The 43,459-nt window shown below is 72.3% G+C and carries 37 protein-coding genes; 29 read left to right on the forward strand and 8 right to left on the reverse strand.

All coding sequences use genetic code 11. The annotated features are described in order from the left end of the window. Window positions 1-195 precede the first annotated feature (195 nt). Entirely contained in the window at window positions 196-747 is a 552-nt protein-coding gene (gene ybiA, locus ABT129_RS33615) for a riboflavin biosynthesis intermediates N-glycosidase (protein ID WP_351909227.1), read from the reverse strand. Between the two features lie 175 nt (window positions 748-922). Here ybiA and ABT129_RS33620 point away from each other — a divergent pair, with 175 nt between their 5' ends. From ABT129_RS33620 to ABT129_RS33655, 8 genes are all read left to right on the forward strand, one after another. Beyond that, window positions 923-2,437, forward strand: coding sequence for a gamma-aminobutyraldehyde dehydrogenase (locus tag ABT129_RS33620; RefSeq protein ID WP_351909229.1), 1,515 nt, complete (start codon window positions 923-925; stop codon window positions 2,435-2,437). A 49-nt stretch (window positions 2,438-2,486) separates the two neighbouring features. Beyond that, the gene (locus tag ABT129_RS33625; protein ID WP_351909231.1) at window positions 2,487-3,734 is read left to right on the forward strand and encodes an ABC transporter substrate-binding protein; all 1,248 of its coding nucleotides are present in this window, start codon (window positions 2,487-2,489) and stop codon (window positions 3,732-3,734) included. Between the two features lie 44 nt (window positions 3,735-3,778). Further along, complete coding sequence (locus ABT129_RS33630) at window positions 3,779-4,927, forward strand: ABC transporter ATP-binding protein (protein ID WP_351909233.1); 1,149 nt, start codon at window positions 3,779-3,781, stop codon at window positions 4,925-4,927. Continuing rightward, the gene (locus ABT129_RS33635) at window positions 4,924-5,859 is read left to right on the forward strand and encodes an ABC transporter permease (RefSeq protein WP_351909235.1); all 936 of its coding nucleotides are present in this window, start codon (window positions 4,924-4,926) and stop codon (window positions 5,857-5,859) included. Before ABT129_RS33630 ends, ABT129_RS33635 begins: the two co-directional genes overlap by 4 nt. Continuing rightward, window positions 5,859-6,656, forward strand: coding sequence for an ABC transporter permease (locus ABT129_RS33640; RefSeq protein WP_351909237.1), 798 nt, complete (start codon window positions 5,859-5,861; stop codon window positions 6,654-6,656). The genes ABT129_RS33635 and ABT129_RS33640 overlap by 1 nt, the downstream gene beginning before the upstream one ends. Window positions 6,657-6,692: 36 nt before the next feature. Next, entirely contained in the window at window positions 6,693-8,111 is a 1,419-nt protein-coding gene (locus ABT129_RS33645; protein WP_351909239.1) for an NAD(P)/FAD-dependent oxidoreductase, read from the forward strand. 116 nt (window positions 8,112-8,227) lie between these two features. Beyond that, window positions 8,228-8,698 (forward strand): hypothetical protein, encoded by a 471-nt coding sequence (locus ABT129_RS33650; protein WP_351909241.1) that lies wholly within the window; start codon window positions 8,228-8,230, stop codon window positions 8,696-8,698. Window positions 8,699-8,834: 136 nt separating this feature from the next. Then, window positions 8,835-10,637: a chitinase gene (locus tag ABT129_RS33655; protein ID WP_351909243.1), complete on the forward strand. Its 1,803-nt coding sequence runs from the start codon at window positions 8,835-8,837 to the stop codon at window positions 10,635-10,637. Here the strand turns inward: ABT129_RS33655 and ABT129_RS33660 are convergent. After that, complete coding sequence (locus tag ABT129_RS33660; RefSeq protein ID WP_351909245.1) at window positions 10,588-11,337, reverse strand: phosphatase PAP2 family protein; 750 nt, start codon at window positions 11,335-11,337, stop codon at window positions 10,588-10,590. The genes ABT129_RS33655 and ABT129_RS33660 overlap by 50 nt on opposite strands. Before the next feature lie 103 nt (window positions 11,338-11,440). Then, window positions 11,441-12,775 carry a 4-aminobutyrate--2-oxoglutarate transaminase gene (gene gabT / locus ABT129_RS33665; RefSeq protein ID WP_351909247.1) on the reverse strand — a complete coding sequence of 445 codons (1,335 nt, stop codon included), beginning with the start codon at window positions 12,773-12,775 and terminating at the stop codon, window positions 11,441-11,443. Window positions 12,776-13,082: 307 nt separating this feature from the next. On the opposite strand from gabT, the gene ABT129_RS33670 reads away from it, so the two are divergent. Continuing rightward, window positions 13,083-15,521 (forward strand): ATP/GTP-binding protein, encoded by a 2,439-nt coding sequence (locus ABT129_RS33670; RefSeq protein WP_351909249.1) that lies wholly within the window; start codon window positions 13,083-13,085, stop codon window positions 15,519-15,521. 163 nt (window positions 15,522-15,684) lie between these two features. Further along, entirely contained in the window at window positions 15,685-17,238 is a 1,554-nt protein-coding gene (locus tag ABT129_RS33675; RefSeq protein ID WP_351909251.1) for a PucR family transcriptional regulator, read from the forward strand. A 165-nt stretch (window positions 17,239-17,403) separates the two neighbouring features. Here the strand turns inward: ABT129_RS33675 and ABT129_RS33680 are convergent, their stop codons facing one another. Further along, window positions 17,404-17,622, reverse strand: a complete 219-nt coding sequence (locus ABT129_RS33680) for a hypothetical protein (RefSeq protein WP_351909253.1) — start codon at window positions 17,620-17,622, stop codon at window positions 17,404-17,406. Between the two features lie 194 nt (window positions 17,623-17,816). Between ABT129_RS33680 and ABT129_RS33685 the strand changes: the two genes are divergently transcribed. The 12 genes from ABT129_RS33685 (at window position 17,817) to ABT129_RS33740 (ending at window position 33,341) form a co-directional block, all read left to right on the forward strand. After that, complete coding sequence (locus tag ABT129_RS33685; RefSeq protein ID WP_351909255.1) at window positions 17,817-18,815, forward strand: EamA family transporter; 999 nt, start codon at window positions 17,817-17,819, stop codon at window positions 18,813-18,815. Window positions 18,816-19,094: 279 nt separating this feature from the next. After that, a complete protein-coding gene (locus tag ABT129_RS33690) occupies window positions 19,095-20,540 on the forward strand; it encodes an aldehyde dehydrogenase family protein (RefSeq protein ID WP_351909257.1) in 1,446 nt (481 codons plus the stop codon). Between the two features lie 204 nt (window positions 20,541-20,744). Then, window positions 20,745-22,667, forward strand: a complete 1,923-nt coding sequence (locus ABT129_RS33695) for an acyl-CoA dehydrogenase family protein (RefSeq protein WP_351909259.1) — start codon at window positions 20,745-20,747, stop codon at window positions 22,665-22,667. 166 nt (window positions 22,668-22,833) lie between these two features. Next, window positions 22,834-23,469, forward strand: coding sequence for a PE-PGRS family protein (locus tag ABT129_RS33700; protein WP_351909261.1), 636 nt, complete (start codon window positions 22,834-22,836; stop codon window positions 23,467-23,469). Window positions 23,470-23,534: 65 nt separating this feature from the next. Then, entirely contained in the window at window positions 23,535-24,434 is a 900-nt protein-coding gene (locus ABT129_RS33705; protein ID WP_351909263.1) for a Vgb family protein, read from the forward strand. Window positions 24,435-24,625: 191 nt separating this feature from the next. Then, entirely contained in the window at window positions 24,626-25,861 is a 1,236-nt protein-coding gene (aroA, locus tag ABT129_RS33710; protein WP_351909265.1) for a 3-phosphoshikimate 1-carboxyvinyltransferase, read from the forward strand. Window positions 25,862-25,895: 34 nt separating this feature from the next. Beyond that, entirely contained in the window at window positions 25,896-27,146 is a 1,251-nt protein-coding gene (dxr, locus tag ABT129_RS33715) for a 1-deoxy-D-xylulose-5-phosphate reductoisomerase (RefSeq protein WP_351909267.1), read from the forward strand. Then, complete coding sequence (locus ABT129_RS33720; RefSeq protein WP_351909269.1) at window positions 27,143-28,450, forward strand: M50 family metallopeptidase; 1,308 nt, start codon at window positions 27,143-27,145, stop codon at window positions 28,448-28,450. Before dxr ends, ABT129_RS33720 begins: the two co-directional genes overlap by 4 nt. A gap of 103 nt (window positions 28,451-28,553) precedes the next feature. Beyond that, on the forward strand, window positions 28,554-29,711 hold the full coding sequence (ispG, locus tag ABT129_RS33725) for a flavodoxin-dependent (E)-4-hydroxy-3-methylbut-2-enyl-diphosphate synthase (RefSeq protein WP_351909271.1): 1,158 nt from the start codon (window positions 28,554-28,556) through the stop codon (window positions 29,709-29,711). A 440-nt stretch (window positions 29,712-30,151) separates the two neighbouring features. Then, a complete protein-coding gene (locus ABT129_RS33730; protein ID WP_351909273.1) occupies window positions 30,152-30,997 on the forward strand; it encodes a GNAT family N-acetyltransferase in 846 nt (281 codons plus the stop codon). Between the two features lie 28 nt (window positions 30,998-31,025). After that, the gene (locus tag ABT129_RS33735; RefSeq protein WP_351909275.1) at window positions 31,026-31,571 is read left to right on the forward strand and encodes a GNAT family N-acetyltransferase; all 546 of its coding nucleotides are present in this window, start codon (window positions 31,026-31,028) and stop codon (window positions 31,569-31,571) included. A gap of 69 nt (window positions 31,572-31,640) precedes the next feature. After that, window positions 31,641-33,341 (forward strand): proline--tRNA ligase, encoded by a 1,701-nt coding sequence (locus ABT129_RS33740; protein ID WP_351909277.1) that lies wholly within the window; start codon window positions 31,641-31,643, stop codon window positions 33,339-33,341. 66 nt (window positions 33,342-33,407) lie between these two features. On the opposite strand, the gene ABT129_RS33745 is transcribed toward ABT129_RS33740, so the two are convergent. Genes ABT129_RS33745 through ABT129_RS33760 form a run of 4 tightly spaced genes read right to left on the reverse strand, consistent with a single transcriptional unit; the run spans window position 33,408 to window position 36,265 of the window. Further along, window positions 33,408-34,313 (reverse strand): slipin family protein, encoded by a 906-nt coding sequence (locus tag ABT129_RS33745; protein ID WP_351909279.1) that lies wholly within the window; start codon window positions 34,311-34,313, stop codon window positions 33,408-33,410. 46 nt (window positions 34,314-34,359) lie between these two features. Further along, on the reverse strand, window positions 34,360-35,259 hold the full coding sequence (locus ABT129_RS33750; RefSeq protein WP_351909281.1) for an aminoglycoside phosphotransferase family protein: 900 nt from the start codon (window positions 35,257-35,259) through the stop codon (window positions 34,360-34,362). Window positions 35,260-35,273: 14 nt separating this feature from the next. Further along, entirely contained in the window at window positions 35,274-35,708 is a 435-nt protein-coding gene (locus ABT129_RS33755; RefSeq protein ID WP_351909283.1) for a DUF4439 domain-containing protein, read from the reverse strand. Further along, complete coding sequence (locus ABT129_RS33760; RefSeq protein WP_351909285.1) at window positions 35,705-36,265, reverse strand: hypothetical protein; 561 nt, start codon at window positions 36,263-36,265, stop codon at window positions 35,705-35,707. The genes ABT129_RS33755 and ABT129_RS33760 overlap by 4 nt, the downstream gene beginning before the upstream one ends. 168 nt (window positions 36,266-36,433) lie before the next feature. Here ABT129_RS33760 and rimP point away from each other — a divergent pair, with 168 nt between their 5' ends. The 7 genes from rimP to truB all read left to right on the forward strand — a co-directional run bounded on the left by rimP (window position 36,434) and on the right by truB (window position 43,339). Then, on the forward strand, window positions 36,434-36,940 hold the full coding sequence (rimP, locus tag ABT129_RS33765; protein WP_351909287.1) for a ribosome maturation factor RimP: 507 nt from the start codon (window positions 36,434-36,436) through the stop codon (window positions 36,938-36,940). 2 nt (window positions 36,941-36,942) lie between these two features. Beyond that, on the forward strand, window positions 36,943-37,938 hold the full coding sequence (nusA, locus tag ABT129_RS33770) for a transcription termination factor NusA (RefSeq protein WP_351909289.1): 996 nt from the start codon (window positions 36,943-36,945) through the stop codon (window positions 37,936-37,938). A gap of 74 nt (window positions 37,939-38,012) precedes the next feature. Beyond that, window positions 38,013-38,294, forward strand: coding sequence for a YlxR family protein (locus ABT129_RS33775; RefSeq protein ID WP_351909291.1), 282 nt, complete (start codon window positions 38,013-38,015; stop codon window positions 38,292-38,294). 150 nt (window positions 38,295-38,444) lie between these two features. Then, window positions 38,445-41,531, forward strand: coding sequence for a translation initiation factor IF-2 (infB, locus tag ABT129_RS33780; RefSeq protein WP_351909293.1), 3,087 nt, complete (start codon window positions 38,445-38,447; stop codon window positions 41,529-41,531). 148 nt (window positions 41,532-41,679) lie between these two features. Further along, on the forward strand, window positions 41,680-41,973 hold the full coding sequence (locus ABT129_RS33785) for a DUF503 domain-containing protein (RefSeq protein WP_351909295.1): 294 nt from the start codon (window positions 41,680-41,682) through the stop codon (window positions 41,971-41,973). Between the two features lie 29 nt (window positions 41,974-42,002). After that, on the forward strand, window positions 42,003-42,443 hold the full coding sequence (gene rbfA / locus ABT129_RS33790; RefSeq protein ID WP_351909297.1) for a 30S ribosome-binding factor RbfA: 441 nt from the start codon (window positions 42,003-42,005) through the stop codon (window positions 42,441-42,443). Beyond that, a complete protein-coding gene (gene truB / locus ABT129_RS33795) occupies window positions 42,440-43,339 on the forward strand; it encodes a tRNA pseudouridine(55) synthase TruB (RefSeq protein WP_351909299.1) in 900 nt (299 codons plus the stop codon). The genes rbfA and truB overlap by 4 nt, the downstream gene beginning before the upstream one ends. Window positions 43,340-43,459 lie beyond the last annotated feature (120 nt).

The raw sequence follows: 43,459 nt of genomic DNA on the forward strand, positions 1-43,459 counted from the left end.
CCCATGGACGCTCTTCCGCAGGGATTTGGCGGCAGCTCGTCCTTTCCCGGTAAGACGCATCACCCGCAGGGGCGGTTCACACCGATCCGGTGCGGGGCCCTCTCGCGCGTGCCGAGTGCCCGCGCCGGTCACGCGCGGGCACTCTGCGTTCGTGCCGAGCGCCCGCGCAGCTCACCCGCGGGCCCCTGGGTGCTCTCAGGTGGCGAGGAGCAGTCGCTCCCGTGCCTCCATCAGGGCGAAGCCCAGGAGGTTCTCGCCGCGCCAGCGGGCGGGGTCGTGGGCGCGGGCGTCGTCGGCGGCGAGTCCGATGCCCCAGACGCGGTCCATCGGGCTGGCCTCCACCAGCACGCGGCCGCGCGTGCCCAGGAGGTAGGCGCGCAGGGCCTCGTCGGAGGAGAACTTGTGGACGCTGCCCTCGACGACGATCCCGAAGCGCTCCCGCCGCCACACCGTCTCGTCGAAGTCCCGCACCAGCCGGCCGGCCTTCTTGGCCTCCGCCGGGGTGGGGGCGGTCAGCGCCGCCCGCTCGGCCTCCGCGTCCCCGAAGAGACGCGCCTTGGCCGCCATCATCCAGTGCTCCGCCGTCCCGTACGACACGCCGTCGACGACGAACGGGGACGGCCACCACTGGCTGAGGCAGCTCGCCGAGAGGCGCCCGTCCGGGTGCGGGCGGTGGCCCCAGAAGTGCAGCCACTTCACCCTGTCACCCCTGTTGACCTGCTGTGTCAGGGCCTCGATCTCGCTCATGCATGCGAGTGTGGCATCCGCCACGGACACTCCGTACGGAGATTTTCCGGGCGCCTCGACACATGGTCGACCGATTCCGTCGCGTAACCAAAAGGCAACAACGGAATCACTTGTTGGCCCACTGTCGTCATGTCAGGATCGGCACTCAAATCGAGCTGGGACAACGGAGAGCGTCATGGGCAACCGCTTCCAGGTGACGGACCGCTTCGCGGACGGCGCACAGTACATCGGCGGCCGGCTCCGCGCCGGAACCTCCGGTCAGGAACACAGCGTGATCGACCCGGCGACCGGGAAGAGCGTCTACTCCTACGCGCTCGCCTCCACCGCCGACGTCGACGAGGCCGTCGCCGCCGCCAAGGCCGCCTTCCCGGGCTGGGCGGGCGCCACCCCCGGCGAACGCTCCGACGCCCTGCACCGCTTCGCCGGCGTCCTCGCCGAGTGGGCCGAGGACTTCGCCCGCGTCGAGTCCCTCCAGTGCGGCAAGCCCCTCAGGCTCACCACCGAGTTCGACGTGCCCGGCACCGTCGACAACGCCGCCTTCTTCGCGGGGGCCGCCCGCCACCTCCAGGGCCAGTCGGCCGGCGAGTACAGCGGCGACCACACCTCGTACATCCGGCGCGAGCCGATCGGGGTCGTCGGCTCCATCGCCCCCTGGAACTACCCGCTCCAGATGGCCGCCTGGAAGATCCTCCCGGCCGTCGCGGCCGGCAACACGATCGTCCTGAAGCCCGCCGAGCTCACCCCGCTGACCTCCCTGATGTTCGCCCAGGCGGCGACGGCGGCCGGCATCCCCGACGGCGTCATCAACATCGTCAACGGCGCGGGACGCACCGTCGGCGAGCACCTCGTCGGCCACCCCGACGTCGTCATGACCTCCTTCACCGGCTCCACCCCCGTCGGCAAGCGGGTCGCCGAGATCGCCACCGCCACCGTCAAGCGGCTCCACCTCGAACTCGGCGGCAAGGCACCCTTCGTCGTCTTCGACGACGCCGACCTGGAGGCCGCCGCCCACGGCGCCGTCGCCGCCTCCCTCATCAACAGCGGCCAGGACTGCACCGCGGCCACCCGCGCGTACGTCCAGCGCCCGCTCTTCGACGCCTTCGTCGCCCGCGTCGCCGAACTGATGGAGACCGTCCGCCTCGGCGACCCCTTCGACCCCACCACCGACCTCGGCCCGCTGATCAGCCACGCCCAGCGCGACCGGGTCGCCGACTTCGTCGAGCGGGCCCGCGGCTACGCCACCGTCGTCACCGGCGGCGAAGCCCCTGGCGGAGAGCTCGCCGACGGTGCGTACTATCGTCCGACCCTGATCACCGGCGCCGCTCAGGACAGCGAGGTCGTGCAGTCGGAGATCTTCGGCCCGGTCCTGGTGGCCCTGCCCTTCGACGGCGACGACGAGGGCATCCGGCTCGCCAACGACACCCCGTACGGCCTGGCCGCCTCGGCCTGGAGCCGGGACGTCTACCGGGCCAACCGCGCCACCCGGGAGATCAAGGCCGGCTGTGTCTGGGTCAACGACCACATCCCGATCATCAGCGAGATGCCCCACGGCGGCACCAAGGCATCGGGGTACGGGAAGGACATGTCGGCCTACTCATTCGAGGAGTACACGCAGGTCAAGCACGTGATGTTCGACAACACCGCGGTCGCCGCGAAGGACTGGCACCGCACGATCTTCGGGGACCGATAGCAATCTGCCGCCCGACCGGCGGCGCAACCATCCCGAAAGGGCACAGCGCATGGAGCAGTACGAGCCCGACAGCCTGTCCGCCGCGCAGACCGCGGCGATACGCCGCAGCCTGACGAGCGGCCGGGGCGCCCTGAGCCGCCGTTCGATGCTGCGGGCGGGCGGTGTCGGCGCGCTCACCGTCGGCGGCCTCGCCGCGCTGAGCGCCTGTGGCATCCCGCCGGCCAAGCGGGAGGGCCAGGGACCCGCCTCCACGGACGTCTCGGCCAAGGAGAAGACCCTCGCCTTCTCCAACTGGACCGAGTACATGGACGTCAGTGAGGACGAGAAGTCCCGCCCCACCCTGGAGGCGTTCACGAAGCGCACCGGGATCAAGGTCAAGTACACCGAGGACATCAACGACAACGTCGAGTTCTTCGGCAAGATCAAGCCGCAGCTCGCGGCCGGCCAGGACACCGGCCGCGACCTGATATGCGTCACCGACTGGCTCGCGGCCCGGATGATCCGGCTCGGCTGGGCGCAGAAGCTGGACGCCTCGAACCTGCCCCACGCCTACGCGAACCTCTCCGCCCAGTTCCGCAGCCCCGACTGGGACCCGGGCCGCGCCTACTCGTACCCGTGGACCGGCATCTCCACGGTCATCGCGTACAACGTGAAGGCGACCGGCGGGAAGAAGGTCGACTCGGTCACCCAGCTCCTCGACGATCCCTCGCTCAAGGGCCGGGTCGGCTTCCTCACCGAGATGCGCGACTCGGTCGGCATGACCCTGCTCGACCTCGGCAAGGACCCCGGGACGTTCACGGACGCCGACTACGACGCGGCGGTCGGACGCCTCCAGAAGGGCGTCGACAAGAAGCAGATCCGCCGCTTCACCGGCAACGACTACACCTCCGACCTGGACAAGGGCGACCTCGCCGCCTGCCTCGCCTGGGCCGGGGACGTCATCCAGCTCCAGGCGGACAACCCCGACATCAGGTTCTCCATCCCGTCCGCCGGCTACATCACGTCCAGCGACAACCTGCTCGTCCCCGCCCAGGCCCGCCACAAGACGAACGCCGAGCGGCTCATCGACCACTACTACGAGCTTCCCGTCGCCGCCCAGCTCGCCGCGTACATCAACTACGTCTGCCCCGTCGACGGGGTGAAGGACGAGCTCGCCAAGATCGACCCCGAACTCGCGAACAACACGCTGATCCTCCCGGACAAGGCCATGGCCAAGAAGTCGCACGCCTTCCGCTCGCTCACCAGCGCGGAGGAGACGGCGTACGAGGAGAAGTTCGCCAAGCTCATCGGCGCCTGAGTCCGGCCTCGTCCACCTCTCTCACTCCCCTGGGACCGCAACCCATGACTGACAAGACCACCGGCGGCGACGTCCGTCTCACCGGGATCAGCAAGTCGTACGGCTCCTTCACCGCCGTCCACCCGCTCGACCTGACCGTCCCGCAGGGCTCCTTCTTCGCCCTCCTCGGCGCCTCCGGCTGCGGCAAGACCACCACGCTGCGGATGATCGCAGGCCTGGAGGACCCCAGCACCGGCACCGTCTTCCTCGGCGACAAGGACGTCACCGCCCTCCCGCCGTACAAGCGGCCCGTCAACACCGTCTTCCAGTCCTACGCGCTCTTCCCGCACATGGACATCACCGAGAACATCGCCTTCGGCCTGCGCCGCCGGGGCATCAAATCGGTGAAGAAGCAGGTCGACGACATGCTGGAGCTCGTCCAGCTCGGCGACAAGGCCCGGCACAAGCCGCACCAGCTCTCCGGCGGCCAGCAGCAGCGCGTCGCCGTGGCCCGCGCGCTCATCAACCACCCCCAGGTGCTCCTCCTCGACGAGCCGCTCGGCGCCCTCGACCTCAAGCTGCGCCGCCAGATGCAGCTGGAGCTGAAGCGGATCCAGACCGAGGTCGGCATCACCTTCGTGCACGTCACCCACGACCAGGAGGAGGCCATGACGATGGCCGACCAGGTCGCGGTGATGAACGGCGGCCGGGTCGAGCAGCTCGGCGCCCCCGCCGACCTGTACGAGAACCCGCAGACCACCTTCGTCGCCAACTTCCTCGGCACCTCCAACCTCATCGAGGCCGAGGTACTGGAGACCGGCTCCGACGTGCTGGTCACCGCGGGCGGCGGCAGGCTCCGCGTCCCCGGCGACCGCTGTACCTCCGCCGTCCGCCAGGGCGGCAAGGTGCTCGTCGGCGTCCGCCCCGAGAAGATCTCGCTGACGCACAAGGACGACGCGGGCGCGATAGCCGACGGCCGCAACCGGGTCACCGGCCGGATCGCCGACTCCTCCTTCATCGGCGTCTCCACCCAGTACGTGGTGAACAGCCCGGCCGGGGCCGAACTCCAGGTGTACGAGCAGAACATCGAGCGCGACACCCGGCTGGTCCCCGGCGCCGAGGTGGTCCTGCACTGGAACCCGGCGCACACCTTCGGGCTCGACGCGGATCAGGACATCGACGCGGGTGTCGAGACGGTGGAGGACGCCGGATGAGCACCACCACCCTCGCGAAGGAGGAGACGGCGCCGCCGACCGGGGAACCGGTTCCGCGCAAGCCCTCCACCCGCAAGCGGCTCGTCCCGTACTGGCTGCTGCTGCCCGGCATCGTCTGGCTGGTCGTCTTCTTCGCCCTGCCGCTGGTCTACCAGGCCTCGACCTCGGTCCAGACCGGCTCCCTCGAAGCGGGCTTCCAGGTCACCTGGCACTTCCAGACCTACTGGGACGCCTTCCAGGAGTACTGGCCGCAGTTCGTCCGCTCCCTGCTGTACGCCGGGACCGCGACCGTCCTCTGCCTGCTGCTCGGCTACCCGCTCGCGTACCTGATCGCCTTCAAGGCCGGCCGCTGGCGCAACCTGCTCCTCGTCCTCGTCATCGCCCCCTTCTTCACCAGCTTCCTCATCCGGACCCTGGCCTGGAAGACGATCCTGGCGGACGACAGCGTCGTCGTGGACGTTCTGAACGCGCTGCACGTCCTCGACGTGACCAGCCTGCTCGGCTGGACCGAGGGCGACCGGGTGCTCGCCACCCCGATGGCGGTCGTCTGCGGTCTCACGTACAACTTCCTGCCCTTCATGATCCTGCCCCTCTACACCTCCCTGGAGCGGATCGACGGCCGGCTGCACGAGGCCGCGCAGGACCTGTACGCCTCCCCGGCCACCACCTTCCGCAAGGTGACCTTCCCGCTGTCGATGCCCGGCGTCGTCTCCGGCACCCTGCTCACCTTCATCCCGGCCAGCGGCGACTACGTCAACGCCGAACTGCTCGGCTCGACCGACACCAAGATGGTCGGCAACGTCATCCAGTCGCAGTTCCTGCGGGTGCTCGACTACCCGACGGCCGCCGCGCTCTCCTTCATCCTCATGGCGATCGTCCTCGTCATGGTCACCGTGTACATCCGCCGAGCGGGAACGGAGGATCTGGTCTGATGCGTTGGATCCGTAGGAACCTCGTCGTCATCGCGGGCCTGCTGACGCTCGCGTACATGATCCTGCCGAACGTCGTCGTGATGGTGTTCTCGTTCAACAAGCCGAACGGGCGCTTCAACTACTCCTGGCAGCGGTTCTCCCTCGACGCCTGGAAGGACCCCTGCGGCGTCGCCGACATGTGCCAGTCGCTGTCGCTCTCGCTCCAGCTGGCCGCCTGGGCCACCCTCGGCGCCGTCGCCCTCGGCACGATGATCGCCTTCGCGCTCGTCCGCTACCGCTTCCGGGCCCGCGGCGCGATCAACTCGCTGATCTTCCTGCCGATGGCGATGCCCGAGGTCGTCATGGCCGCCTCGCTGCTCACCCTCTTCCTCAACATGGGGATCGAGCTGGGCTTCTGGACGGTCCTGATCGCCCACATCACCTTCTGCCTGTCGTTCGTCGTGACGGCGGTCAAGGCCCGGGTCATGTCCATGGACCCGCGCCTGGAGGAGGCCGCGCGCGACCTCTACGCCGGGCCCGCGCAGACCTTCCTGCGGGTGACCCTGCCGATCGCCGCGCCCGGTATCGCCGCCGGCGCCCTGCTCGCCTTCGCGCTCTCGTTCGACGACTTCATCATCACCAACTTCAACGCGGGCCCCTCCACCGTCACCTTCCCCATGTTCGTCTGGGGCTCGGCACAGCGAGGAACACCCGTTCAGATCAACGTCATCGGCACCGCGATGTTCGTCCTCGCGGTACTGGTGGTCATGGCCGGGCAAATCATTACGAACCGGCGCAAGAAAACAGCAACAGCCTGAGCGAAGGCCGCCCAGGCACCGAAGGAGTTGGAAACCATGGCCCCAGTCGCCATGCGTCTCGCTGCACAATCTCTCTCCGACGCCCAGCCCGTCCCCTTCTGGCTGGAAGATCCCGGCAAGCCGGGAGCACTGCCCGCCCTCACCGGCACCGAGACGTGCGACCTCCTCGTCGTCGGCGGCGGCTACAGCGGACTGTGGACCGCGCTCCTCGCCAAGGAGCGCGACCCCTCCAGGGACGTCGTCCTGATCGAAGGCCGCGAGGTGGGCTGGGCCGCCTCGGGCCGCAACGGGGGCTTCTGCGCCGCCTCCCTCACCCACGGCTTCGGCAACGGGCTCGCCCGCTGGCCGGGCGAGCTGCCGAAGCTGGAGGAGCTCGGCGAGCGCAACCTCGACGCCATCGAGGACGCGGTCGCCCGCTACTCCCTGGAGTGCGACTTCGAGCGCACCGGCGAGATCGACGTGGCCACCGAGCCGTACCAGGTCGAGGAACTCCACGAGATGTACGAGGAGATCGACCGGCTCGGTCTCGCGGACGGCCTCGAACTCCTCGACCGGGACGCCGTGCGCGCCGAGGTCGACTCGCCGACCTTCCTCGGCGGCCTGTGGGACCGGCGCGGCGTCGCCATGCTGGACCCCGCCAAGCTGGCCTGGGGCCTGAAGCGGGCCTGCCTCGGCCTGGGCGTCCGGATCTTCGAGAACACCCCGGGCCTGGAGCTGGTCTCCGTCGGCGCCGGCATGGGGGTGCGCACCCCGTACGGCAAGGTGGTCGCCCGCCGGGTCGCGCTCGGCACCAACGTCTTCCCGTCGCTGGTCAAGCGGGTCCGCCCGTACACCGTCCCGGTCTACGACTACGCCCTGATGACCGAGCCGCTCACCCCCGAGCAGCTCGCCTCCGTCGGCTGGCGGAACCGGCAGGGGCTCGGCGACTGCGCCAACCAGTTCCACTACTTCCGGATCACCGCCGACCACCGCATCCTGTGGGGCGGCTACGACGCGATCTACCCCTTCGGCGGCAAGGTCAGCGCCGAGATGGACCACCGTCCGGAGACCTACCTCAAGCTCGCCGAGCAGTTCTTCCACTGCTTCCCGCAGCTGGAGGGGCTCCGCTTCAGCAACGCCTGGGGCGGCGCGATCGACACCTGCTCCCGCTTCTCGGCCTTCTTCGGTACGGCGTACCAGGGCAAGGTGGCGTACGCGGCCGGGTTCACCGGCCTCGGTGTCGGCGCCACCCGCTTCGGCGGGGACGTGATGCTCGACCTGCTCGCGGGGGAGCGCACCGAGCGCACCGAGCTGGAGATGGTCCGCTCCAAGCCGCTGCCCTTCCCGCCCGAGCCGATCGCCTGGGCCGGCATCGGCATCACCAAGTGGTCGATGGCGCGCGCCGACGAGCACGGCGGCCGCCGCAACCTGTGGCTGAAGGCGATGGACCGGATGGGGCTGGGCTTCGACAGCTGAGACGTCACCCTGTGACTCACATCACAACCGATGGGTAGCTGAAACCGCGTAAGAGCAGCCGCCCGAACCGCTCTCTCCGTACAGACACCGTGTCCACACGGAAGGAGACCGTTGTGATGACTGGTACGGGGGCCTCGGGCGCCAAGAGCGCGGTGGAGTGGCTGGTCTCGGTCGCACCCGAACCCGACGCCTGCCGGTGGGAGTGGGAGCGCAACCCGCACGGGGTCGCGCTGCTGCCCGCCGGCAGGCGCTGGGACGTCCTGATCCTGCCGGCCGAGCTCGGCTACCCCACCCTCGACGTGCTGACCCGCCTCGTCGACCGGCCGGGCCCGGTGCTCGCCGACTTCGGCGACGCCCGGATGGGCTTCTTCGTCCCGCCGGGCACCGCGACCCGCTGGCTCGGCACCGGGGTGCGGGGCGCGGGCGCCGGAACCTGGATCGTGGTCCCGTACCCGGGGCGCGTGACCGGCGGCGTGCGCTGGCTGGTGGCGCCGGACGGTTCGGGCACCCTCACCGACGCCGCGCTCCTGGAGCTGGCGATGCACGAGGCGGCGGGACGGATCGGGCGGGCGGGAGGGGCGCCGTAGGCGGCGTGGTCCGTACGGTGGGCGGGGTCCGCCGTCCGCCGTGCGGACGTCGGGGACAGAGGTCTTGACCACTTGATTGGTCTGGACCATGCTGTGGCGCGCTCCCACCTCGATTCCCCCATCCCCGGAGGCAGTTGTGGACCGCGCCAGACCTCTCACCCTGCTCCTCGCGGGTGTCCTCGCCGCCGGCGGACTCGCCGCGCTCACCCCGACGGCCCAGGCCGCCGACAGCGAACTCGCCCGCAACGGCGGCTTCGAGGCCGGCCTCGACGGCTGGACCTGCACGGCGGGCAGCGGCGCCGCCGTCACCTCGCCCGTCCGCAGCGGCACGAAGGCGCTCCGGGCGACCCCCGCCGGCAGCGACAACGCCCGCTGTTCGCAGACCGTCACCGTCAAGCCCAACTCCGCGTACACGCTCAGCGGCTGGGTCCGCGGCAGCTACGTCTACCTCGGCGCGTCCGGCACCGGCACCACCGACGTCTCCACCTGGACCGGCTCCGCCCCCGACTGGCAGAGACTGTCGACGTCGTTCACCACGGGCGCCTCCACCACCTCGGTGACGATCTACACCCACGGCTGGTACGGCACCCCCGCCTACCAGGCCGACGACCTCTCCCTGTACGGCCCCGGCGGCGACCCGGTGCAGCTCCCGGCCACCCCCGCCGGTCTCGCGGCGGGCTCCCCGACCTCCACCTCCGTGCCGCTGACCTGGTCCGCCGTCTCCGGCGCCACCTCGTACAACGTCTACCGGGGGACCACGAAGATCCAGACCGTCACCGGCACCTCCGCCACCGCGACCGGGCTCACGCCCTCCACCGCGTACAGCTTCCAGGTCAGCGCGGTGAACAGCGCCGGCGAGTCCGCGAAGTCGACCGCCGTGAGCGCGACGACCACCAGCGGCGGCGGGGGCGGCAACCCCGGCCTGCCCGCGCACGCCCTCGTCGGCTACCTCCACTCCAGCTTCGCCAACGGCTCCGGCTACACCCGGATGGCCGACGTCCCCGCCTCCTGGGACGTCATCAACCTGGCCTTCGGCGAACCGACCTCGGTGACCTCGGGCGACATCCGCTTCAGCCTCTGCCCGGCCACGGAGTGCCCGAACGTCGAGTCCCCCGCGGAGTTCAAGGCGACGATCAAGGCCAAGCAGGCCGCCGGCAAGAAGGTCCTCATCTCGATCGGCGGCCAGAACGGCCAGGTCCAGCTCTCCACCACCGCCGCCCGTGACACCTTCGTCTCCTCCGTCTCGAAGATCATCGACGAGTACGGCCTCGACGGCCTCGACATCGACTTCGAAGGCCACTCGCTGTCGCTCCAGACCGGCGACACCGACTTCCGGAACCCGACCAGCCCCGTCGTCGTCAACCTGATCCAGGCGGTCAAGACCCTCAAGGCCAAGTACGGTGCCGGCTTCGTCCTCACCATGGCCCCGGAGACCTTCTTCGTTCAGCTCGGCTACCAGTTCTACGGCTCCGGCCCCTGGGGCGGCCAGGACCCGCGCGCCGGCGCCTACCTGCCGGTCATCCACGCCCTGCGCGACGACCTGACCCTGCTCCACGTCCAGGACTACAACTCGGGCCCGATCATGGGCCTGGACAACCAGTACCACTCGATGGGCGGCGCCGACTTCCACATCGCGATGACCGACATGCTGCTCACCGGCTTCCCGGTCGCCGGCAACGCGGACCGCTTCTTCCCGGCCCTCCGCGCCGACCAGGTCGCGATCGGCCTCCCGGCCTCCACCCAGGCGGGCAACGGCCACACGGCCCCGGCCGAGGTCAACAAGGCCCTGGACTGCCTGACGAAGAAGGTCAACTGCGGTACGTACCAGACCCACGGCACCTGGCCCGCGCTGCGCGGCCTGATGACCTGGTCGATCAACTGGGACCGCTTCAACCAGTGGCAGTTCTCGCAGAACTTCGACGCGTACAACTGGAGCTGACCGCCAGGATCAGCAGCGAGAGGCAGAGGCTGGCCAGCACGTCGAGCGGCCAGTGGAAGCCCCGCAGGACAAGCCCGGTCCCCGTCACCGCCGTCAGCACGGCGGCGACGGGGATCAGGCGGTTCGAGACGAGGAAGGCCGCACCGAAGTAGGCGACGGCGGCCGTGGCCGTATGGCCCGAGGGGTAGTAGCCCTGGGCCCAGGGCTCCAGGGGGCCGGGGCGGGCCGTCCACTCCTTCAGGGGAATCACCAGGAGCGGTACGGCGGCCATGGCGAGCCCCGCGTACAGGGCGGCGGGACGACGGCCGCGCCACACCGCGTACGCCATCGCGCAGGCGAGGACGGGCAGGGCGACGGTCATGTTGCCGAGGTCGGAGGCGAGTTCGCTCAGGGGCCGGGGGACCGAGTCCACCACGGCCCGGGACACCCGCTCGTCGAGCCTGGTCAGGGAGCCGTGGACGAGCACCTGCCAGGTCACGACGGCGAGGGCGACGAGCGCCGAGAAGAGAGTCGGCCGCCCTGGAACAGGGGGGGTGGTTCCAGGGCGGCCGAGAGGATCGGGCCGCCGCTCGCCCCGGGGGGTGTGGGGCGGGCGGCCATCCGATCGGTGAGGAGTCCCGGAGCACGAGGCCCCGGTGGTGTGCGCGACGGCACGGTGTGGGCGGGGCTGGGGAGGCTCCGCCCGGGGTGTTTCTCTCATCTGCGGAAACCGTACGCCAGAGAAGAGGGGACCGACAGCGGGAAACGCGTCCCGCCATCGGCCCCCCACAGAGTCTTCACACCGTGGTCCTCACGGAGGCGCGTCAGATCTGCGCGAAGGCGTTCTCGATGATGTCGAGACCCTCGTTCAGCAGGTCCTCGCCGATGACCAGCGGCGGCAGGAAGCGCAGCACGTTGCCGTAGGTGCCACAGGTCAGGACCAGCAGACCCTCGGCGTGGCAGGCCTTCGCGAGGGCCGCGGCGGCCTCCGCGTACGGCTCCTTGGTCGCGCGGTCCTTGACCAGCTCGATGGCGATCATGGCGCCGCGGCCGCGGATGTCGCCGATGGCGTCGAACTTCTCGGCCATCGCGGCCAGCCGGGCCTTCATGACCGACTCGATGTTCTTCGCCCGGCCGTTGAGGTCGAGCTCCTTCATCGTCTCGATGGAGCCCAGCGCGGCGGCGCAGGCCACCGGGTTGCCGCCGTAGGTGCCGCCCAGACCGCCGCCGTGGACGGAGTCCATGATCTCGGCGCGGCCGGTGACGGCCGCCAGCGGCAGACCGCCCGCGATGCCCTTGGCGGTGGTGATGAGGTCCGGGACGACGCCCTCGTCCTCACACGCGAACCACTGGCCGGTGCGGCAGAAGCCGGACTGGATCTCGTCGGCGACGAAGACGATGCCGTTGTCGTTGGCGAACTTCACGATCGCCGGCAGGAAGCCCTTGGCCGGCTCGATGAAGCCGCCCTCGCCCAGGACCGGCTCGATGATGATCGCGGCGACGTTGTCGGCGCCGATCTGCTTGCTGATCTGGTCGATCGCCTGGGCGGCGGCCTCGGGGCCGCAGTTCTCGGCACCGGTGGGCCAGCGGTAGCCGTAGGCCACCGGCACGCGGTACACCTCGGGGGCGAACGGACCGAAGCCCTGCTTGTACGGCATGTTCTTCGAGGTGAGCGCCATGGTCAGGTTCGTACGGCCGTGGTAGCCGTGGTCGAAGACGACGACGGCCTGGCGCTTGGTGTACGAACGGGCGATCTTGACCGCGTTCTCCACGGCCTCGGCGCCCGAGTTGAACAGCGCGGACTTCTTGGCGTGGTCGCCCGGGGTCAGCTCGGCGAGCGCCTCACAGACCTCCACGTACCCCTCGTACGGCGTCACCATGAAACAGGTGTGGGTGAAGTCCTGCAGCTGCGCGGAGGCGCGGCGCACGACGGCCTCGGCGGAGGCGCCGACCGAGGTCACGGCGATGCCGGAACCGAAGTCGATCAGACGGTTGCCGTCGACGTCCTCGATGATGCCGCCGCCGGCCCGCTTCGTGAAGACGGGCAGCGTGGAGCCCACGCCACCGGCGACCGCGTCGAGCCGACGGGCCTGAAGCTCCTGCGACTTCGGACCGGGAATGGCGGTGACGACGCGCCGCTCCTGCGGGACAGCGTTCATGCGGGGCTCCTGGGGGTGTTCTGGACGCACTTGCGGGTTTCCTCCGCAGGCTAGGCGCGGGGGAGGCGCGGTGGCATGCGCCGATAGGGAGTGTTGGGGGGTGTGTCGTTGTCCGGGATGGACAGGGAGGGGGTGGAGGTGTGGGCGGGGGGTGACGGGGTGGTGGCCGGACGGTCACGGGTCGCGCCGCCGAGTGCCTCCCCGTGATCGGCCGTACGGGTGGTCGAATCCCCTCCGGAGCGGTGCGGGCCCACTAGATTGACGATGCGCAGACGCATCGACCTGACTGGTCAGGGGGCAGGGGTTCATGGAGACGGACGGCACGTACGAGTCACGTGAGACCAGGGGAGGCGCGGTGCCACGACCGGCGGGCCCGCCGGCCGTCCACCCCCCGTCCGCACCGCCGGCGGCGGGACTCCCGCCCGTCCCCGCGCACACCCCGCCCCCTCCGCCGTCCGCTCCGCCCCGACCGGCCGGCGCACCCGGGGCGCGGCCCCCCGTCGTCGAGTGGCTGGACGCCCCCCGGCCCACGGCCGGACTCGGCGTCTGGCGGTTCCGGCACGTCCCCCCGCCGCCCGCCGCGCCCGCCCGACTGGCTCCCGCCACCGTCGCCGGGATGCTGATCCCCGTCGCCGTCGGCCTGCTCATCTGGTCGGCCTACCGGCGCGGGACCCTTCCCTACATGTACGCCGTGCTCCAGACCCTCACCCCCGGCGACTGGTGGTACCACGGCACCACCGCGCCGCGGGACTGGCACGGAACGGCCGCGCACGAGGTCTTCGGCGGCGTCGTCTTCGTCGGGCTCGTCTGCGCGATCGCCGCGCTCGGCTCCTGGGGCAAGATCGTCCGCCTCTATCTCGACCGGTTCCGCGCACCCGTCCGCGCCGCGCTCGCGGGCGCCGGAGCCCTGATCGCCCTGGCCTTCGTCTGGCCGGAGGCCTTCGGCCTCGGCTGGGAACCGCTCCCCGTCGTCATGCCCGTGTTCTCCCTCGTGTCCCTCGTCGGCGGCGGCTACGACGTCCTGGAATCCCCCTTCCTCGTCTATCCGCTGTACGCCCTCATCACCGCGCTCGTCGTGCTGCCCTTCGCCCGCGTCGGCGACTGGCCCGGCCTCTACCGCGCCCGGCGCGCCCGCGCCGCCGGCGCGGGCACCCCGGCCCCCGAGGCCGCTCCGGGCGTCCCCCTCTCCCAGTGGCCGGAACTGCGCGAAGCCGGTCAGCACCGCGCGGCCGAACTGCTCGCCGGCGAGCTGGCGACCGGACGGATGAACGACGTCGACTGCGCCCGGGTCCGCCGCGCCTGGCAGGACACGGACCGGGACGCCGGACGCCGGGCCGCCCTCGTCACGACGCTCGTCGAACAGGGCGCCGCCCTGGGCGCCCACCCCTCCGGCGACCGCGACCTGCCCCACCGCGCCGCCACCCACGACCTGCTCGTCGACCAGGTGCGGATCGGCCGGTACGTGCCCGGCGAGCGCACCCCGCACGCCTACCACGGAGCCGGTCTCGCGCTCGACCGCGGCCTCCTCGCCACCTCCCTCCTCGCGGTCGGCCCCTCCGGCGCGGGCAAGACCCGCGCCCTCGTCGCGCCCGTCGTCGAGGCGCTCACCCTCCAGGCGCTGACCGGCGCCTGCGCCGTCGTCGCCGTCGGCGGGGCCTCGGCCCCGCTCGGCGCGGACGAGGCCTACGACGTCGTCGTCCGGCTCGGCGACCCCGCCTCCCGCTACGACCTCGACCTGTACGCGGGGGTCACCGACCCGGACGAGGCCGCCGGCTTCCTCGCCGAGGGGCTCGTCGGCGACCTGGAGGGCGTGGAGACCCGCCGCGCCGCCACCGTCCTCGCACAGCTCATCGGCCCCTACCGGTCGGCGTACGGGCACTTCCCGACCGTCCCGGTCCTGCGCGAACTGCTCGAGGCCCGCGCCGAGAACCTGACCGAGCTGCTCGCCCTGCTGCCCGCCGACGGCGCCCAGGCCATGCGCCGCGAGCTGGAGTCCCGGATCCGGCAGATCGGCACCGCGACCGACCTGGGACCCGTGCTCGCCGACCGGCTCGCCGCCCTCGACCGGCCCGTCTTCGCCGACTTCTTCGGCGGCCGCAGCGAGGTGCGGCCCTTCTCCCTCGCGGCCGTCGCCCAGCACCCGATGCGGGTGCGGATCAGCCTGCCGGAGGGAGGCCAGGAGGAGGCCGCCCGGCTCCTGAACCGGCTGGTCCTCGCCCAGTTCCAGTCCGTCACCCGGGACCGGTCCAAGCGCGGCCACGTCGCCTTCCTGGTCCTGGACGACGCGGCCAGCGCGCTCACGCCCGGGACCGTACGGGCGCTGCAGCGGCTGCGTCCGCAGAGGGCAGCCGTCGTCCTCGCCCTCCGCACCCTCGCGGAGGTGCCCGAACCGCTGCACGGGCCGCTCCTCGCCGCGGTCGGCTGCCGGATGGCCCTGGCGGGCCTTCCCACCTGGGACGGCCGGGCCTTCGCCGAGGCGTGGGGCACCGAACGGGTGGAGACCACGGAGGTGGCCCACCACACCGTCTTCGCCGACCAGCCGATGACCCGGGCCTTCCACGCCCTGCGCAAGCTGGTGACGGGCAAGGCCGTGACCACCGAGGCCGTCACCGTGCGCGAGGTGGAGCGGCAGCGGTGGTCGGCCTCCGACCTCGCCCACTCCGTCCCGCCCGGCCACGCCGTCCTCTCCCTCACCCATGTGCGCGGCGAGCACACGCCCCCCCTCCTGGTCGACCTGCGCGGCTGAGCGGGCGGGGGCACCGTCGCTCGGGGAGCCCGGCGGGGCGGGTGCGCGGGGCCGCCTCCCGGCCGGATCGCGCGGCTGAGCGGCTCCTTCCCGGCCCTGGCACAATCGGGGGCGCCGCTCGGCTGGGTGGCGCCCCCTCGCTCAAAGGTCCGACGGTCCCCAGATGCCGCCCACCCTCGCCTCGCTCGTCCAGCACTCCTCCCTGAAGCTCGTCGTCCGCGCGGGGGAGGACCGTCTCGACACCCCCGTCCGGTGGGCGCACGTCAGCGAGCTCGCCGACCCCGTCCCGTACATGGAGGGCGGCGAACTCCTCCTCACCACCGCGCTCACGCTCGACGCCGAGGACCTGGAGGCGATGCGCCGTTACGTACGACGGCTGCTCGGCGCGGGTGTCGTCGGGCTCGGCTTCGCCGTCGGCGTCAACTACGAGGAGATCCCGAGGGCGCTCCTCGAAGCGGCCCGCGAGGAGCATCTGCCCCTGCTCGAAGTACCCCGCCGGACCCCCTTCCTCGCCATCAGCAAGGCCGTGTCCGCGGCCATCTCCGCCGACCAGTACCGGGCCGTCACCGCCGGTTTCGAGGTGCAGCGCGAGCTGACCAGGGCCGCGCTCGCCGAGGGCCCCGAGGCCGTCGTCGCCCGGCTCGCCGCCCACGTCGACGGCTGGGCCGCGCTCTACGACACCTCCGGCACCGTCGTCGCCGTCTCGCCCGACTGGGCGGCGCGCCGGGCCGCCCGGCTCACCTCCGACGTGGAACGGCTGCGTGACCGGCCCGCGCCCGCCAGCGCCGTGGTCGGCGGCACGGACGACCGCGTGGAGCTCCAGTCGCTGGGGACGGGGCGCCGGGTGCGGGGCGCCCTCGCGGTGGGCACGGGCGCTCCCCTCGGTACGGCCGAGCGGTACGCCGTGCACTCGGCGATCGCCCTCCTCACCCTCACCACGGAGCGCTCCCGGTCCCTCCAGGCGGCCGAGCAGCGGCTCGGTGCCGCGGTCCTGAAGCTGATGCTCGCGGGGCAGCCGGACCACGCGCGCGCGGTGGCCGGCGATGTCTACGGCGGGCTGCTCGACGCCCCCTTCCGGCTCCTCGTCGCCGAACCCGCCGGAGGCGACACGACCGGCGAACCGCCGCTCCCGGTGCTCGCCGAGGCCCTGGAGGCGGCGGCCGCACGCGCGGGCGAGGCGGTGCTCGCCGTCCCCGAGAGCGAGCAGCGGCTCGTCGTCCTCGCCGCGGACGGCGGCGCGGTCGTCACCGCCTGCGAGGGGTACGCGGAACGGGAGGCGGAGGACGCCGGCGTCACCATCGGGCTGTCGGCCCCGGCCGGTCCGATCACGGCCGCCGCGGCGTACAAGCAGGCGGAGCAGGCGCTCTCGGTGGCCAGGCGGCGCGGGAAGGCGCTCGTCGAGCACGAGGACCTGGCGGCGGGCTCGGTCCTGCCGCTCCTCGCCGACGACGCCGTCCGCGCCTTCGCCGACGGGATGCTCCGCGCGCTCCGGGACCACGACGCCACGGGTCGCGGCGATCTGGTCGCCTCGCTGCGGGCCTGGCTCTCCCGGCACGGCCAGTGGGACGCGGCGGCGGCCGACCTGGGGGTCCACCGCCACACCCTGCGCTACCGGATGCGGCGGGTGGAGGAGATCCTCGGCCGGTCCCTGGACGATCCGGACGTCCGCATGGAGCTGTGGCTCGCGCTGAAGGCGACGGGCGAGGGCGCGGAGTAGGGCCGTACGAGCCCGCCAACCGCCTGGGCCCGCTGGGCGTCCGAACTCGCTAACCGCCCGGGTTGCTGTTGACCCGGGCCCGCTGGCCGTCCGGGACCGCCAACCGCCTGGGCCCGCCAACCGTCCGAGCCCGCTGTTCGTCCCGGCCGCCGGCCGCCCGGGCCGCTAGCCGTCCGAGCCGCAGCTGTCCGAACCCCCGTCCCAGCCCCCGCTGTTCGATCCGCGGCCCCGCCGCCGGTTGCTGTCGCGCAGGATGCGGCCGATCGCCAGCGTCACGGCGGCCACGCCGCGGACCCAGCGCGGACCGCCCCGCGCCGCCCACACCACGCAGACGCACCCTCCGACGGCGAGCAGCAGGACGCCGGTCAAAGCGATCACGACCATGTGTTTCCCCCCATGTGTCCCAGACGTGTCCGTGTCCCGGACGTGTCCCCGCCCCGGCGTCTTCTTCCGCCGTGGTCCGGACATCCTGCCACTGCCCTCGACCGGGCCCCGGCAGCCCGTTCAATCGCCCCGACCTGCCCGAACTCGGGCAGTTTTCTTGGTCAACCGCCCTTCGACTCCCTACTCTCCTGCTCATGACAAGCCCCGCCGTCGATCCGGCCCCCGAGGCGTCCCCGGCCGTCCCCGAGGCGTCCCGGGCCGCTTCCGACCCCCGTACCCCCGTCACCCCGGCGGTGCCCGCCGCCCGCCGGATCACCGGCGCCGTGTGGGCCGCGCTCGGCATCGTGTACGTCGTGTGGGGCTCCACCTACCTCGGCATCCGGATCGTCGTCGAGACGATGCCGCCCTTCCTCTCCGCCGGGGTCCGCTTCGTCACCGCCGGCCTGCTCCTCGTCGGGATCATCGCCTGGCGCCAGGGCCCCGCCGCGCTCAGGGTCACCCGCCGGCAGCTCGGCTCGGCCGTCCTGATCGGTCTGCTCCTGATCCTCGGCGGCAACGGTCTCGTCGTCCTCGCCGAGACCTCCATCCCGTCCGGCCTGGCCGCCCTCCTCATCTCCGTCGTCCCGGCCTGGGTCGTGGTCCTGAAGGCGGCGGCGGGTCAGCGGCCGACGGCCGGCGGTCTCGCCGGCGTGGCCCTCGGCCTCGCGGGGCTCGCTGTGCTCACGCTCCCGGGGCTCAGCGGCGAGGTGAGGGTCGGCGGTGTCGTCCTCGTCGTCGTGGCGACGCTCCTGTGGTCCGTCGGCTCGTTCTCGTCCGCCCGCCTCCCCATGCCCGCGAACCCCTTCACCGCCAGCGCGTACGAGATGATCGCGGGCGGTCTCGGCGGTCTCGCCGTCGGGCTCTTCCGGGGCGAGCAGCACGGTCTCGACCCGAGCGCGATCTCGGGCCGCTCCTGGGTCGCGCTCGCGTACCTGATCGTCTTCGGCTCCCTGATCGCCTTCACCGCGTACGCGTGGCTCCTGCAGGCCGCGCCGCTCTCGCTGGTCGCCACGTACGCGTACGTCAACCCCGTCGTCGCCGTCGCCCTCGGCGCCCTCGTCCTGAACGAGGCCCTGTCGTGGCCGATCGTCCTCGGCGGCGCGATCGTCGTGGGCGGCGTCTGCCTCATCGTCTCGACGGAACGGCGCGGCTGACCGGCCGCGCGGGGTGCGGCGGCCCGATGTCCGGCCGCCCCGCCCGGCGTCCACCGTCCGGCGTCCACCGTCCGGCGTCCACCGTCCGGCGTCCACCGTCCGGCGTCCACCGTCCGGTGTTCACCGGCCTTCCGCCCCGTCCGCCCACCCCGTTCGGCCAAAGCGGACAGCGGTTCACCCTCACCACTCCACACCGGACAAACGCTCCTTCGCCCTCCCGGCCCTACCGTGGCACGAGAGCAATCGCTCGCTCCCCGAAACGGAAAGGGCCGGGACGCAATGACGACCACCCACGCCTTCTGGCTCGCCGGCCGCGAGGCCACCGGCGAGGCCACCTTCGACGTCACGAACTCCTTCGACGGACGTCTGGTCGGCAAGGTCAGCGTGCCCACCGAGGCCCAGGTCGAGGAGGCCGTCGCCGCCGCGCACGCCGTCGTCGACGAGTTCGCCGCGACCCCGGCGCACGTCCGCGCCGCCGCCCTCGACCACGTGTCGAAGCGGCTCGCCGAGCGCACCGAGGAGATCGCCCTGGTGATCTCCGCCGAGAACGGCAAGCCCATCAAGTGGGCCCGCGGCGAGGTCGGCCGTGCCGTCTCCGTCTTCCGTTTCGCCGCCGAGGAGGCCCGCCGCTGGAACGCCGGCGAGGCCCAGCGCCTGGACACCGAGGCCGGTGGCGCGGGCCGCCTCGCGCTCACCCGCCGTATCCCCCAGGGCGTCGTCCTCGGCATCGCGCCGTTCAACTTCCCGCTGAACCTCAGCGCCCACAAGGTCGCCCCGGCCATCGCCGTCGGCGCCCCGATCATCCTCAAGCCGGCCCCGTCGACCCCGATCTCCTCCCTGATCCTGGGCGAGATCCTGGCCGAGACCGACCTGCCGGCCGGCTCCTGGTCGATCCTGACCGTGCCGAACGACCGCATGCCCGCCCTGGTCAAGGACGAGCGTCTCCCGGTCATCTCCTTCACCGGCTCGGACAAGGTCGGCTACGCCATCCAGGAGTCGGTGCCGCACAAGCACTGCACCCTGGAGCTCGGCGGCAACGCCGCGGCCGTCGTCCTCCCCGACTGGTCCTCCGAGGAGGACCTGGACTGGGCGGCGAGCCGGATCGCCACCTTCTCCAACTACCAGGGCGGCCAGTCCTGCATCTCCGTCCAGCGCGTGATCGTCGACTCCTCCGTCCACGACCGCCTGCTGCCGAAGATCGTCGCCGCCGTCGAGGCCCAGGTCACCGGTGACCCGTCCGACGCCGCCACCGACGTCGGCCCGCTGGTCGACGAGGCCGCCGCGCAGCGCGTCGAGGCCTGGGTCGACGAGGCCGTCGCGGCCGGCGCCAAGCTCCTCGTGGGCGGCAAGCGCGAGGGCGCGACCTACGCGCCGACCGTGCTCACCGAGCTCCCGGCGGACGTCACCCTGGCCCGCGCCGAGGTCTTCGGCCCGGTGCTGACCATCGCCCGGGTCGACGGCGAGGCCGAGGCCTTCGCCGCGGTCAACGACTCGGACTTCGGCCTCCAGGCCGGTGTCTTCACCCACGACCTGCAGGCCGCCTTCCGCGCCCACCGGGCCCTGGAGGTCGGCGGCGTGATCGTCGGCGACGTCCCCTCCTACCGCGCCGACCAGATGCCGTACGGCGGCGCCAAGCGCTCCGGCGTCGGCCGCGAGGGCGTCAGGTACGCGATGGACGACTACACCTACGAGCGCGTCCTCGTCCTGACGGGCCTCGCCCTCTGAGGCGTACCTCCTGACGGCATCGCCCCGAGGGCGTACGCCGCGTACGACCGCGAGACCAGGCGGTCCGAACCCACTGTGCGGGGGTTCGGGCCGCCTTTCGCCTTTCCCGGCGCCGCACCGCGGGTCTCGCCCGTCCGGCCGTCCTCCGCCTGTCCGTACCCGCCGAAATCGGGTACGACGGACGGAGAGACCGAGGAGGCGTCCATGTCCGCACCCACCCAGCGGCCCAAGGTCACCGCGCACGAGGCCCGGCAGACCGCCGAGGCCGCCCGTGAGCGGGACTGGCACAAACCCAGCTTCGCCAAGGAGCTCTTCCTCGGCCGCTTCCGGCTCGACCTCGTCCATCCCCACCCGCTCCCCGCGGACGAGGACGCCCGGCGCGGCGAGGCCTTTCTCGCGGCCCTCCGCACGTTCTGCGAGACCCGGATCGACGGCGCCCGCATCGAGCGCGAGGCCCGCATCCCCGACGAGACGATCACCGGGCTCAAGGAGCTGGGCGCGCTCGGGATGAAGATCGACCGGAAGTACGGCGGTCTCGGCCTCACCCAGCTGTACTACAACCGGGCCCTCGCCCTCGTCGGCTCCGCGAGCCCCGCCGTCGGCGCGCTGCTCTCGGCGCATCAGTCGATCGGCGTACCGCAGCCGCTGAAACTCTTCGGCACCCAGGAGCAGAAGGACGCCTTCCTGCCCCGGCTCGCCCGCACGGACATCTCCGCCTTCCTCCTCACCGAGCCGGACGTCGGCTCCGACCCGGCGCGCCTCGCCACCACCGCCGTGCCCGACGGCGACGCGTACGTCCTCGACGGGGTGAAGCTCTGGACGACCAACGGCGTGGTGGCCGACCTGCTCGTCGTCATGGCCCGCGTCCCCGTCTCCGAGGGCCACCCCGGCGGCATCACCGCCTTCGTCGTCGAGGCGGACTCGCCCGGCATCACCGTCGAGCACCGCAACGCCTTCATGGGCCTGCGCGGCCTGGAGAACGGCGTCACCCGCTTCCACCGCGTGCGCGTGCCCGCCGCCCACCGCATCGGCCCCGAGGGCGCCGGCCTCAAGATCGCCCTCACCACCCTCAACACCGGCCGCCTCTCGCTCCCCGCGGTCTGCGCGGGCGCCGGGAAGTGGTGCCTGAGGATCGCCCGTGAATGGGCGGGCGTCCGTGAGCAGTGGGGCGGCCCGGTGGGCCGGCACGAGGCCGTCGGCACCAAGATCTCCTTCATCGCGGCCACCACCTTCGCCCTGGAGGCGGTCGTCGACCTCGCCTCGCAGATGGCCGACGAGGACCGCAACGACATCCGGATCGAGGCCGCCCTCGCCAAGCTGTACGGCTCCGAGATGGCCTGGCTCATCGCCGACGAACTCGTCCAGATCCGAGGCGGGCGCGGCTACGAGACCGCCGACTCGCTCGCCGCCCGCGGCGAACGCGCCGTCCCGGCCGAGCAGATCCTGCGCGACCTGAGGATCAACCGGATCTTCGAGGGCTCGACCGAGATCATGCACCTGCTGATCGCCCGCGAGGCCGTCGACGCCCACCTCTCCGTCGCCGGCGACCTCATCGACCCCGGGAAGTCCCTCGGCGCCAAGGCGCGGGCCGGTGCGCGGGCCGGCGGCTTCTACGCCCGCTGGCTCCCCGGCCTCGTCGCCGGACCGGGACAACGGCCGGGGGCGTACGGGGAGTTCGGCGGCCTCGCGGTCCACCTCCGGTACGTCGAGCGGACCTCCCGCAAGCTCGCCCGGTCCACCTTCTACGCGATGTCCCGCTGGCAGGGCCGGATGGAGCTGAAGCAGGCCTTCCTCGGCCGGATCGTCGACATCGGCGCCGAGCTCTTCGCGATGAGCGCCGCGTGCGTCCGGGCCGAGCTCCTCCGCACCACCGGCGACCACGGCCGCGAGGCCCACCAGCTCGCGGACGCCTTCTGCCGGCAGGCGCGACTGCGGATCGAGGAGCTCTTCGGGCGGCTCTGGTCCAACACGGACGACGTCGACCGGCGGATCGTCGACGGGGTCCTCGCCGGCCGCTACACGTGGCTGGAGGAGGGCATCGTCGACCCCGGCGACGACGGCCCCTGGATCGCGGACGCCACCCCGGGGCCGTCGGCCGGGGAGAACGTCCACCGCCGCGTCCCCTGACCCGCCCGGGCGGGTCGGCGCCCGCGAGACGGCGGCCCGGCCCGGCGGGCTTCCCCCGCCGGTGACTCGGCTGCTTGGAGCAGCCCCGGTGGTCACGGTCCGGGGCCGCTCCTAGCGTGGGCGGGGCAGTCCCGCGGGAACCGGGACACCAGGAGAGGGACCCACGATGGCGGAGACCGACGCGGCGGCCGGAACGGCCTCCGGGGACAGCAGCGGCGTGGTCGGACTGGGGGTGACCGGCGTCGCCGGGTACGCCCGGCCGGCCCCTCGGGACGTGGCGAAGGAGCTGGAGACACGCGCGGGCGTGCTCGGCGTCGGGGACGCGTCCACGCACTCCCCGGGAGTGGCCGGCTTCGGCGAGATCGGCGTGACCGGCAGAGGGTCCCGGTGCGGTGTGCGCGGCCGGGGCGAGACCGGTGTGCGGGGCGAGACCCTCTACAGCGAAGGCGTCCACGGAGTGTCGAAGGCGACCGGCGCGGGTGTCGTCGGGGAGAGCGCGGACGGACCCGGGGTCATGGCGCTCGGCAGGAGCGACGTCGGCCTCCGTGCCCAGTCCGACACGGAGGTGGCCGGTCTCTTCACCTCCGTCAGGGGCGCCCAGATCGAGCTGGCGCCGCTGCTGCCCTATCCGCCGGACACCACCGCGCGGCTGCCGGAGGCGGGACGGCTGGGCCAGCTCGCCGTCCTGAGCGACGACGCCGTGACCTGCCGCCTCTACCTGTGCGTGGAGGCCCAGGACGGAGCTCCGGCCCGCTGGGCCGAGGTCCTGCTGGGCGACCCGGTCGAGGGCCGCCCCTCCTGACACATCCCGTTCCCTGCCCGCCGGACCCGCTGCGACGGGCCCGTACCCACTGACGAGGAGCTGCCGTGGCCGCCGAGGACCACCTCCCAGCCGGAACGATCCTGCTCAGCGACGCCCGGGCCTTCGGCTGCGCCGGCGCCGTGTTCCGCGTCGACCCGGAGACCGGTGAACAGCGGACGCTCGCCGTGGCCGGCGACCTCCAGGGGGCGACCGGGATCGCTCTGGAGGCCGACGGCGGCGTCCTGGTCAGCAAGGACCGGATGTTCCCCGGGACCGGCGTCCTGCTCCGGCTGCGCGCCCACACCGGGCAGCAGGCCGAGGTGACGTCCGACGGGAGGTTCGCCTCGCCGGGCGGTCTGGCCGTCGAGGCCGACGGGCGCATCCTGATCGCCGACCTCTTCTCCGGAGGGTTCGGCGCGGTGCTCCGGGTCGATCCCGACACGGGCGAACAGACCGTCCTGTCCCCGGGAGAGGGAGGGGGCGAGCCTCCCGTGCGGCCCGTGAAGCTCTGCACGGTCCCGGACGGCTCGATCCTCGTCGTCGAACAGGGCCTGCTGGGCGGCGAGGACCTCACCTCCCGGGTGGTCCGGATCGACCCGGTCGCCGGATCGCGTACGACGGTGACCTCGGGCGGCGAACTGCGCAGCCCCGTCGGGGTGGCGGTCGACGGCCACGGCGGCATCCTGGTCGCCGACACCAACGCGTTCGGCGGCTCCGGGGGAGTGATCAGGGTGGACCCGGCCACCGGGGCCCAGACCACCGTGGCCTCCGGCGGCGCCTTCGCCGGGCCGCGCGCGGTCGCGGTCGAGGCCGACGGCAGCCTGCTCGTCCTCGACAACGAGGCCCTGAGCGGCGCGGGCACCCTCTTCCGCGTCGACCCCACGACCGGAGAGCAGCACGTGCTCTCCTCGGGCGGCGACTTCCGGTTCCTGTCCGGGGTGACGGTCGTACCGCACCCGGGGTGAGGGGCGCCACGCGGACCGGCCGGCCCCGGGTGGTGAGGAGTCGCGGTCGCCGCGACGCACCCGGGGTGAGGCGCGCCGAGGCCCGGGACGGACGGGTGCGCGGACCGTGCCGGAGCCGTCCGGCGCGGACGGGGCGTCCCGCCATGCGGGACGCCGGCCGCCCGGACGGGAAAGCCCGGCACCATGGACCCGTGACCGTCATCGACATCCCCGGCTCCAAGTCCGTCACCGCCCGCGCGCTCTTCCTCGCAGCCGCGGCCGAGGGCACGACGACCCTCCTCAGGCCCCTCGCCTCCGACGACACCGAGGGCTTCGCCGAGGGCCTCACCGCCCTCGGCTACACGGTCCGCCGCGAGCCCGACGCCTGGCACATCGAGGGCCGCCCCGCAGGCCCCGGCGCCGACACCGCCGAGGTGTACTGCCGCGACGGCGCCACCACCGCGCGCTTCCTGCCGACCCTCGCCGCCGCCGGCCACGGCACGTACCGCTTCGACGCCTCGGCCCAGATGCGGAGGCGGCCGCTCGCCCCGCTGACGGAGGCCCTGCGCACCCTCGGCGTCGACCTGCGGCACGGCGGGAAGGAGGGCCACCATCCGCTCGCCGTCCACGCCCACGGCGTGAAGGGCGGCGCGCTCACCCTGGACGCCGGGCAGTCCTCGCAGTACCTGACGGCGCTGCTCATGCTGGGCCCGCTCACCGCCGAGGGCCTCGACATCACCGTCACCGACCTGGTCTCGGAGCCGTACGTCGAGATCACCCTGGCCATGATGCGGAGCTTCGGCGCCGAGATCCGCCAGGAGGGGCGCACCTACCGGGTCGCCCCCACCGGCTACCGGGCGCGGACGTACGGCATCGAGCCCGACGCCTCCACCGCCAGCTACTTCTTCGCCGCCGCCGCCCTCGAACCCGGCCGCTCCGTCACCGTCCCCGGCCTCGGCACCGGCGCCCTCCAGGGAGACCTCGGCTTCGTCGAGGTGCTGCGCCGGATGGGCGCGGACGTCGAGATCACGGAGGCGGGCACGACGGTCCGCTCCACCGGCACCCTGCGCGGACTGACCGTCAACATGCGGGACATCTCGGACACCATGCCGACCCTCGCCGCGATCGCGCCGTTCGCCGACGGGCCGGTCCGCATCGAGGACGTCGCCAACACCCGGGTCAAGGAGTGCGACCGCCTCGACGCGTGCGCCGAGAACCTGCGCCGCCTCGGCATCACCGTCCGCACCGGGCCGGACTGGATCGAGATCCACCCCGGGACGCCCACCGGGCCCGTCGAGATCGCCACCCACGGCGACCACCGGATCGTCATGTCCTTCGCGGTCACGGCCCTGCGCACCCCCGGTGTCACCTTCGACGACCCCGGCTGTGTGAGGAAGACGTTCCCCGACTTCCACCGGGTCTTCGACACGTTTGTCCACACCCCGTGAAGACCGCGCGGCGTTTGCGGCAAGAATGGGGGGCATGAGCGACCGCCCCTCTCCTCTCGCCGATCCCCATATCGCCTTCGACGTCTCCGAAGGACGCCGGGACATCGTCGTCCTCGGCTCGACCGGGTCCATCGGCACCCAGGCCATCGACCTGGTGCTGCGCAACCCCGACCGCTTCCGGGTGACCGCCCTGGCCGCCTCCGGCGGCCGGATCGGACTGCTCGCCGAGCAGGCGCACCGGCTCAAGGTCGCCGCGGTCGCCGTGGCCCGCGAGGAGGCACTGCCGGAGCTGCGTGACGCGCTGACGGCGCTGTACGGCTCCGAGCCGCTGCCCGAGCTCCTGGCGGGCCCCGACGCCGCCACCCAGCTCGCCGCCTCGCCGTGCCACACCGTGCTCAACGGGATCACCGGCTCCATCGGCCTCGCGCCGACCCTGGCCGCCCTCGAAGCCGGCCGCACCCTCGCCCTCGCCAACAAGGAGTCGCTGATCGTCGGCGGCCCCCTGGTGAAGGCGCTCGCGAAGCCCGGCCAGATCATCCCGGTCGACTCCGAGCACGCGGCCCTCTTCCAGGCGCTCGCCGCGGGCACCCGCGCCGACGTCCGCAAGCTGGTCGTCACCGCCTCCGGCGGCCCCTTCCGCGGCCGTACGCGGGAGCAGCTGGCCGACGTCACCCGCGAGGACGCGCTCGCCCACCCGACCTGGGCGATGGGCCCGGTGATCACGGTGAACAGCGCGACCCTGGTCAACAAGGGCCTGGAGGTCATCGAGGCCCACCTGCTCTACGACATCCCGTTCGAGCGCATCGAGGTCGTCGTCCACCCCCAGTCGTACGTCCACTCGATGGTGGAGTTCACGGACGGCTCCACGCTCGCCCAGGCCACCCCGCCCGACATGGGCGGCCCGATCGCGATCGGCCTCGGCTGGCCCGCGCGCGTCCCGGACGCGGCCCCCGCCTTCGACTGGAGCAAGGCCTCCACCTGGGAGTTCTTCCCCCTGGACACCGAGGCGTTCCCGTCGGTCGGCCTCGCCCGGCACGTCGGCGAGCTGGGCGGCACCGCCCCCGCCGTCTTCAACGCGGCGAACGAGGAGTGCGTCGAGGCGTTCCTCGCCGGGCGACTGCCCTTCAACGGCATCATGGACACGGTCACCGCCGTCGTCACCGAGCACGGAACGCCCGGCGGGGGAACCTCGCTCACGGTCCCGGACGTCCTCGAAGCGGAGACCTGGGCGCGCGCCCGGGCCCGAGAGCTCGCAGCGAAGGCAACAGCGGAGGCCCGCGCATGAACGAAATGCTCCTGTACGCCCTGGGCATCGTGCTCTTCGCCCTCGGCCTCCTGGTCTCCATCGCCTGGCACGAGCTCGGCCACCTCTCCACGGCCAAGCTCTTCGGCATCCGCGTGCCGCAGTACATGGTCGGCTTCGGCCCCACCATCTGGTCGAAGAAGCGGGGCGAGACCGAGTACGGCATCAAGGCCATCCCGGCCGGCGGCTACATCCGCATGATCGGCATGTTCCCGCCGGGCGACGACGGCCGCATCGAGGCCCGCTCCACCTCACCCTGGCGCTCGATGATCGAGGACGCCCGCGAGGCCTCGTACGAGGAGCTGAAGCCCGGCGACGAGACCCGGCTCTTCTACACGCGCAAGCCGTGGAAGCGCGTGATCGTGATGTTCGCCGGACCGTTCATGAACCTCGTCCTGGCGGCCGCGCTGTTCTTCGGCTCGATGATGACGCTGGGCATCGAGGGCCAGACGACCCAGGTCGCCGGCGTCCAGAAGTGCGTCATCAAGCAGAGCGAGAAGCGCGAGAAGTGCGCCACGAGCGACCCGGTCTCCCCGGCGTTCAAGGCGGGCCTGCGGGACGGCGACAGGATCGTCGCCTTCAACGGCGCGCCGGTGGGCGACTGGGACACCCTCTCCGACCGCATCCGCGACACCATCGGCCCCGCGACGATCACCGTCGAGCGGGCCGGGCAGCGCGTCGACCTGTACCCCACCCTCGTCTCCAACAAGGTGCCCAGGAAGGACGAGGACGGCAAGGTCGTCCAGCCGGTGTCCTACATCGACGCCGGCTACCTCGGCTTCGCCTCCAAGACCGAGGTCGCGCCCCTCACCTTCGTCGAGACCACCGACCGCATGGGCGACCTCCTGGAGACCGGCGTCCACTCGGTCGTCGCCCTCCCGGGCAAGATCCCCGGCCTCTGGGACGCCACCTTCGGCGACGGCGAGCGCGCCGACGACTCCCCGGTCGGTGTCCTCGGCGCCGCCCGGATCACCGGTGAGCTCATGACCGTCGAGGCCCCGCCCGAGCGGATCCTCGTGTATTTCATGAACATCCTGGTGATGTTCAACGTCTCGCTGTTCCTGTTCAACATGCTCCCGCTGCTGCCGCTCGACGGCGGTCACATCGCGGGCGCCCTCTGGGAGTCCGTCCGCCGCCACACGGCCCGGATCTTCCGGCGCCCCGACCCCGGCCCGTTCGACGTGGCCAAACTGATGCCCGCCGCGTACGTGGTGGCCGGCGTCTTCGTCTGTTTCACGCTGCTCGTCCTCGCCGCCGACATCGTCAACCCGGTGAAGCTGACGTAGCCCCCAGGGGGGCCGGGACCCATGGTGTCCGGCCCCCCGCCCCCAGGGCGGTAACCTCGGAGACCTGAGCCCGCCGACGCACAACCTTGAGGTTGCACAGAAGATGACCGCGATTTCTCTCGGTATCCCGACCGTTCCCACCCGGCTCGCCGAGCGGCGCAAGAGCCGCCAGATCCAGGTCGGCACCGTGGCCGTCGGCGGTGACGCACCCGTCTCCGTGCAGTCGATGACGACCACCCGCACGTCCGACATCGGCGCCACGCTCCAGCAGATCGCCGAGCTGACCGCCTCCGGCTGCCAGATCGTGCGCGTGGCCTGCCCGACCCAGGACGACGCCGACGCGCTCGCGGTCATCGCGCGGAAGTCGCAGATCCCCGTGATCGCCGACATCCACTTCCAGCCGAAGTACGTGTTCGCGGCGATCGACGCGGGCTGCGCGGCCGTCCGCGTCAACCCGGGCAACATCAAGCAGTTCGACGACAAGGTCAAGGAGATCGCCAAGGCGGCCAACGAGACCCGCACCCCGATCCGCATCGGTGTCAACGCGGGCTCGCTCGACGCGCGGCTCCTCAAGAAGTACGGCAAGGCCACCCCCGAGGCGCTCGTCGAGTCCGCCCTCTGGGAGGCGTCCCTCTTCGAGGAGCACGGCTTCCGCGACATCAAGATCTCGGTCAAGCACAACGACCCGGTCATCATGGTCGAGGCCTACCGTCAGCTCGCCGCCCAGTCCGACTACCCGCTGCACCTCGGCGTCACCGAGGCGGGCCCGGCCTTCCAGGGCACCATCAAGTCGGCCGTCGCCTTCGGCGCGCTGCTCTCCCAGGGCATCGGCGACACCATCCGCGTCTCCCTCTCGGCGCCGCCGGCCGAGGAGATCAAGGTCGGCATCCAGATCCTGGAATCGCTGAACCTGCGCCAGCGCCGCCTGGAGATCGTCTCCTGCCCGTCCTGCGGCCGCGCCCAGGTCGACGTCTACAAGCTCGCGGAGGAGGTCACCGCCGGCCTCGACGGCATGACCGTCCCGCTGCGCGTGGCCGTCATGGGCTGCGTCGTCAACGGCCCCGGCGAGGCCCGCGAGGCCGACCTCGGCGTCGCCTCCGGCAACGGCAAGGGCCAGATCTTCGTCAAGGGCGAGGTCATCAAGACCGTCCCCGAGTCGAAGATCGTCGAGACCCTCATCGAAGAGGCGCTGAAGATCGCCGAGCAGATGGAGAAGGACGGCGTCGCCAGCGGCGAGCCGTCGGTCGCCGTCGCCGGCTGAACCACGACACCCCTTTTTTCAGGGCTCGGTTCGCCTCCGGGGCGCTGGAGCCGGGGGAACGACCCCGACCGTGCTCGACCCGCTCGTTCCTCACGGGCCTCCGCGCGCTCGGGGTCGTTCCCCCGGCGCGCCCCTTCGGCTCACTCGCCGCGCACCCTTCTTCGGGGGCTCGGTTCGCCTCCGGGGCGCCGGAGCCGGGCTCACGGTCCCGATCGTGCTCGCCTCCTTCGTTCCTCAGGAGGCTCCGCGCGCTCGGGACCGTTCCCCCGGCGCGCCCCTTCGGCTCACTCGCCGCACCAGCCCCCGCCGCGCACCCTTTTTCAGGGCTCGGACAGCCCCGCCGCCCCTCGGGCAGCGGGGCTTTCCGCTGTCAAAGGCGGGGGCCACAGCCCTCCGGGTAGAGTGCCAACACCAGCAGAACCGTACGGTGAGGCCCCCTCGTGTTGACACAACCCGCCACCCGGGTCCTCGAACCCGCCGACCTCGGCGCCGCACTCGCCGTCCTGGAGAGCGCCCCCGTCGAGAACGCCTTCGTGACCGCCCGCGTCCAGGTCGCCGGACTCGACCCCTGGCGCCTCGGCGGCGAGATGTGGGGCTGGTACAGCGAGGGCCGCCTGCGCTCCCTCTGCTACTCCGGCGCCAACCTGGTGCCGCTCTGCGCGACCCCCGAGGCCGTCCGCGCCTTCGCCGACCGGGCCCGCCGGGTCGGCCGCCGCTGCTCCTCGATCGTCGGCCCCGCCGAACCCACCACCGAGCTGTGGCGGCTCCTGGAGCCCAGCTGGGGCCCCGCGCGGGACGTCCGCGCCCGTCAGCCGCTGATGGTCGCCGAGACGCCCTCCACCACGGTCGCGCCCGACCCGCTCGTCCGCCGCGTCCGCAAGGACGAGATGGACGTGATCATGCCCGCCTGCGTGGCCATGTTCACCGAGGAGGTCGGCGTCTCCCCGCTCGCCAACGACGGCGGCCTGCTCTACCAGGCCCGGGTCGCCGAACTCGTCGGCGCCGGCCGCTCCTTCGCCCGCATCGAGGACGGCAAGGTCGTCTTCAAGGCCGAGATCGGCGCCGCCACCCGGCTGGCCTGCCAGATCCAGGGCGTCTGGGTCGCCCCCGAGCACCGCGGCAAGGGCCTCTCCGAGACGGGCATGGCCGCCGTCCTCCAGTACGCCCTGGCCGACGTCGCACCCGTGGTCAGCCTGTACGTGAACGACTACAACACCCCGGCGAGGGCCTCGTACCGCCGCGTCGGCTTCGAGGAGACCGGCGCCTTCATGAGCGTGCTGTTCTGAGGCCCCGGCCACTTGTAGGGTGCGCCGCATGGATGACGCAGAGGTCGAGATCGGACCGGTCAATCTCGCCGCCCGGGTGGACGAGGCGCTCGCCGTGCAGGCGGTCGCCTTCGGTCTGGACGAGGACGAGATCGCCGTACGCCGCCACATCGTGCTGCGCCACCTGCTGAGCCCCGGAGCCCGCGCCTACGGGGCCACCACCCCCGACGGGGCGCTCGTCGGCTTCGTGTACGGCATGCCCAACGACCGCACCCACTGGTGGTCCACCGTCGTCGAGGCGTACCTCCGCTCCACCGGCACCGCCGACTGGCTCCACGACTCCTTCGTCATCACCGAACTCCACGTCCACCCCTCCCACCAGGGGCGCGGCGTGGGACGCGAGCTGATCACCACGATCACCGACGGGGCCGCCGAACCGCGCTCGATCCTCTCCGCGATCGACACCGACAGCCCGGCCCGCGGCCTCTACCGTTCCCTCGGCTACCAGGACCTCGCCCGCCAGGTGCACTTCCCGAGCGCCTCCCGTCCGTACGCCGTGATGGGCGCGTCCCTGCCGCTGCTGCGCCGGAACTGATTTCTCCGACGCGGGCCCGCCCGGCTAACCTCGGCCCATCACCGTCAGTCCCGTAGGAGTACGAGAACCATGGCCAACGCACCGGTCCAGCGCATGTCCCAGTTGATGGCGAAGACGCTGCGCGACGACCCGGCGGACGCCGAGGTCCTCAGCCACAAGCTCCTCGTCCGCGCCGGCTACGTCCGCCGCACCGCCGCCGGCATCTGGAGCTGGCTGCCCCTCGGCAAGAAGGTCCTCGCCAACGTCGAGCGCGTCGTCCGCGAGGAGATGGACGCCATCGGCGCGCAGGAGGTCTCCCTCCCCGCCCTGCTGCCCCGCGAGCCGTACGAGGCGACCGGCCGCTGGGACGAGTACGGCGCCGAGCTCTTCCGCCTCCAGGACCGCAAGGGCGGCGACTACCTCCTCGGCCCGACCCACGAGGAGATCTTCACCCTCCTGGTCAAGGACCAGTGCTCGTCCTACAAGGACCTGCCGGTCATCCTGTACCAGATCCAGAACAAGTTCCGCGACGAGGCCCGCCCCCGGGCCGGCATCCTGCGCGGCCGCGAGTTCCTGATGAAGGACTCGTACTCCTTCGACACGGAGGACGAGGGCCTCGCCCAGTCCTACGCCCTGCACCGCCAGGCCTACCAGCGGGTCTACGAGCGCCTCGGCCTCGACTACCGCATCGTGGCCGCCACCGCCGGCGCGATGGGCGGCTCGAAGTCCGAGGAGTTCCTCGCCCCGGCCGAGGCCGGCGAGGACACCTTCGCCGACTGCCCGAACTGCGACTTCGCCGCCAACACCGAGGCCGTCTCCTACGAGCTCGCGCCGGTCGACGGCTCCGCCGTCCCGGCCGCCGAGGAGATCCCCACCCCCGACACCCCGACCATCGAGACCCTCGCCGCCTCGCTCGGCGTCCCGGCCTCCGCCACGCTCAAGAACCTCCTCGTGAAGGTCGACGGCGAGATCGTCGCCGTGGGCGTGCCCGGCGACCGCGAGGTCGACCTGGGCAAGGTCGAGGAGCACTTCGCCCCCGCGACCGTCGAGATGGTCACCGAGACCGACTTCGCCGAGCGCGACGACCTCGTCCGCGGCTACGTCGGTCCGCAGGGCCTGGAGAAGGTGACCTACATCGCCGACCCGCGCGTCGCGCCGGGCACGGCGTGGATCACGGGCGCCAACAAGGACGCGACGCACGTGAGGAACGTCGTCGCGGGCCGTGACTTCGAGGTCTCCGAGTACGTCGACGTGGTCGTCGTGCAGGAGGGCGACCCGTGCCCCAAGTGCGGCACCGGCCTGAAGCTGGACCGCGCCATCGAGATCGGCCACATCTTCCAGCTGGGCCGCAAGTACGCCGACGCCCTCAAGCTCGACGTCCTCGGCCAGAACGGCAAGCCCGTCCGCGTGACCATGGGCTCGTACGGCATCGGCGTCTCGCGCGCCGTCGCCGCGCTCGCCGAGCAGACCGCCGACGACAAGGGCCTGTGCTGGCCGGCCGAGGTCGCCCCGGCCGACGTCCACGTCGTCGCCGCCGGAAAGGCCCTCCAGACCGAGCTGGCCCTGGAGGTCTCCGGCAAGCTGGCCGCCGCCGGCCTCCGCGTCCTGGTCGACGACCGCGCGGGCGTCTCCCCGGGCGTCAAGTTCACCGACGCGGAGCTCATGGGCGTCCCGAAGATCCTGGTGGCGGGCCGCCGCTCGGCCGAGGGCATCGTCGAGCTGAAGGACCGCCGCACCGGCGAGCGCGAGGAAGTGACGGTCGAGGAGGCCCTCGCCGCGCTGACCTCCTGACAGCACACCGCGTGACGTGAGGGGCGGGGCCCGAGGCCCCGCCCCTCCGCGCTCCCCGCCGGAGCGTCAGACGCCGTCCTCCCGGAGCGTCGGTTCCACCGACGAGCCCGTCAGGTCGTCGATCGCGTCCACCGCCGCCGCCCGGCTCCTGAGGTACGCCTCGCCCAGAGGGGCCGGCGGCGACCCCGGCTCCGTCTCCGCCTGCCCGGGCGCGGGTGCCGCCCGTTCCAGGAACCGGAGCAGTTCCACCGGGATCGGCAGGACCAGCGTCGAGTTCTTCTCGGCGGACACCGCCATCACCGTCTGCAGCAGACGCAGCTGCAGCGCCGCCGGCTGGGCCGACATCACCCCCGCCGCCTCCGCCAGCTTCTTCGACGCCTGCAGTTCCGCGTCCGCGTTGATGACCCGCGCGCGCCGCTCCCGGTCCGCCTCCGCCTGCCGGGCCATGGAACGCTTCATCGTCTCCGGCAGGGACACGTCCTTGATCTCGACCCGGTCGATCGCGACGCCCCAGCCCATCGCCGGGCTGTCGAGCATCAGCTCCAGACCCTGGTTGAGCTTCTCGCGGTTGGAGAGCAGGTCGTCGAGGTCGCTCTTGCCGATGATCGACCGCAGCGAGGTCTGGGCCATCTGCGAGACCGCGAACTTGTAGTCCTCGACCCGCACCAGCGCGTCCGCCGCGTCGACGACCTTGAAGTACACGACCGCGTCGACCCGGACGGTGACGTTGTCCCGGGTGATGCCCTCCTGCGCGGGCACGGGCATCGTGACGATCTGCATGTTCACCTTGTGGAGGCGGTCCACCACCGGAACGATCATCGTGAAGCCGGGCGAGCGGACGTCGTCGCGCAGCCGGCCGAAACGGAAGACGACCCCGCGCTCGTACTGCTTCACGACGCGCGCCGCCGCACCCGCGTACACGGCGGTGGCCGCCGCCGCGCCGGCCAGCGCGACCAGCAGTTCTTCGATCATCACGGCCCCCTGGAATCGAGCCGAACGGTACAGAAAGGGTATTCCCCTACAGCCAGCTCGCGAACTCCAGAAGCAGCTCGGCATCCTGCCGCCGGCCCGCCGTGAGCGCCCGGGTCCCCGACTCGACCGCGCGGAACAGGGTCCAGCCGCGCAGCCGCTCCCGGTCCACGTCCAGCGAGTCGGCCAGTCTGTTGACCCGACGCCGGGCCGCCGAGGCCCCGGAGGAGGCGGCGACGAGGTCCTCGACCCGGTCCCGTACGAGCCGGGCGAGGTCGTAGGCCCGCTCGCCGACCAGCGGCTCGGGGCCGACGGCCAGCCAGGGCGCCCGGTCGCCGGCGAGGACCTTGCCCTGCCGGAAGTTGCCGTGCAGCAGCAGCGTCTCCGCGTCGCCCGCCACCAGCTCCTCGCGGGCCGCGAGCGCCGCCGTCGTCAGCTCCGCGGTCGCGGCCCCGGAACGGTGGGGGACCATCGCCGCGGCCTGCCGGGCGGTCCGCTCGGCCACCGTCTCGAAGCCGTGCGCGGCCGGGGGCTCGACCCACAGCTTGCGCACGGTCCCGGCCGCCTCCAGGAGCGCCTTCGCCTCCGGCAGAGAGCGCAGGGAGACCTCGGGGTGCAGTCGTTCGAGGACGAGCGCGCCCTCCCCGGCCCCGTCCAGGAGCTGTACCGCGCCCCAGCCGTTCCAGTGCGCGAGCGCGTCCCGCTCCAGGTCGGGCCGGGCGAACGGGGGCGCGATCTTGAGGGCGGCGGGGGTGGAGTCGGAGCGTCTGACGAGGACGACGAGGCTGCTCCGGCCGCCGGGGGCCATGACCCGCTCGGTCTCCAGGGACGCGTGGCCGAGGGCCTGATCGGCGAGGCCGGGCAGCTCTCCGAGCCACTCGGCCGCCGTGGCGTCCCCGAACGTCTCACCGAGCGTCCTGATCAGTCGCTGCGGCGGTTCGAAACCCATGCGTACGTTGTTCCTTAAGGTCGGGGCGGGGCGGGGACCCGTTCGGCGAGCCCAGGAAAGGTTACGTCGCCGCCGTGCCAGCGGACGGCTCGTACCGCCGCCTCCCTGAGCGCGGCGGCCGCCTCGCGCCGTCGGGGGCCCTCCGAGGCCCGGACGAGGTCCGAGTAGACCCCGGCCACGCGGTCCTCCAGGACGGCCGCGAGCCGGACGGCCCCGGCCGGGTCGGTCACCCGGAACGGCAGCTCGTACGCGGCCTCCGCCGCCACCGGCGTGCCGCCGAGGTCGCGGACGGCCCTGCGCAGCGCGTCCCGGCGGGCCCGGTGGGCCTGGTAGGCGGCGGTGGCCTCCGCGCGCCGTTCCGCGCCGATCCGGCCGCCGACCACCCCGTACCCGTAGACCGCCGCGTGTTCGGCGGCCAGCGCGGCCTGGGTGGCGTCGAGGGCGCTCATGCCCGTGCTCCTTCGGTCAGCAGGTAGGCGTGCGCGGCGCCGGCGGCGGCCACGGAGGCGAGCAGCCGGGCGTACTCGGGCGGGGCGGTGAGCAGGGTGGCGGCGTGCGCGTCGGAAGCCGTGCGCGCGGCCTCGGCGAGCTCCTTCAGGGCCGCCCCGGCGTCGGCCGCGACGGGTACGGGGGAGGGGACGGGCCTCTTCGGAGGGGCCGACGCCGGGGGAGCGGCCGGGGAGGCCGACGCGGGCCGCACGGTCGTACCGCCCTCGCCCAGGGCCTCCGTGTGCGCGGCCACCGAGCGTCGCAGCGGGACCAGCCGCCCGGCCAGCGCGGGATGGGCGGCGAGCGTCGCGTCGTAACGTTCCAGCAGGGACCGGGAGGCGGTCACGGAGCGCAGTCGCAGCGCGGCCTCGGCGCGCGCCGCCCGTTCGGCCTCGCGCTCGGCGGCGCTCGGCCTCCGGGGACCGGCCTGCTCGGAGGTGGTGCAGCCCGTCAGCGCCGCCGCGGCGGCGGCCGAGACCCCGGCCGTCAGGAGTGCGCGCCTGCCCGTCGTCGTCACGCTCTCTCCCTCAGCCGTGGTACGTCGTCGAAGATCGTCGGGATCACCGCAGGCGAGCGTACCCGCGGGCCCCGGGGCGGTGGACGGCAACACCCTCCGGGACCGGATACCCTTTGGTCTGACACGCGACGAACCCACAACAGCACACGCGGCCGAGGAGTCACCCGGATGAGCACCACCCAGAGCGACAGGCTGCGCGGACTCGTGGAGCCGCTGGTCCACGCGAAGGACCTGGATCTGGAAGAGATCGAGGTGTCCCGGGCCGGCCGCCGCGGATTGCTGAGGATCGTCGTCGACTCGGACGAGGGCGTGGAGCTGGACGCGTGTGCCGAGCTGAGCCGCGCGATCTCCGAGAAGCTCGACGAGACCGAGGCGATGGGTGAGGGCGAGTACGTCCTCGAAGTCAGCTCCCCCGGCGCGGACCGCCCCCTGACGCAGCACCGCCACTACGTGCGGGCCACCGGCCGGCTGGTCAAGCTCCAGCTGTCCGTCGACGGTGCCGACGAAGAACTGGTCGCGCGGATCCTCGCCGTGGACGAGAGCGGCCTCGACCTCGAGGTGCCGGGCGTGAAGGGGCGCAAGCCCACCGCCCGCCGGGTCGAGTTCGCCGATGTCGTCAAGGCGCGTGTCGAGATCGAGTTCAACCGCAAGGACAAGAAGGAAGAGGAGGCGTAGCCGTGGACATCGACGTGAAGCTGCTCAAGGGCTTGGCGCATGAGAAGGAGATCTCCTTCGACCTGCTGGTCGAGGCGATCGAGTCGGCCCTCCTCATCGCGTACCACCGCACCCCGGACGCCCGCCGCCACGCGCGCGTGGAGCTGGACCGGCTCACCGGTCACGTGACCGTGTGGGCGAAGGAGGACCCCTCCGAGCTGGAGGAGGGCCAGGAGCCCAAGGACTTCGACGACACCCCGTCGGACTTCGGCCGGATCGCGGCGAGCACCGCCCGCCAGGTGATCCAGCAGCGTCTGCGGGACGCCGAGAACGACGTGACCTTCGGCGAGTACGCGCGCCGTGAGGGCGATGTCGTCGCCGGTGTGGTGCAGCAGGGCAAGGACCCGAAGAACGTCCTGGTCCGTCTGGACGACAAGCTGGAGGCCATCCTCCCGGTGCAGGAGCAGGTGCCGGGCGAGGACTACACGCACGGTCTGCGGCTGCGCACGTACGTCGTCCGGGTGGCGAAGGGTGTCCGCGGTCCGTCCGTCACCCTTTCGCGCACCCACCCCAATCTGGTGAAGAAGCTCTTCGCCCTCGAGGTGCCGGAGATCGCGGACGGTTCGGTCGAGATCGCGGCCATCGCCCGTGAGGCCGGTCACCGCACCAAGATCGCGGTCCGTTCCACCCGTTCGGGCCTGAACCCCAAGGGCGCCTGCATCGGCCCGATGGGCAGCCGTGTCCGCAACGTGATGGCGGAGCTGCTCGGCGAGAAGATCGACATCGTCGACTGGTCGGACGACCCGGCCGAGATGGTGGCGAACGCGCTCTCCCCGGCCCGGGTCTCCCGGGTCGAGGTCGTGGACATGGCGGCCCGGTCCGCGCGGGTCACCGTGCCGGACTACCAGCTGTCGCTGGCGATCGGCAAGGAGGGCCAGAACGCCCGCCTCGCCGCGCGTCTGACCGGCTGGCGGATCGACATCCGGCCCGACACGGAGCCGAGCGGTCCGGAGGACTGAGACCGTTTTTGGCCAACGAGTGTTCGATTCTTGCCCCGAACAGGTGAGGTCGGTACGGGGAGGTAGACTTAATCGTGTCTGGCCGGACGCATGCCCGCGCGTGCCCTGAGCGAACCTGTGTGGGGTGCCGGGAGCGAGCGGCCAAGAGCGATCTGCTGCGGATCGTGGTGACCAAGGACGAGTGCGTTCCTGATCATCGCGGTACGCTGCCCGGCCGGGGTGCGTACCTGCACCCCGCCGTGGCCTGTCTCGACCTGGCGGTCCGCCGCCGAGCGTTCCCGAGGGCCTTCAAGGTCCAGGGCCCGCTCGACACCGCGGAACTCCGTCACCACGTCGAGCGGCCGACACCGCAGTGAAGAAGAGAACGGCACGGATACACCGTGCGGTCAGGTACCTCGCGAGTTGGAAGTAGGTCGAGATTGCGATGAGCACTCGATGAGTACGCGATGAGTACGCCCATGAAGTAGCGACGGTCCGGCGGTAACCGGACCTCACAAAGGAGCAAAGTGGCTAAGGTCCGGGTATACGAACTCGCCAAGGAGTTCGGCGTAGAGAGCAAGGTCGTCATGGCCAAGCTCCAAGAACTCGGTGAATTCGTCCGTTCGGCGTCCTCGACGATCGAGGCGCCGGTCGTGCGCAAGTTGACTGACGCTTTGCAGGGTCCCGGCGGCAACGCCGGCAAGACCGCTGCGAAGCCCGGCGCGCCCCGTAAGGCAGCGCCCTCCCCCGCCGCGCCGAAGCCGGCCGCGGCGACCCCCGCGCCGTCCGCGGCGCAGGCTGTACGTCCCTCCGCCCCGAAGCCTGGCGCGCCCACCCCGGCGCCCAAGCCCGCGGCCGCGGAGAAGCCCTCGACGCCGGCCCCCGCCGGCCGTCCCACCCCGGGTCCGAAGCCCCCGGCCGCGCCGAAGCCGGCGCCGGCCTCCCCGGCTCCGACGACTCCGGAGTTCACCGCGCCTCCGGCGGCCCCGGCCGCCCAGCAGCGTCCCGCCGGCGCGACCCCGGGCCCCCGCCCGGCCGCCCGTCCGGCCCAGCAGGCTCCCCGCCCGCAGGGTCAGGGTGCCTCGCGCCCCGGCGGTCAGCAGGCCCCCCGTCCGGGCGGTGCCCGTCCGGCCGGTCCCCGTCCGGGGAACAACCCCTTCACCTCGGGTGGCTCCACCGGGATGGCGCGTCCGCAGACGCCCCGTCCGGGTGGCGGCGCTCCCCGTCCCGGCGGCCCCGGTGCCGCTCCGGGCGCCCCGCGTCCGCAGGGTGGCCCCGGCGGCGCCCCGCGTCCGCAGGGTCAGGGTGGCGGCGCTCGTCCCACCCCCGGTGGCATGCCTCGTCCGCAGGCTCCCCGTCCGGGCGGCGCGCCCGGCGGTAACCGTCCGAACCCGGGCATGATGCCGCAGCGTCCCGCTGCCGGCCCGCGTCCCGGTCCTGGCGGTCGTGGCCCCGGTGGCCCCGGCGGCCGTCCGGCCGGTCCCGGTGGTGGCGGCGGCGGTCGTCCCGGCTTCGCCGGTCGTCCGGCCGGTCCCGGCGGTGGCGGCGGCGGCTTCGCCGGTCGTCCCGGTGGTCCCGGTGGTGGCGGCGGCGGTCGTCCGGGTGGTCCCGGCGGCGGTGGCGGCGGCTTCGGCGGTCGTCCCGGTGGCTTCGGTGGCCGTCCCGGCGGTCCGGGTGGACGTGGTGGCACGCAGGGCGCCTTCGGTCGCCCCGGCGGTCCCGCGCGTCGTGGTCGCAAGTCGAAGCGTCAGAGGCGCCAGGAGTACGAGGCCATGCAGGCCCCGTCCGTGGGCGGCGTGATGCTTCCCCGCGGTGGCGGCGAGGTCATTCGCCTGTCGCGCGGTGCGTCCCTCACCGACTTCGCCGAGAAGATCGGCGCCAACCCGGCGTCGCTCGTCGCGGTGATGATGAACCTCGGTGAGATGGTCACGGCGACGCAGTCCGTCTCCGACGACACGCTGACCATGCTCGGCGAGGAGATGAACTACACCGTTCAGATCGTCTCGCCGGAGGAGGAGGACCGCGAGCTTCTCGAGTCCTTCGACATCGAGTTCGGCGAGGACGAGGGCGGCGAAGAGGCTCTGGTCTCCCGTCCGCCGGTCGTCACCGTCATGGGTCACGTCGACCACGGTAAGACCCGACTGCTCGACGCGATCCGCAAGACGAACGTCGTCGCGGGCGAGGCCGGTGGCATCACCCAGCACATCGGTGCCTACCAGGTCGGCACCGAGGTCAACGGCGAAGAGCGTCGCATCACCTTCATCGACACCCCGGGTCACGAGGCGTTCACCGCCATGCGTGCCCGTGGTGCGAAGTCGACCGACATCGCGATCCTCGTGGTCGCGGCCAACGACGGCGTCATGCCGCAGACGATCGAGGCGCTCAACCACGCCAAGGCCGCCGGCGTCCCGATCGTCGTCGCGGTCAACAAGATCGACGTCGAGGGCGCGGACCCGACCAAGGTCCGTGGTCAGCTGACCGAGTTCGGTCTGGTGGCCGAGGAGTACGGCGGCGACACGATGTTCGTCGACATCTCCGCCAAGCAGGGTCTGCACATCGACTCCCTGCTCGAGGCCGTGGTCCTCACCGCGGACGCCTCGCTCGACCTGCGGGCCAACCCGAACCAGGACGCGCAGGGTATTGCGATCGAGTCCCACCTCGACCGCGGTCGCGGTGCCGTCTCGACCGTCCTGGTCCAGCGCGGAACGCTGCGCATCGGCGACACCGTGGTGGTCGGCGACGCGTACGGCCGTGTCCGGGCGATGCTCGACGACAAGGGCAACAACGTCGAGGAGGCGACCCCGTCGACTCCCGTCCTCGTGCTCGGTCTCACCAACGTGCCGGGTGCCGGCGACAACCTCCTGGTGGTCGACGAGGACCGTACGGCGCGTCAGATCGCCGAGAAGCGCGCTGCGCGTGAGCGCAACGCCGCCTTCGCCAAGCGCGTCCGCCGGGTGTCCCTCGAGGACCTCGACAAGGTGCTCAAGGCCGGTCTCGTCCAGGAACTCAACCTCATCATCAAGGGCGACGCGTCCGGTGCGGTCGAGGCCCTCGAAGCCTCGCTGCTCCAGCTCGACGTCGGCGAAGAGGTCGACATCCGCGTCCTGCACCGCGGTGTGGGTGCGGTCACCGAGTCGGACATCGACCTGGCCATGGGCTCCGACGCCATCGTCATCGGCTACAACGTCCGTGCGGCCGGCCGTGCCGCGCAGATGGCGGAGCGCGAGGGCGTCGACGTCCGGTACTACTCGGTGATCTACCAGGCCATCGAGGAGATCGAGGCGGCCCTGAAGGGTCTCCTCAAGCCCGAGTACGAAGAGGTCGAGCTCGGCACGGCGGAGATCCGCGAGGTCTTCCGCTCGTCCAAGCTGGGCAACATCGCCGGTGTCCTCATCCGCTCCGGCGAGGTCAAGCGCAACACCAAGGCGCGCCTCGTCCGCGACGGCAAGGTCATCGCCGAGGACCTCACGATCCACGGTCTGCGCCGCTTCAAGGACGACGTCACCGAGATCCGCGAAGGCTTCGAGGGCGGTATCAACCTCGGAAACTTCAACGACATCAAGATCGACGACGTCATCGCGACGTACGAGATGCGCGAGAAGCCGCGCGCCTGATCGCGTCCGATCGCAGCAGTGAGCCGGGGCCGGTCGGCGGAAAGTATTCCGTCGATCGGCCCCGGCCGTTGCGTGTAGCGTTTCCGGTGTCCCCGCCGAGTGGTCGGCGGGAGCACCGAACCCGAACCGGCGGGACATCCGGACATACATGTATGTGGGGACACTGTCCTTCGATCTGCTCCTCGGCGACGTACGTTCGTTGAAGGAGAAACGCTCCGTCGTCAAGCCGATCCTCGCCGAGCTCCAGCGGAAATTCGCGGTGAGCGTGGCGGAGGTCAGCGGCCAGAACCTCCATCGGCGGGTCGAGATCGGCGTCGCGATGGTGTCGGGGGACCCGGGACACCTCAGCGACGTACTGGACCGGTGCGAGCGGCTCGTCGCCGCCCGCCCCGAGGTGGAGCTGCTGTCGGTGCGCCGCAGGCTCCACACTGATGAAGACTGATTGAGCAAGGCAAAGAAGGAGAAGGACCAGTGGCCGACAACGCGCGGGCGAAGAAGCTGGCAGACCTCATCCGGGAGGTGGTCGCCGAGAAGCTGCAGCGCGGCATCAAAGACCCCCGCCTGGGCACCCACGTGACCATCACGGACACCCGTGTCACCGGCGACCTGCGGGAGGCCACGGTCTTCTACACGGTCTACGGGGACGACGAGGACCGGGCGAGCGCCGCCGCCGGCCTGGAGAGCGCCAAGGGCATCCTCCGTTCGGCCGTGGGCCGCGCGGCCGGGACCAAGTTCACCCCGACGCTGGCCTTCGTGGCCGACGCCCTCCCGGAGAACGCCAAGACGATCGAGGACCTCCTCGACAAGGCGCGGGCCTCCGACGCCCAGGTGCGGGAGGCGTCCTCGGGCGCCGCCTTCGCGGGCGAGGCCGACCCCTACAAGAAGCCGGGCGAGGACGAAGCCGCCGAATGAGCAACGCAGCAACCACGCCCGACGGCCTTGTCATCGTCGACAAGCCGTCGGGCTTCACCTCGCACGACGTCGTGGCCAAGATGCGCGGAATCGCCAGGACCCGCCGGGTCGGCCACGCCGGCACGCTCGACCCCATGGCCACCGGCGTCCTCGTCCTCGGCGTGGAGCGGGCGACCAAGCTCCTCGGTCACCTCGCGCTGACCGAGAAGGAGTACCTGGGCACCATCCGCCTGGGCCAGACCACGGTCACCGACGACGCCGAGGGCGAGATCACTGCCTCCGTGGACGCCTCCGAGGTGACCCGCGAGGGCATCGACGCGGGCGTCGCCGAGCTGACCGGCGCCATCATGCAGGTGCCGTCGAAGGTCTCCGCGATCAAGATCGACGGCAAGCGGTCGTACGCGCGCGTGCGCGGCGGCGAGGAGTTCGAGATCCCGGCCCGTCCGGTCACCGTCTCCTCGTTCCAGGTGTACGACGTCCGTGAGGCGACCGCCGAGGACGGCACCCCCGTCGTCGACCTGGTCGTCTCGGTGGTCTGCTCCTCCGGCACGTACATCCGGGCGCTCGCCCGGGACCTCGGCGCCGGGCTCGGCGTGGGCGGTCACCTGACCGCGCTGCGCCGTACCCGGGTCGGCCCGTACAAGCTGGACTCCGCGAAGACGCTCGACCAGCTCCAGGAGGAGCTCACGGTCATGCCGGTCGCCGACGCGGCCGCGGCGGCGTTCCCCCGGTGGGACGTCGACGAGAAGCGGGCCAAGCTGCTCCTCAACGGCGTCCGCCTGGAGATGCCGGACTATCCGGCGGGCCCGGTCGCGGTCTACGGACCGGAGGGCACGCTGCTCGCGCTGGTCGAGGACCAGCGGGGGAAGGCCAAGAGCCTGGCCGTCTTCGGCTGAGACCTCCGGTCCGGCCGGCCCCGGCCGACCGGACCGACGGACTCGGCCGGGGCCGACTACGCCTTCAGCCCCGGCACCGGACAGAACACCGTCACCATCCCGGTGACCGGGCGCTACGCC

This window comes from Streptomyces sp. NPDC002057, from assembly GCF_040296665.1.
Lineage (GTDB): Bacteria > Actinomycetota > Actinomycetes > Streptomycetales > Streptomycetaceae > Streptomyces.

What these genes read in the sequence shown, in the direction of transcription:
- ABT129_RS33660 (WP_351909245.1), bottom strand. Translation starts at nt 11,337, where the DNA reads ATGAGAGAAACACCCCGGGCGGAGCCTCCCCAGCCCCGCCCACACCGT.
- ABT129_RS33670 (WP_351909249.1), top strand. Translation starts at nt 13,083, where the DNA reads ATGGAGACGGACGGCACGTACGAGTCACGTGAGACCAGGGGAGGCGCG.
- ABT129_RS33740 (WP_351909277.1), top strand. Translation starts at nt 31,641, where the DNA reads ATGGCCAACGCACCGGTCCAGCGCATGTCCCAGTTGATGGCGAAGACG.
- ABT129_RS33650 (WP_351909241.1), top strand. Translation starts at nt 8,228, where the DNA reads ATGACTGGTACGGGGGCCTCGGGCGCCAAGAGCGCGGTGGAGTGGCTG.
- ABT129_RS33620 (WP_351909229.1), top strand. Translation starts at nt 923, where the DNA reads ATGGGCAACCGCTTCCAGGTGACGGACCGCTTCGCGGACGGCGCACAG.
- ABT129_RS33680 (WP_351909253.1), bottom strand. Translation starts at nt 17,622, where the DNA reads ATGGTCGTGATCGCTTTGACCGGCGTCCTGCTGCTCGCCGTCGGAGGG.
- ABT129_RS33640 (WP_351909237.1), top strand. Translation starts at nt 5,859, where the DNA reads ATGCGTTGGATCCGTAGGAACCTCGTCGTCATCGCGGGCCTGCTGACG.
- ABT129_RS33745 (WP_351909279.1), bottom strand. Translation starts at nt 34,313, where the DNA reads ATGATCGAAGAACTGCTGGTCGCGCTGGCCGGCGCGGCGGCGGCCACC.
- dxr (WP_351909267.1), top strand. Translation starts at nt 25,896, where the DNA reads ATGAGCGACCGCCCCTCTCCTCTCGCCGATCCCCATATCGCCTTCGAC.
- ybiA (WP_351909227.1), bottom strand. Translation starts at nt 747, where the DNA reads ATGAGCGAGATCGAGGCCCTGACACAGCAGGTCAACAGGGGTGACAGG.
- gabT (WP_351909247.1), bottom strand. Translation starts at nt 12,775, where the DNA reads ATGAACGCTGTCCCGCAGGAGCGGCGCGTCGTCACCGCCATTCCCGGT.
- ABT129_RS33720 (WP_351909269.1), top strand. Translation starts at nt 27,143, where the DNA reads ATGAACGAAATGCTCCTGTACGCCCTGGGCATCGTGCTCTTCGCCCTC.
- ABT129_RS33625 (WP_351909231.1), top strand. Translation starts at nt 2,487, where the DNA reads ATGGAGCAGTACGAGCCCGACAGCCTGTCCGCCGCGCAGACCGCGGCG.
- ABT129_RS33735 (WP_351909275.1), top strand. Translation starts at nt 31,026, where the DNA reads ATGGATGACGCAGAGGTCGAGATCGGACCGGTCAATCTCGCCGCCCGG.
- ABT129_RS33785 (WP_351909295.1), top strand. Translation starts at nt 41,680, where the DNA reads ATGTATGTGGGGACACTGTCCTTCGATCTGCTCCTCGGCGACGTACGT.
- ABT129_RS33685 (WP_351909255.1), top strand. Translation starts at nt 17,817, where the DNA reads ATGACAAGCCCCGCCGTCGATCCGGCCCCCGAGGCGTCCCCGGCCGTC.
- ABT129_RS33750 (WP_351909281.1), bottom strand. Translation starts at nt 35,259, where the DNA reads ATGGGTTTCGAACCGCCGCAGCGACTGATCAGGACGCTCGGTGAGACG.
- ispG (WP_351909271.1), top strand. Translation starts at nt 28,554, where the DNA reads ATGACCGCGATTTCTCTCGGTATCCCGACCGTTCCCACCCGGCTCGCC.
- ABT129_RS33675 (WP_351909251.1), top strand. Translation starts at nt 15,685, where the DNA reads ATGCCGCCCACCCTCGCCTCGCTCGTCCAGCACTCCTCCCTGAAGCTC.
- rimP (WP_351909287.1), top strand. Translation starts at nt 36,434, where the DNA reads ATGAGCACCACCCAGAGCGACAGGCTGCGCGGACTCGTGGAGCCGCTG.
- ABT129_RS33690 (WP_351909257.1), top strand. Translation starts at nt 19,095, where the DNA reads ATGACGACCACCCACGCCTTCTGGCTCGCCGGCCGCGAGGCCACCGGC.
- ABT129_RS33645 (WP_351909239.1), top strand. Translation starts at nt 6,693, where the DNA reads ATGGCCCCAGTCGCCATGCGTCTCGCTGCACAATCTCTCTCCGACGCC.
- truB (WP_351909299.1), top strand. Translation starts at nt 42,440, where the DNA reads ATGAGCAACGCAGCAACCACGCCCGACGGCCTTGTCATCGTCGACAAG.
- ABT129_RS33700 (WP_351909261.1), top strand. Translation starts at nt 22,834, where the DNA reads ATGGCGGAGACCGACGCGGCGGCCGGAACGGCCTCCGGGGACAGCAGC.
- ABT129_RS33630 (WP_351909233.1), top strand. Translation starts at nt 3,779, where the DNA reads ATGACTGACAAGACCACCGGCGGCGACGTCCGTCTCACCGGGATCAGC.
- ABT129_RS33695 (WP_351909259.1), top strand. Translation starts at nt 20,745, where the DNA reads ATGTCCGCACCCACCCAGCGGCCCAAGGTCACCGCGCACGAGGCCCGG.
- ABT129_RS33635 (WP_351909235.1), top strand. Translation starts at nt 4,924, where the DNA reads ATGAGCACCACCACCCTCGCGAAGGAGGAGACGGCGCCGCCGACCGGG.
- ABT129_RS33755 (WP_351909283.1), bottom strand. Translation starts at nt 35,708, where the DNA reads ATGAGCGCCCTCGACGCCACCCAGGCCGCGCTGGCCGCCGAACACGCG.